Origin of the sequence: Mesorhizobium sp. M0018 (assembly GCF_040323955.1) — a bacterium.
GTDB lineage: Bacteria > Pseudomonadota > Alphaproteobacteria > Rhizobiales > Rhizobiaceae > Mesorhizobium.
The window spans coordinates 224,722-280,747 of the sequence record NZ_JAMYVL010000002.1 but is presented as its reverse complement, the minus strand read 5'-3'; the positions used below and the strand labels follow the sequence as shown (position 1 = coordinate 280,747).

The window sequence follows — 56,026 nt, the reverse complement described above, 5'->3', positions numbered from 1 at the left end:
ACAACGACCCCGAACTGATGGCCCCGAAGCCGGAGACCATCAGCCAATATCTGCGCTATCTGTCAGGCGGCCCCTATTGGATCGCCATGGGCCGTGTGATCGCAACCAATGCGGCGGGCCGCAACCGCGACGGCTTTGTGCCGGAAAAGGGCCGCGGCAAGGTGGTTGCCGAAGCACGGCTGTTCCTGATCGGCTATGCGGCATTGCTGGCCGCATCGCTCGCCGCGCAGTCGGCGCTGCTGTTGTGGGTCTGGATCGTGCCGGTGCTGGTCGGACAGCCGTTTTTGCGTGCCTACCTGCTGGCCGAGCACGCGTTGTGCCCGCATGTCGCCAACATGCTCGAGAACACCCGCACCACCTTCACCACAAGGCTGGTGCGCTTCGTGGCTTGGAACATGCCGTACCATTCCGAGCACCATTCCTATCCGGCCGTTCCCTTCCACCGCCTGCCGCGCTTCCATGACATCGTCGCGGAGCATTTACGCACGACCGAACGAGGTTACGTGCGCTTCCACAGGAAGCTGGTCGGCAGCTACGATGGCCGCGCCGGCTGACCTGCGCTGGAACAGACATCGCTTTCGTCGGCGCTCGTCGATTGCGTCGCTTTTGAAGGCGCCCGCGTCGTCCCATAACAAGCAGCCCAACAGCGCTTCCGGCAATGCTCGAAACCACTGCATTGGCCAAAAGATCGGAATCGATCTTCGGAGAGCACGATGCAGCGGAGTTAAATGGTAGAGCATCGTTTGTGCGTCCGATTGGACGCACGGCGCTCTGCAGGAGCAGGAAATTATGGCCGATCTGATCGTTGTCTACTGGCGCGACATCCCCGCCCAGGTCATCGTCAAAAAGGGCCGGCAGAACGCCAAGCGCGAACTGCCGCTGCGCTTCACCGAGGCGATCGACATGTGCGCCATGCGCACCGGCGCCGGCGGTACCGACGACTATCTTGCCGAATGGCGCAAGGCAGAACCCATTCCGGTCAGTGACGATCTTGAAGCCGAGGCCGAGAAGGCTCTTCAGGAACTTGATGCGAAATACGACCGTGAGCGGCTGGTCGCTCTGGTCAAGGCGGGGGGCAAAGAGAATGTCTGATCCCCAATCAATGCCGGCGACGACGGCTCAAGCCGGCGTGACCCAGGCGACCATCGTCAAGAAGGCGGCGCCGAAATCCGACTACAAGCCGGCCGACGTGTCGCCGCAGCGGCGTGTGCAGCGCTCTTTCGCGGTGCGGCTTTGGTCTGTGCGGCATTCGCGGCTGCTCGAATGGTTCTACGGCAAATTCGCCGACATGTTCCTGCTCCTCCATCCGCTGTGGAAGGGCATCGGCTACAGCCGTGTCGAAGGGCCTGTGAAATTCGTCGAAAAGCGCGTCAAGGGATTCATGTTCGACTGCCGCATGTGCGGCCAGTGCATCCTTTCCTCGACCGGCATGTCGTGCCCAATGAACTGCCCCAAGCAATTGCGCAACGGCCCTTGCGGCGGTGTCCGCGCCAACGGCAATTGCGAGGTCGAGCCTGACATGCCTTGCGTCTGGGTCAAAGCCTGGGAAGGCTCGCGGAACATGGTGCATGGCGACAAGATTTTGGAAGTGCAGAAGCCGGTGGATCAGTCCTTGCGCGAAACTTCCGCCTGGCTGCGGGTCACCGCGCAGGCCGCGGCCGCCCGCAATGCGGCCCGGAATACTACGAAGACCGGAGCATCGGCATGATCGGCCGTCAGCCAGACGAGAATCCGGCCGGCATCCATTTGCCGCTCGATCCCCTGCCCGGCCACACCTCGCGTGGCCGGCTGGAACGCGTCCTCAGGCGCGGCGAGTTCGCAGTGACGACCGAGCTCAATCCGCCCGACAGCGCCGATCCGGAAGACGTCTACAACCGCGCCAGGATTTTCGACGGCTGGGTCGACGCCATCAATGCCGTCGACGCTTCCGGCGCCAACTGCCACATGTCGTCGGTCGGCATCTGCGCGCTGCTGACCCGCATGGGCTATGCCCCGATCATGCAGATCGCCTGCCGCGACCGGAACCGCATCGCCATCCAGGGCGACGTGCTTGGGGGTGCTGCGATGGGCGTCGCCAACATGCTGTGCCTGACCGGCGACGGCGTGCAAGCCGGCGACCAGCCCGGCGCCAAGCCGGTGTTCGATCTCGACTGCATGTCGCTGCTCGAAACCTGCCGCGTTATGCGCGATAACGGCAAATTCCTGTCCGGCCGCAAACTCACGACCCCGCCGCAGCTTTTCCTTGGCGCGGCGATCAACCCGTTTGCGCCGCCGATCGATTTCCGGCCCTATCGGCTGGGCAAGAAGATCGCCGCCGGGGCACAGTTCGTGCAGAGCCAGTACTGCTTCGACGTACCGATGTTCCGCACCTACATGCAGAAGGTCCGCGATCTCGGCTATACCGAGAAATGTTTCATCCTGTGCGGCGTCGGGCCGCTGGCCTCGGCCAAGACGGCCAAATGGATCCGCTCCAACGTACCTGGCATTCACATTCCCGATCAGATCGTCAAGCGCCTGGAAGGCGCTCAGGATCAGAAGAAGGAAGGCAAGCAGCTCTGCATCGACATCATCAATGAGGTGAAGGAAATTCCCGGTGTGTCCGGCGTCCATGTGATGGCCTATCGCCAGGAAGAATACGTCGCTGAGATCGTCGACGAATCTGGCGTGCTGAAGGGTCGCCGGCCGTGGAAACGCGAAATCCGCCGCGACGACCAGCTCGTTGCCGACCGGCTCGACCACATACTGCATGACGACCTCACCGAAACCCAGGTCGACATGGTCAAGACCGCGCATTGACAGCGCGAATCGTCAGCATTCGCTTGATCAGAAACAGATAACGATATAAAGAACTCTTTATATCACGATGGAGAGATTTCATGACCCGCACCATCGTCGCCTCGGCGACACGAGAAATCATCATCGGCTTCGATCAGCCCTTCTGCGTGATCGGCGAGCGCATCAATCCGACCGGCCGCAAAAAGCTGGCCGCCGAAATGATCGCCGGCAATTTTGAGACCGTCATCAAGGATGCGCTGGAACAGGCCGCCTGTGGGGCGACCATGCTCGACGTCAATGCCGGCGTCACTGCAGTCGATCCCAACGCCACCGAGCCGGCGCTGCTGGTGCAGACGCTGGAGATCGTGCAAGGCCTGGTCGACCTGCCGTTGTCGATCGACTCCTCCGTGACTGCGGCAATCGAAGCGGCGCTGAAGGTCGCCAAAGGCCGGCCGCTGGTCAATTCCGTCACCGGCGAGGAGGAAAAGCTCGAAGCCATCCTGCCGTTGATCAAGAAATACAACGTTCCTGTCGTCGCCATTTCCAACGACGAGACCGGTATTTCGATGGATCCCGATGTGCGCTTCGCCGTCGCCAAGAAGATCGTTCAGCGCTGTGCCGACTTCGGCATTCCGGCGCATGATGTGGTCGTCGACCCGCTGGTCATGCCGATCGGCGCGCTGGGCGATGCCGGCCGCCAGGTATTTGCCCTGCTACGCCGGCTGCGCGAGGAGCTCAAGGTCAACACCACCTGCGGCCTCTCCAACATCTCGTTCGGCCTGCCGCACCGTCATGGCATCAACGCCGCCTTCATCCCGATGGTGATCGGCGCCGGCATGACATCGGCGATCATGAACCCGGTGCGGCCGCAGGAAATGGAAGCGGTGCGTGGCGCCAACGTGCTGAACGGCACCGACGAGAACTGCACCAACTGGATCAGGACCTACAAGGACTACAAGCCTGCTGAAGGCGGCCAGGCCGTTGCCGCCCGGACGCAGGTCAACGCGCCGGGCGATGGCAATGGCAATGGCGGACGCAGGCGCGGCGGCCGCGAAGCGCGTATGGCCCGGGGTTGAGCCAGGTCTTGGCCGACACGATATGGGGCCCAGGACTGGGGAGGAACCGAGACATAGCGGCATCGCTGCCGTAGCCAAGACCCGAGCTGCGTAGAAAGTAAAGTCTGGAACGTATGAACTCTCCCGTCAACATCACCGATCCGCTCGTGCTGTTCATGCCGTCGGGCAAGCGCGGGCGGTTTCCCGTCGGCACGCCGGTTCTGGACGCCGCGCGCCAACTCGGTGTCTATGTCGAGAGCGTGTGCGGCGGGCGTGCCACTTGCGGGCGTTGCCAGATCGAGGTGCAGGAAGGCAATTTCGCCAAGCACAAGATCGTTTCCTCCAACGATCACCTCTCGCCCAAGGGCGCTAAGGAAGAGCGCTACGAGCGCGTACGCGGCCTGCCCGAGCGCCGCCGGCTGTCCTGCTCGGCGCAGATTCTCGGCGATCTCGTCGTCGACGTGCCGCAGGACACCGTCATCAACGCGCAGACCATTCGCAAGGACGCCGACACCAGGGTCATCGCCCGCGATGCGGCAATCCGCATGTGCTATGTCGAGATCGAAGAACCCGACATGCACAAGCCGCTCGGCGACCTCGACCGTCTGAAGATCGCGCTGATGAAGGACTGGGGCCTCAAGAGCCTCGATTTCGATTTCCATCTGTTGCCGCAGGTGCAAGGCATTTTGCGCAAAGGCAACTGGACCGCGACCGCCGCCATCCACAAGGACACCGACAGCGAGACCGCACGGGTCATCGCTTTGTGGCCCGGCCTCAAGAACGAGGCGTACGGACTTGCCTGCGATATCGGCTCGACCACGATCGCCATGCATCTGGTGTCGTTGCTGTCGGGCCGCGTGGCCGCCTCGTCGGGCACATCCAATCCGCAGATCCGCTTCGGCGAGGATCTGATGAGCCGTGTCTCGTACGTGATGATGAACCCGGACGGCCGCGAAGGCATGACGGTCGCCGTGCGCGAGGCCATTTCGGGGCTTGTGGACAAGGTCTGCACCGAAGGCAACGTCCAACGCAACGACATCCTGGATTCCGTGTTCGTCGGCAATCCGATCATGCACCATCTGTTCCTCGGCATCGATCCGACCGAGCTCGGCGGCGCCCCCTTCGCGCTAGCCGTCTCCGGCGCCGTGCACATCAAGGCATCGGATATCGGTTTGAAGCTCAACCAGGGCGCCAGGCTCTATATGCTTCCTTGCATTGCCGGCCATGTCGGCGCGGACGCTGCCGCAGTGACGCTGTCGGAAGGGCCGCACCGCCAGGACGAGATGATGCTGATCGTCGATGTCGGCACCAATGCCGAGATCGTGCTCGGCAATCGCCAGCGGGTCGTGGCGGCCTCATCGCCAACTGGCCCGGCCTTCGAAGGTGCGGAAATCTCCGGTGGCCAGCGCGCCGCACCGGGTGCCATCGAGCGCGTCCGCATCGATCCTGAAACGCTGGAACCGAAATACCGCGTCATAGGCTCGGAACTCTGGTCCGACGAGCCGGGCTTCCTCGACAGTGTGCAGGCGACCGGCGTCACCGGTATTTGCGGCTCCGGCATCATCGAGGTGGTCGCCGAGATGTATCTCGCCGGCATCATCTCCGAGGACGGCGTCGTCGATGGATCGCTGAGCGGCCACTCGCCCCGCGTCGTCGCCAATGGCCGCACCTTCTCCTATGTGCTGAAGGAAGGCGAGCCCAAGATCACCATCACCCAGACTGATGTGCGCGCTATCCAGCTTGCCAAGGCCGCCCTTTATGCCGGCACCAAGCTTTTGATGGAAAAACAGCACACCGATCATGTCGACCGCATCCACTTCGCCGGCGCATTCGGCTCGTTCATCGACCCGAAATACGCAATGGTGCTGGGCCTGATTCCGGATTGCGACCTCGACAAGGTCTCGGCCGTTGGCAATGCGGCCGGCGCCGGCGCCCGCATGGCGCTGTTGAACCGTGGCTATCGCCGCGAGATCGAGGAAACCGTTAGCAAGATCGAGAAGATCGAGACGGCGCTGGAGCCGAAATTCCAGGAACATTTCGTTTATGCCATGGCGCTCCCGAACAAGATCGACCCGTTTCCCAAGCTGTCGGCGGCGGTGAAACTGCCGCCGCGCAAGACGGTGAGCGAAGACGGCATTGCCGGCGACGCTGCCCCGCGGCGGCGTTCGCGCGAAGGCCATGCCGCGCGGCGCGGGCGGGGATGACTCGCCTCCGCCAGGCTGTCAGACCTTCCATTTTCATTTGTATGCAAATGTTTCCAGATCGCGCCGATCTGGAAACGAAATCGCGTTTTCGTGAAATCCGCCAGATACATAGGCGGAGCATTAACCGGCATCGAACGGCAGGCGGAAACAGTTTTCGGCCACCGCAACGCTCCAAGGAGATCAAGATGTCGATGTTCGAAAGCTTCGGCCGCTATGGTGCGGCCTTCAAGAAAACACGCGAAGCGCGCAAGTCGCTGCGCATCCTCAACAGCTTGCCGCCTGAGATCCAAAAGGACATTGGCTGGCCGGTGTCGCCGCGTTCGAGCGAAAGGCAGCTTTCGGTCGGATGGGGCACGCAGCGCGGATGAAATTCATCGACAAATGCAAGCTGCTCGGTATTCGCCGGAGCCGCAATGCGGCTCCGGCTGCACCCAACAATTGGCTGCGCGCCGCGTTGCTGCCGCGGCGTTGAGCTGCACCGGTAGGCCAGAGACTTCATGGCCGGACGCTTTGTCGACAGCTGGGATCAAACGACCGTGTTGAGATTGCATCAATCTTGACTTTTTTGGTGGCGACACAATCTTCGAAATAGTCGGGGGTTCTCTTAGTCGGCTCAGCCGAAGTCCGTGTATCTGCATGCCCAGTCTCAAAAGCCACGTCGTGTCGTTCGTCCTCAGGTACAGCCGCAAGAAGGCGTTTTCCAGCCCCGAGAACCTGCAGCGCTGGATCGCCTATGCGCGCAGGACGGAAAACCATCAGCCGCCTGCGTCGCTGTGGTCACGCCTGGAGATCACAACCCGCACGATCAACGGCTTTCCCGTCTACGAGATCGCTCCCCAGGCTGGTGAGCGGAGGCGGATTCTCTACCTGCACGGCGGCGCTTACGTCTTTGAAATCACACCCTATCATTGGCGGCTGATCGCCGACATGGCCGACCGCCTCGGGTTCGGTATCACCGTGCCGATCTATCCCATTGCTCCCGAACACGATTTTCACGCCATGTTCGGCATGGTCGGCGCCGTCTACCGCCAGATGTTCGGCGAAACCAGGGCGAATGATATCATCTTCATGGGCGATTCCGCCGGCGGAAACATGGCCGTCGTGCTGACCATGATGGCTGCGCAAGACGGCCTGCCCTTGCCATCACGCCACGTGCTGATTTCGCCCGGTCTCGACGTGTCGCTCGCCAACCCAGAAATGTATGAGGCCGAACGCAACGATCCGTGGCTGGGCATTGCCGGCGGCCGCGAGGCGATCCGGCTTTACAGCGCCGGCATCGATCCCACCGACTGGCGCATCAGCCCGGTTTACGGCGACCTGTCGGTGCTGCCCAAAACGCTGCTGCTGACCGGTTCACGCGATCTGCTCACCCCCGACAATCTGATTTTCGCGGAAAAGGCACGCGCGGCCGGCGTCGAAATTGAGGTCGTCCACGAGCAAGGCATGTTCCATGTCTGGCCGTTGATCGACATGCCGGAGGCGCGTCGCGCGCGGGACAGCATAGTGGCCTTCTTGACCAACGAAACTGACAGTTATCATGCCAAGGCAGGAGAGTTGTCGCTGCAAAGGGCAGACCGCGACGGAACGCCTCGCGATCTGGTTGCGCCGCTCAGGTCGTAGTTGGCTCAGAACTTCCCAGTTTCCCTGAACATCTCAAACGTCGCGCGGATATGGTCGGCGACTGCCTTCACTGGAGCGCTGGCGTCCGGCGTCACCACCATGGCCAGATTGTAGGTGCCGATGTCAGGCATGCCGTCCTTCGGGCACAGCTCGACCATATCGCTGCCGAGGAACGATTTCGGCAGCGGCGCGACTGCAAGATCCGCCATGATCGCGGCGCGCTGGCCGGCCGTGTGTGCGCTCATATAGGCGATACGGTAGTTGCGGCCCTCGCGGCCAAGCGCCTCCAATGCCCCTGCCCGCCAGGCACAGCCCTCTTCCCACAATGAGACCGGCAGCGGCTCGCGCAGATGCGCGCAACCGCCCTTGGCACCGGCCCAGACGATCGGCTCGGTGAGCAGCACTTCGGCGCCGATCGCGCTGGTCTTGTAGGAGTTGGTGAGCAGCGTGATGTCGAGCGCCCGGTCGTCCATGCGCCGGCGCAGATTGACGCTCTGGTCGATGGTGACGTCGACCGCGATCGATGGATGCGATTGTGCGAACCGCTTCAGCACATGCGGCAGCACACGTTCGCCGTAATCGTCCGGCGAGCCGAGCCGCACCACGCCGACAATGTCTGGAATGATGAACTTCGACACCACCTCGCGATTGATCGACAGCAGCCGGCGCGCATAGCCAAGCAGCATCTCGCCATCGGTGGTCAGCGTCACCGAACGGGCGTCGCGCGCGAACACCGAGCGGCCGAGAATGTCCTCCAGCTTCTTGATCTGCATCGAGACGGCCGACGGCGTGCGGAAGACCGCATTGGCCGCAGTGGTGAAGCTGCCGGTCTCGGCGATTGCGACGAAAGTGCGCAGAACATCCAGATCGAGCAGCGGCAGCGGATGATTGAGTGGGGCGTTCATGGTAAGCGGCCTTCAATTTTTCTGATGCAAACCATCATTCCATTTCGTTTGATTGAACATCAGTTTGGGAGGATAGTCAACTCCATCGAAGGCAGGACGCATCGAAGTGGTCCCGAAACAACCATGACACGGACCTGCAATCGACACGAAATGAAGCTGAAACAAACCCGGTGTACCGCCTGACGCTGCAAGCGCCGGGACAACCTGGCCCAACGCGAAGGAGAATGAGATGTCTATCCTGTCATCCATCGGTCGGATCGCGACCGAGTTCAGCGAGGCCCGTGCCCGCTACCAGACGGAACGCGCCATCCGCGCGCTGCCGATTGAACTGCAGAAGGATATCGGCTGGCCCGAAGCTGCCGATGCCAAGGCCGGCACTCGCCATGGTGTGGGATCCTGGGCTGGAGCAAAGTAAACCGTGTGTATCAACAGCTGAAGGCCTGCCGCGCAGATCAGCCCGGCAGGCCTTTTTGTTTGTACTCCAATGATTTTCCCGAGCCATGTCGCCGTCGCATGCCGCATATGAGCAAGTCGCATAGCAGCCCGCACTGGCAATCAACACATTGTAAATAATCGAAAATCCTGGGCAGAATGCCCAAATTTGTCGCATTCCGTGTCGCTTTTCATATCAAGTGCTTCGCTTTTGCGATTTAGTTTCCCCTCACGTAAGCCTATATCATCATCAACAAACGAGCTGCCCCACTCCATCAAGCGAAGGCGACCCGTCTGAGCAACCGAATGGAGATGATCATGAAGCTTTTTGCCCGCCTCTTTGCCCGTCGCGAAATGAACCTGACGACCGCGCTCGAGCGCCAGCGCCTGGCCAACACCATGCCTGGCCAGACCGGTGCCATGGCTGCCGCGCGCCTCGGCTTCGTCGCCTGAGACGCGGCAATCCCGGCGGAAGCAGCCTTGCGCTGCTTCGAAGGCGATCCAGCGCCGCTTCGGTTTTGCCGAGGCGGCGTTTTCGTGTGCGCAGACTGCGTAGGCTCGTTTGGTCGATCGGGCGGCATGTCGCGTCCTTCGCCGCATAGCGATTGCCCATTTGCGACCCGTGTCGCAAATAAAGTTGCTCCGTTGCCATCTAGCCAATTGACAGGAAACGTCTTTCCTGATGTCGCTATGCTAATCGCGACATCCTGTTCGCGCCATTGCAGCGTGAGTATCTACCCGTGAACGTCGTAAAGCACCCGATCCGGCGATCGTTCGTATTCTTCCTGGTCCCCGATTTCACCATGATCGCCTTCGCGACGGCGCTCGATCCGTTGCGTTCGGCCAACCGCATGCTCGGCTATGAAGCCTATCGCTGGCGGCTCGCCAGCATCGACGGCAAGCCGGTGCGCGCCTCGAACGGCGTCGAATGCGCCGTCAACACCTCGCTGGAGGAAGAGCGCAAGAAAATGTCCGGACCGGACCGGCCGAACATGGCCATCGTCTGCAGCGGCATCAATGTCGAGCGCTACCAGAACAAATCGGCCTTTGCCTGGTTGCGCGAGGAGTACAATCGCGGCGTTGCCGTCGGCGGCCTGTGCACTGGCGCGCATATCCTGGCCGCCGCAGGCCTGCTGTCCAACAAGCGCTGCGCCATCCATTGGGAGAACCTGCCGGGCTTTTCCGAGGCGTTCCCCAAGGCCAATGTCTTCGCCGACCTCTTCGAGATCGACCAGAACATCTACACCTGCGCCGGCGGCACCGCCGCGCTCGATATGATGCTGAAGCTGATCGGCGACGATTTCGATGAAAGCCTCGTCAACCGCGTCTGCGAGCAGGTGCTGACTGATCGCGTGCGCAGCCCGACCGACCGCCAGCGCCTGCCGCTGCGCGCTCGCCTTGGCGTGCAGAATTCCAAGGTTCTGGCGATTATCGAGCTGATGGAAGCCAATCTCTCCGAGCCGCTCTCGCTGATCGAGGTCGCTGATCATGTCGACCTGTCGCGCCGGCAGATTGAGCGCCTGTTCCGCACCGAGATGGGGCGCTCCCCTGCCCGTTACTATCTGGAGATCCGCCTCGACCGCGCCCGGCACCTGCTGATCCAGTCGTCGTTGCCGGTGGTCGAAGTGGCGGTCGCCTGCGGCTTTGTTTCCGCCTCGCATTTCTCCAAATGCTATCGCGAGTTGTACGCCCGCTCGCCGCAACAGGAACGCGTCGACCGCAAGCAGCTTCTGGCGGCTTGATCTGGCAAATCAGCAGAGGACCGGCGAAGTGTGATATTCCGCATCGAGAGATGTCGCATGACCACGAGTTCGAGCCTATCCGAAAAACCGGCCGACCCGCACAGCTTCCGCCTCGATGCAGAAAAATGGGCCGCGTTCATGGCGGCAATGGACGCCCCTACGCGCGACCTTCCACGCCTAAAGCGCCTGTTGAGCGAACCGAGCATCTTTTCCGGTCGCGGTCGAGTGTAGGTTGCGGCGACTATACCTGCGCCGTGCGCATAGCCTCGACGCGGATGTCTTCCGTCAGCCGCGCTTTCAGCGCCGAAAATTCCGGGCTGGTCTTCAGCGTGTAGTGGCGCGGATGCGGCAGGTCGACGGCAACGTCCGATTTGATGCGGCCCGGCCGTGCCGTCATCACGACCACGCGCGACGCCATGAAGATCGCCTCCTCGATGTCGTGGGTGACGAACAGCACCGTTTTTTGCCGGCGCTCCCAGATGCCGAGAAGCAGTTCCTGCATCAGCCCGCGGGTCTGGTTGTCAAGCGCGCCGAACGGCTCGTCGAGCAGCAGGATCTCCGGATCGTTGGCCAGTGCCCGGGCAATCGCGGTGCGCTGCTGCATGCCGCCGGAAAGCTGCTTCGGCCAATGGTTTTCAAAACCTCTCAGCCCGACGAGATCGACGTAAGAAGCGACGATCTCGCTGCGCTCGTGCTCGGCCATTCCACGTTCGCGCAGGCCGAAGGCGATGTTCTCGGCGACCGTCAGCCACGGAAACAGCGTATAGGACTGGAAAACCATGCCGCGGTCTGGACCGGGCCGGTCCACCACCCTGCCGTCGAGCAGAACACGTCCCCCACTCGGCGCTTCGAGGCCGGCGACGATCCTGAGCAGTGTCGACTTTCCACAGCCGGATGGCCCCAGGATGGTGATGAAGTCGTTGGCGGCGACCGCCAGATCGATCGGCATCAGCGCCTTGACCGGCTGCCCACCGCCGACACCGGCGAAGGTGCGCGAGACGCCTTCGATGAGCAGCTTGCTCACGCCAGGCTCCATGGAAACAGCCAACGGTTGAGCGCCTTGAAGGCGAAATCGGACAACAGCCCGATCAGGCCGATGACGATGATGCCGAAGATGATCTGCCCTGTCGCCAGCCGCGACTGGCTGTTGATGATCATGTAGCCGATGCCCGACGACGAGCCGATCAGCTCGGCGACGATGACATAGGTCCAGGCCCAGCCGAGCACCAGCCGCAGGGTCTCGGCAATCTCCGGCGCATTGGCCGGCATGATCACGCGCCGCACGATGCCGTTGTCGGACGAGCCAAGCGTGTAGGCCGCCTCGACTAGGTCGCGCCGTGTGCCGCCGACCTTGACCGCGATGATCAGGATGATCTGGAACACCGAGCCGACGAAGATCACCAGCAGTTTTTCGAGCTCGCCAACGCCCGCCCACAGGATGAGCAGCGGGATGAAGGCCGATGCCGGCAGATAGCGGGCGAAGGAGACGAACGGCTCCAGGAACGCCTCCACGGGCTTCCAGGCACCCATCAAGATGCCGAGCGGCACGGCAACGATGGCCGCCATCAGGAACCCGCCGAAGACGCGCCAGATGGTGATAAGGATGTCGAGCCAGAAGCGGTCCTCGACCAGCAGCCGCCAGCCGTCTCTCACCATCGACAGCGGATCGGCAAGGAAAATGCGATTGACGTGGCCGCCAAGCGTGATCCACGCCCAGAACGCCACGAACAGCACGAAGAACGAAATGCCGAGCACGGTTCGAATGCCCGGCGAGACCGGATGCAAGGGGCGCGGCATCTTCGACCGTCCTCTGATCTGAATGAAAAAGCGGCGGCGCACGCGCCGCCGCCGGGCGACAATCCTGGCGGTTAGTCGGCGACGGCGCTGGTGTCGGCCAACGTCGAGACGTCAGGCGCTTCCTTGATCAAACCCATCTGCAGCAGAAGCTCGCCAGCGGTCTTGGAAAAGTCCTGGAATTCCTTGGTGAAGAACTGCTTGTTTTCAGCCTTGTCGGCCCATTTCAGGTATTTGGCCGACTCTTCGAATTCCTTGGCCGACTGCTTCACGTCGGCACCCATCGTCTCATAGGATTTCGCCGGATCGCTCTTGATCAGGTCGAGTGCCTCGAAATAGCTGTCGGCAAGCGCCTTGCCCGCATCCGGATTGGCCTTGAGGAACTCCGGCGTGCAGCCGACCGTATCGAGCACCATCGGATAGTCGAGAGTGGTGACAAGGATGTGGCCCTGGTCGGACTTTTCGCGCACCGCCGAGATGAACGGCTCATAGGTGACCGCCGCATCGTTCTGGCCGGCGAGAAACGCCTGCGCCGCCGCATCCGGCTCCAGGTTGACGACCGTCACGTCCTTGGTCGACATGCCGTTCTTGTTGAGCACCCAGGCCAGCATGAAATAGGGCGAGGTGCCCGGCGCCGAAGACGCGACCGACTTACCTTTGAGATCGGCGACGGTCTTGATGTCGTTGCGGGCGACGATGCCGTCGGCGCCGTAGGATTTGTCGAGCTGGAATATCTGCTTGGTCGTCACGCCATTGGCGTTCCAGACCAGCCAGGTCTCGACCGTGGTGGCGGCGCATTGCAGGTCGCCGCTGGCGATGGCGAGCGGCCGGCTGGCTTGCGGCACCTTCTTCAAGGTGACGTCGAGGCCGTGCTTTTCGAAGATGCCGGCCTGCTTGGCGAGCGTCAGCGGCGCAAAGCCGGTCCACCCACTGATGCCGATGCTGACCGATGTGGCGGCCATCGCCGGCGCGGACAATCCGACGGCAAGCGTCAAGCTTGCGGCAAGAATTCCGATCCTGTTCATGTCGGTTCCCCTTTAATGTGTTCGGATGCGGAATTGTGTCACAGACGCCCGCAGGCTTGTCAATGAAGCAGATGCTGCACTGCGGTATGTCACCATCGACAGCAAACTCCGCCATCAGCGGCTGTCGTACATCCAGCTGCGGTCGCGCCACATTTTTTCGCCGACCAGGCAGTCGGTGACGGGGATGTCCTGTGCCAGCACCAATGGCGGATGCGCCGCCTCTTCCGCCGCTCGCTGCGGCGAGGCCGGACCGGCAAGCTCCAGCACCAGCTTGCGGCGGATGGCCTCCGGAAACTGCGTCCAGTCATTGACCGGGATCATGAAGGAGCCCGGCCCGCCGATGACGCAGTCGCTGTAGTAGCGGTCGAGATTGTTGACATCGTAAGCGCTGCTGAACCCGCCGCTGGTCATCAGCGGCAGGCCGTTGACGGTGATGCCTTGCTTGATCACGGCGTCGCGGGTTATATCGACAGGTGCGCCCTGGTTGTTGGGGCCGTCACCCGAAATGTCGATCACCCGCTTGACGCCCTGGAAGCCGCTTTCAGCAAAGAGATCGCTGGCGAATTCCAGCGCGCCGGAGATCGAGGTGCGCCTGGCAGTGGCCGGCGGATGAGCGGAAAGCTGCGCTGCCAGCCGCTCGGCGTCGGCACGATTGGCGATCACCGTCCACGGCACCACGACCTGCTGCCAGGTCGCGCCAGCCCATTCGACATAGGTGACGGCAATCTTGCCATGAGCGCCTTCGCCGATTGCCTGCAGGACATCGTCATGCGTCAGCGCCGCCGCGTAGCCATGACGCTGGATTTCGAGCTCGTCCGGCGACATGGACAGCGAAACGTCGACTGCCAGCACCAGTTCGATGTCGACCGGCTCGGCGGCGCGGGAGTTTGCAGTCAGCCATAGCACCGACGCCAGCGCGGCGGCACCCGAGACGAGATGTCTTGCACGGGCAAAACCAGACATGCCGCACGGTAAGCGAAAATCGCCGATCGACAAAGAGAAAAGCCCGGTGGAGACCCGGGCTCATTCGGTCACATTTTTGCGAACCGCCGGAAAACGAATTTCATTGGTGGATGCGGTGCCCGCCCCGTCCCCGCCACTCCACGGCCTTCTCGACATCCGTCTCGGAGGATGGGTCCGGCTTCGGTTTTCTAGCACCGACCCCGCGCGCTGCCCTCCAGTTCGGCTTGAATGACGGCGGAAGCCACAACAGAATACCTGCAACCGCGGCAGGCAAGATGATCGCAAAACGCAGAATTGAAAGTACGATGCCGCAGATGCCGACGATCTGCGCGGCCCGGCGGGCGCCGAAGCGTCTCAGGAACAAATGTCTTGCAATCACGCCGCCATCCAGATCGTAGGCAGGCAGGATGTTGAGAATGATAAGTGACACGTTCAACAATGCGCCAATCCAAAGCGTCCATTCCAGAGGACCGGCCGATCTTGACGGCAGCCACCCGAATGGCCTTTCGGGCGCAACTGGGATGAGTTCTCCAAAAACCAGATAATAGGCCGCATCGAAAAACGCGGCGAGCGCGACGTTCGCCAGGGGACCCGCTATCGCAATCCGCGCCCAGGCAGGCGATGGCGCTGCGGCGCGTTTGAAACGCGTGAGCCCGCCGAAGAGATATAATTCTATCCTGTCGGTGGCGACGCCTTGTCGGCGTCCGATCCAGGCGTGTGCCAGTTCGTGCAGAAATATCGACGCAAACAGAAGCGCTGCAAAGATAGAGGTATGGATCAGTGCATCCTTGGGTCGGCTCGCCCACTCGTTCAGGAAAGGCAGCACAATGGGAATTGCGAAGGTCCAGCTGACGCGAACCGGGATATTCCGGTTCAGTTGAAACACAAGCGCATCGTTTTTTCTGTCCCAGCCGATCCGCCGCAAAGGCACCCCCCAATCGCAGCGCGACGGTAAGCGAGAATCATCGCTCCACAAAGCGAAAAGCCCGACGATGAATCGGGCTTCTGCATTCAGGTCCTGCTGGCACTGCTCGGCTTGCCTGTGTGGAGAATCGGCAGGCAAGCAACACTTAGCTGCGCGGATTGACGTTCTCCGGGTCGTAGAGCGGCCTGTAACCGACGGCGGCCACTTCGACCGGGTACTTCTCGCCGAAATATTCGACGCTCAGCTTGCAGCCCTCCTGGCAATACGCCCAGGGCAGGTAGGCGAGCGCGATGTTCTTGCCGAGGGTCGGACCATAGGCCACCGAGGTCGTGAAGGAGCGTCGGCCGAGCTCGTCGACGAGCGTCTCACCGGTTTGCGGGTCCATCACCGGCATCGTGCCGACCGGATAGCGGAGAACGCCATTGGAATCGGTATTGTCGGTCATGATAAGCGTGCAAAGCATGGCCGGCTGATGCGCCCGGGCGCGATATTCCAGATGCTTTGCCTTGCCGCAGAAATCGGCCTCCTTGACTTTCGGACGGGCAAGGTCGGCTTCCAGCAGATTGTATTCGGTCAAGAGGTCCGCATTCTGCAGGCGCAGGCTCTTCTCCATGCGGCGGCTGTTGGCATAGGTCTCGACGCCAAAGGCCATCACGCCGGTCGACCGCAGCGCGTCCCAGACAGCCAGGCCGTCGTCGTAGCGCATGTGCAGTTCCCAGCCTTGCTCGCCGACATAGGAGATGCGGAAGGCGGTCACGTCCTTGCCGGCGATCCTGACGGGCTTGATCGCGGCAAAGGGAAAATTCTCAGGCGTCAGCCCGTCGGGGTTTTCCACGCACTTGCTCAATGTCGCCCGCGCGTTCGGACCCCAGATGCCGACGGTCACATATCTCTCGGTCACATCGGTGACGCTAACGTCGAAGCCTTTGTCCTCTGCCGTCCGGCGCATGTACTGGAAGTCGCGCGGCCCGGCATCGGCGCCGTCGATGACGCGGCAGCGGCCGGCCATGCGGATGACGGTCAGGTCGGCGCGCACCATGCCTTCCTCGTCGAGGAAATGGGTATAGATGCCCTTGCCTATATTGCCGTCACCGCCGATTTTTGCCGCGCACAGCCATTCCATCAGCGCGACATGGTCCGGGCCTTCCACGTCGTACATGGCGAAATGCGACAGGTTGACGATGCCGCAATCCTCGCTCATCGCGAGATGCTCGGCGTTCGAGACGCGCCAGAAGTGGCGGTTATCCCATTCGTTTTGGCGCACCGGCACCCGGTTGCCGTATTTCTCGAGCAGATGCTCGTTGGCGGCGTAGCCATGGGCGCGCTCCCAGCCGCCGAGTTCCATGAAATAGCCGCCGAGTTCCTTCTCGCGCTCCCAGAAGGGCGAGCGGCGGACATTGCGAGCCTTGGAGAAGGGCTCGCGTGGATGGACCGCTGGGTTGTAGACCTTCATAGCGGTTTCGGTGCAGCGATCCCAGATGAACTGTTCTTTCGTCTGGTGCGGATAGAAACGCGAATAGTCGATGGCGTGGTGGTCGATCGCCGTGCGGCCGTCCGTCATCCAGTCGGCGATGAGCTTGCCCATGCCGGGGCCGTCCTTGACCCAAACCGCCACCGCATACCAGAGGCCCCTGACCTTCTGGCTTTCGCCCATCGAGGGGCCGCCGTCCGCCGTCACCTGCAATAGGCCGTTGAAGGAATGGCTCTCATTGTAGCCCAGCTCGCCCAGGATCGGCGTCAGTTCCATGGCGCGCTCGAGCGGCGCCAGGATCTGCTCCATGTCGAGATCGCGTTGCGACGGCGAAAGCCGCGCCTCGTTTTTCTCGAGAATATCGCGCGGATGGCAAAGGCGCGGATTGGTCTCTTCGTAATAACCCCATTCGATCTGCCCGCCTTCGGCGGTCTTGGGGTCGCCGGTATCGCGCATGTAAGCCGAGTTGCCCTGGTCGCGCAGCAGCGGCCAGCCGATCTCCTTGCCGGTGCCGGCGAACTCGGTGTACGGCCCGAAGAAGGTAAGCGGATGGTCGATCGGCATGACCGGCAGGTCCTCGCCCGCCATTTCCGCGATCAGCCGTCCCCAGATGCCGGTGCAGACCACGACATAGTCGGCCTCGATGGTGCCGCGGTCGGTCACCACGCCCTTGATGCGGCCGTTCTCGATGACGAGCGACCTGGCCGACGTATTGGCAAACGCCCTGAGTTTGCCGGAAGCTTCCGCCTGATCGACAAGCTTGCCGGCGACGGTCTGCGAGCGCGGGATGACGAGGCCGGCGTCGGGATCCCACAGGCCGCCCTGTACCATCTGTTCTTCGATCAGCGGGAATTTTTCCTTGATCTCGGCGGGATCGATCAGGCGGGCGCGTGTGCCGAAGGCCTTCGCCGAGGCGATCTTGCGCTTGATCTCCGCCATGCGGGCGTCGTCGCCGACGCGGGCGACCTCGAGGCCGCCGATCCGCGCGTAGTGACCCATCTTTTCGTAGAAATCGATGGAATAGAGCGTCGTCCAGCACGACAGGAAATCATGGCTGGTCGTGTAGCAGAAGTCGGAAGCGTGCGCCGTCGAGCCGATATCCGTCGGGATGCCCGATTTGTCGATGCCGACAATATCGTCCCATCCGCGCTCGATCAGGTGATGGGCGACCGATGCGCCGACGATGCCGCCCAGCCCGACGATGACGACCTTCGCCTTTTCCGGAAACCCTGCCATTGCCCGCGACTCCAAGATGCTATTGCGAGCAGACTATAGGGCGGCGCGGCGCCGCGCTTGCAGCCTGTTTGCGACATCGCCAAAAAAGCCCGCGCCACCAGCCCGTCGAATGCAGTTAGACCTACGCCTTCGCCCTGCTCGGTACGAAGACGCTGCTAGAGCCCGTCCTGCGCAGCTTCGAAGAAAAATGCATACCTTCATCGCCGATTACCGGAAGCAAATAAAAGGCCGGGTGTTTGCCCGGCCTTCAAAAATCATGGCGTCGACTTTACTTGATGCGCGCGACGCCGCCCGAGATCTCGATCGTCTCCGAACCGGTCAGCGCCTCGAGGTCGCCATTCGGCAAGGTAACAAAACAGCCGCTCGGGCAAAATTCCACGGTTTCGCCAGCGGCCAGCGCCAGCTCGGTCTTGCCGCCGCCTTCCGTCACGATCAGCGTGCGGGTCTCGGCGTCCTTGTTAACCGCGCTGGCGGCATGGGCCGAGCCGCCCACGGCCAGAAAAGCGACGGCGGCGACGAGGGACTTCCACATTTTGCAGTATCGGTGTTGCCACCGCCTCTGTTGCATTTCGCAAGGCATTCTCGCCGTTTGCAGGTGAGCTTATATGCAATGCAAGCTGAACGGCAACTGAATGCCGCATTCATGCCGCAATTGGTTTCCGAAGGCTTGAAGGCAAGCTCCAATCAGCTAGTCAGGATCGGGCTTCCGTACCTTGCGTCCCGACTTGGCGAGACGTTTCGCCTCGACCGCCGCTAGGGCTTTTGCTTGTTCCCGCTCGGCGAATTCGACTTCGATCTTGTCGTCGTCGATCGGCCACGCCTCGTGCTTTTTGATCTCGACGACGGCGCGCGGTGTCGACGGAATTTCGATATGCTGGTCGGCGAACACATCGAAGATGGAAAAGCGGATGTCGTTCTGGACGATATTGCCACTAAGAACGTCTGCCAGGAATACGCGGATCTCGAATTCGAGCGCGGCCGGGCCGAAATTGGAAAACAGCACAAAGGGTTCCGGGTTCTTCAGCACCAGCGGATGGCTGCGTGCGATCTCCAACAGAACGCCATGCACGTGCTTGACGTCGCTGCCATAGGCGACGCCGACCTTGATGTCGACGCGGCCGAGCTTGTTGCGGTGCGTCCAGTTGCCGACCGCATTGTTGATCAGGTTTGAATTGGGCAGGATCACCGATTGCCGTTGGAACGTCTCGATCTCGGTGGCGCGCACGCTGATCTTCTTGACCGTGCCGCTGATGTCGCCGGCGACGATCCAGTCGCCGACCTTGAACGGCCGCTCGGCCAACAGGATCAGGCCCGACACGAAATTCGAGACGACATTCTGCAAGCCGAAACCGATGCCGAGGGACAGGGCGCCGGCGACCAGCGCGAGATTGGAGAGGTCGATACCGGCCGCCGAGATGCCGACCAGTGCCGCGACCGCGACACCGGCATAACCGACCGCCAGCCTGATCGAATTGCGCACGCCGGTGTCGACCCGGCCGCGCGCCATCACCGAGCCGTCGAGCCACCCCTGGAACCAGCGCGTCAGGAAATAGCCAATGATGAAGACGACGACGCCGGTGAGAATGCCGGTGACCGAGATCGTCACCGAGCCGATGGTGAGGCCGGTCGCCAGCTTGTAGGCCCAGGCCTGGATGTCGCCGGGCTGGAAGCCCCACATCAACAGGATCAGCGGCAGGAACACCAGCACAATCATGATGTTGATGGCGGCGCTGACGACAAGCCCGAGCTGGTCGAGGGCGGTCTCTTCGTAGCTTGAATTGGCCGCTAGCCAGCGCCCGATCGAAGTTTTGGCGAAACCACCTTCCTCGCCGATCGCTCGCGCCGACAGGAAGCCGATATAGGCGGTGACCAGGATGGTGCCGGTGACCACGACCTGCAGCGAGACGAAAATTGCAAGGCCGATATAGCCAAGCAGTGCCGATGCGATTGTGAATAGGCCTAGCGCGACGGCGGTGTAGCGCAGCCACGCCGGCCACGGGCGCCAGCTTCCGTCGGGGGCCTTGAACGGCTTCAGAAGGCCCATAAGGATCAGGATGATGCCGACGATGATGGTGGCGATGAAGCTTCTGGCGATGGTCAGCGACAGTGGCGAGCCCATCTTGTCGTTGACGACAGACAGGAAGTTGTTGCTGCCGATGACGACAGCCATGGCGGTCGTCAGCCGCACCAGCCAGCGCGCCGGGCCGGTTTCGACCGGGATCAAACGCCAGTTCGGCAGTCGGGGCTCGAGCGCTGCGTTGGTCAGGCGGTTGACGCAGAACACCACCGCGATAACGGCAACCAGCGAATTCAGGAAGATGCCGATATCACCGCGTAAAACGTTGTAATAATCGAAGAAGAAGATCGTCGAGACAAGGAAGGCGCCGACCGCCAGCGTCGGCAGCAACGTCGACCAGAACGCCACCGACAGGCGGCTGAGATAAGAGGGGTCCTCGACGGAGGGATCCGCTTCGAAGACGCGGCCGAACAGGCGTCGGCCGCCGATAAAAAGCACTGCAGCGAATGCGAGCGCCATCAAAGTCGCGGCAAGAATGGCCTGGAACTTGAACTTGAAGGCGAAACTCAGCCAGGACGAGACCGCCTTATAGAAGCCGGAAAACTCAGCGTTGGCGTCGGAAAAGACTTCGGGGCTAAGCGCATCGGACAGCACGTAGCGTTTGGTAAGCACATTGCGGAACAGCTCGCTGCGCATGTTGCCGATCTTCTCGATCAGCCCACTGATGCGGATCGACAGGTTCTGCGCGCTGGCAATAACGGCGTTGATCTCGGCTTTTTCGGAAGCCAAGGCCTGGCGTTCACCGGTTACGATGTCTGGCTCGGCCGGCTGGCCCGCGGCCGGCGGAGGTCCCAGCATCTCAATCCGATCGTTGATATCGCCGAGACGCGATCGGAACGCCAGCGCGCTGGTGAGCGCCGCCCGCGACAGATCCTCCAATTGCAGACGGATTTCCACGAGGGTGGCATCGTCTTGGCCGTCCTGCTGTATCTTCTTCTCGAGACCGTCGGTTTTGGCCGTCAGACTCTGGATGACCTTCTGCTGGTCTGCGATCAACCCGGCGGCGCCCTGCCCGAGTGCCTGCGCCATAGCAACGAGCGACGGCGGCGCCGAGACAACAAGCGCAAGAATCAAGACCAGGCGGAATAAACGAAAGAACATGATTTTTCTGGCGACTCGCGGGCGGCATCGGCAGTTTTGAAGCACGTCCTTGATAAAGAGGCTCATATCACGGGGCAAGTCATCCCAGGCGTCTCGTTTTTCGAAGTCCCGCCAATCGAAGTCGGCCAATCCAATCGAAGTCGGCCAAATCCAATCGAAGTCGGCCAAATCCAATCGAAGTCGGGGAGTCGAAAAGCGATGGCGCAATCTTGGCTTTGCGTTTGCAGCCTGCTCTATACTCTGCCGTAAAGCCTGAAATGGATGACAATAAGAATGGCGGAATATTCGGCCTTTTCGCTTCTCAAGAACGCGCTGACCGGAAACAAGGACTGGAGGCCGGCCTGGCGCAAGCCCGACCCGAAAGCGTCCTACGACGTGATCGTGATCGGCGGCGGCGGCCATGGCCTGTCGACCGCCTACTATCTCGCCAAGGAGCACGGCATCACAAATGTCGCGGTGCTGGAGAAGGGCTGGCTCGGCTCCGGCAATGTCGGCCGCAACACCACGGCGGTCCGTTCCAACTATCTCCTGCCGGCCAACACGCGTTTCTACGAACATTCGATGAAGCTGTGGGAGAACCTGGCCCATGACCTCAACTACAACGTCATGTTCTCGCAGCGCGGCTGCCTGAACCTCGCCCACACACCTGCCCAGCTCGACGACTATGCCCGGCGCGGAAACGCCATGCGCCATCTCGGCGTTGACGCCGAACTGATGACCACGGCCGAAATCGCGCGCCTGGTGCCGGCGCTCGACGTCTCGGCCACCGCGCGTTTCCCGATCGTCGGTGGCCTGATGCAGCGGCGCGCCGGCACCGCCCGCCACGACGCCGTCGCCTGGGGCTATGCGCGCGGCGCAGATCGCCGCGGCGTCGACATCATCGAAAATTGCGAGGTCACCGGCTTCCTGCGCGACGGCGACCGCATCATCGGCGTCACGACAACGCGCGGCGAAATCCGCGCAAAAAAGGTAGCGGTCGCGGTTGCCGGCAGCACCGGGCGGGTCATGCGGCTTGCCGGCATCGAGACGATGCCGATCGAGAGCCATGTGCTGCAGGCCTTCGTCACGGAATCGCTAAAACCGTTCATCGATACGGTCCTGACCTTCGGCATGGGCCATTTTTATATGTCGCAATCTGACAAGGGCGGGCTTGTCTATGGCGGCGATCTCGACGGCTACAACAGCTACGCCCAACGCGGCAGCCTGCCTATCGTCGATGAGGTGATGAGCGAGATGCTGGCGCTGTTCCCTGGGCTGGCCCGTGTCCGCATGCTGCGCTCATGGGGCGGCGTCTGCGACATGTCGATGGACGGCTCGCCAATCATCACCACCGGTCCGCTGCCGGGCATGTATCTCAACTGCGGCTGGTGCTATGGCGGCTTCAAGGCGACGCCGGCTTCCGGCTGGTGCTTTGCCTGGACCATTGCCAAGGACGAGCCGCACGGTCTCAACGCGGCCTTCACGCTCGACCGCTTCTACCGTGGCCTGGTGATCGACGACAAGGGCCAGGGCGCCACGCCCCGGCTGCATTAGGCCATGATCCCGAAAAGTGGAAACCGGTTTTCGGACAAGATCATGGTCAAACGAGAAGTTTAAGAGATCCATGCTCATCACCTGCCCCTATTGCGGCCCGCGCGACGTGATCGAATTCACCTATCAGGGCGACGGCAATCGCCAGCGCCCACAGCCCGCCTCGCAGAACCTCGACGCCTGGAACGCCTATGTCTACGACCGGCTTAACCCGGCCGGCGACCACAATGAGATCTGGCAGCATTCCGGCGGCTGCCGCGCCCATCTCAGGGTCGTGCGCAATACGCTGACGCACGAGATCTCCAGCACCGCGTTCGCGCGCGGCGACCACAACTCGGTTGCGCGGCACCGGGCCGAGGACAAGCCATGAGCCCGCGCCGTACAGAGGCCGGGGGGCGCATCGACCGGCTGCGGACCATCCGTTTCACCTTCGACGGCGCGCCTTATACCGGCCATGCCGGCGACACGCTGGCTTCGGCGCTGCTGGCCAACGGCGTCACCCTGTTTGGGCGTTCGTTCAAATATCACCGCCCGCGCGGCGTGCTGACCGCCGGCGTCGAGGAACCGAACGCGCTGGTCACAGTGTTGAGGGGCGAGGTTCGCGAGCCGAACATCCCCGCCACGATGGTCGAGATTTATGACGGGCTGGCCGCAATCAGCCAGAACCGCTTCCCTTCGCTTGCCTGGGACGTCAGTGCCGTGAACCAGCTCGGCGGCAAGCTTTTGTCGGCTGGCTTCTACTACAAGACCTTCATGGGACCGGTGATCGGTCCGCTGAAGGGCACTCGCTTCTGGATGTTCTGTGAGCATTTCATCCGCCGTGCCGCCGGCCTGGGCAAGGCAGGCACGGCTCCCGATACGGCGCGCTACGAACGCATGAACGCGTTTTGCGATGTGCTGGTAGTCGGCTCCGGCCCGGCGGGGCTGATGGCCGCCAGGGCGGCTGCCGATCAGGGTGCACGCGTCATCCTGGCCGAGCTCGAGCCGCATTTCGGCGGCTCGGCCAATTGGTCGCGCGAGACGATCGATGGCATGCCGGCCGCCGACTGGGCAGCGCGCGCCGCCGGTCAGCTTGAAGGCCGTGACAATATCCGCCTTTTGCCGCGCACTACTGTCTGGGGTTATTATGACGGCAACACGCTTGCCGCGCTCGAACGTGTCACCGACCACAAGGAAAAGGCCGGCAAGGGCGAGCCGCGCCATCGCTATTGGACGATCCGCGCCAAGTCGGTGGTGCTGGCCACCGGCTCCCTGGAGCGTCCGCTGGTCTTTCCGGGCAACGATCGGCCAGGCGTGATGCTGGCGCATGCTGCCGAGCGTTTTGCCAATGAATATGGCGTGCTGCCGGGCGACAGGGTCGCGCTGTTCACCAACAATGACAGCGCCTATCGCTCCGCGCTTGCGCTGAAGAAGGCCGGCGCCGTCGTCGTCGCCATCGTCGACGTGCGCCCAGAACTTTCGAGCGAAATGCGCAAGCTGGCCGGCGAAGCGGAGGCCGAGATCCTTTCTGGCCACGCGGTAATCGCCACCGAGGGCGGCAAGGCGCTTTCCGGCTTCAAGGTGCAGCGCTTCGACATGGTCAACGGCGCGCTTTCCGGCGAAGCGCGCAGCATCCACGCCGATTGCCTGCTGATGTCGGGCGGATGGTCGCCGACCATTCATCTGGCCAGCCAGGCCGGCGCGAGAGCGGAATGGAACGAAGCATTGCAAGCGTTCCTGCCGCCCAAGCCGACGACGCGGCAATGGATCGGCGCCGGCGCCTTCACCGGCAGTTTCTCCACCGCCGAGGCGATCGCCGAAGGCCGCGCCGCCGGCCTTTCCGCAGCGGGCGCAACCGCCACGCCGGCGGCCTTGCCTGCCGTCGAGGCAGCACCTGGCGATCCCGATCCGGCGCCGGTGCTCGAGATCAAGGCCAAGGGAAAGAGTTTCGTCGACTTCCAGCATGACGTGACGGCGGATGACGTGCGGCTGGCGCATCGCGAAGGCTTCGTCTCGGTCGAGCATCTGAAGCGCTACACCACGCTCGGCATGGCAACCGACCAGGGCAAGAGCTCCAACATACCCGGCCTCGCCATCATGGCCGAGGCGCTCGGCAAGCCGATCCCAGAGGTCGGCACGACGCGCTTTCGCCCGCCCTTTTCGGCGGTGTCGATCGGCTCGCTAGCCGCCGAACGCTTCGGCGATCTGAAGCCCGAGCGGCTGACGCCGATGCATGACTGGCACGTCGCCAACGGCGCCACCATGTATTCGGCCGGCCTGTGGTATCGGCCGATGATCTACGGCCATCCCGGCGAGACGATCGAGCAGGCCTATGTGCGCGAAGCGAGAGCCACGCGCGAGAGCGCCGGCATCGTCGATGTCTCGACACTGGGCAAGATCGCGGTGCAAGGCCCCGACGCGGCGGAATTCCTCGACCGCGTCTACACCAACGTGTTTTCGACGCTGGCCGTCGGCAAGGCGCGTTATGGGCTGATGCTGCGCGAGGACGGTCTCGCCTTTGACGACGGCACCACATGGCGGCTCGGCGAGCAGGATTTCCTGATGACCACCACCACCGCCAATGCCGGCAAGGTGATGCAGCATCTGGAATATTTCCTCGACGTGATCTGGCCGGAGCTGAAAGTCCACGTCGCCTCGGTCACCGACCAATGGGCCGGTGCCGCCATCGGTGGGCCGAAGGCAAGGCAGATACTGGCTGCTTGCGTCAGCGGCACCGCCGTCGACAATGCCGCCCTGCCCTTCATGGGCATCGTCCACGGCGAAATCGCCGGCGTGCCGGTGATGATCTGCCGGCTGTCCTTCTCCGGCGAAATGGCCTTCGAGGTCTATTCCGGCGCCGGCTACGGCACCCATGTTTGGGAGGCGCTGATCGAAGCCGGCAAGCCGTTCGGGCTGGTGACCTACGGGCTGGAGGCGCTGGGCACCATGCGCATCGAGAAAGGCCACGTCACCGGTGCCGAGATCGACGGCCGTACCACGGCACGCGACCTGCATCTCGACTGGATGCTGTCGAAGAAGAAGTCGTTCATCGGCTCGGCGATGATGGATCGCGAGGGGCTGATCGCACCCGACCGCCTGGAACTCGTCGGTATTGTTTCGCTCGACAACCAGCCGCTCAATGGCGGCGCACACATCGTCGAGGAGCTTGACGAAGCCAATCCACACGGCTCGCTTGGCCACATCACCGCCTGCTGCTATTCGCCGGCGCTCGGCAAATATATCGCGCTTGCCCTGGTCAAGGGCGGCAAGGCGCGGCGCGGCTCGCGTGCCTACGTTTCCGATCCGTTGCGCAACAGGTTCGGGCCGGTCGAGATCGTCTCCAACCATTTCTTCGATCCGGACGGGAGCCGCATGCATGGTTGAACGCCAATCACCGCTTGAGCCGGTGCTGCATCCGGGCTCGCATGGCAATTTCGAGCACGGTGTCGAAATCATCCTCTCCGAAACCAGGCCGGGGTCGATCCTGCAGCTCGCCGCCTGGCCCGGCGAGGAGAAGACGTTGATGGCCGGCATCCATGCGGTCACCGGCCTGGCTTTGCCCGACGGCGCCGGTGGCGGTGTGACGAACGGCGCCAGGTCGGTGTTCGGCTTTGCGCCGGGAAAATTTACGGTTGTCGATGAAGCCGAGGGATTGGCGCCGGCGTTTGCCGATGTCGTTAGTTCGGCCATCGGTACGGTGACCGACCTTTCGCACGGCCGCACCGCGATCCGTATCGCCGGGCCGAAGGCCGAGTGGGTGCTGGCGAAATTCTTCGCCATCGACTTCGCGCTGCCGGCCTTCCCGATCGGCGCCGGCCGCTCGACCATGCATCACGACATCTTCGCGCAGATCCAGCGCACCGGCGCCGATCAGTTCGACATCTATGTGTTCCGCTCGTTTGCCCGCTCGTTCTGGCAAGCGCTCTGCCATGCGAGCGAGGAAGTCGGCTACGAAGTGCAGTAGAGCCGGACGGCGCTTCACGTCACTCCGCGAACGTCACCCACTCTTCCAGCGGCGCGCGGTCGGTGCGGAAGGCATTTTCGGGCTTGGACGTATCCTCATGGCCGAGCGCCATGCCGCAGACGACGATCTCCTCGTCGGGAATGTTGAGCACCGGCCTGATCTGCCGGTGATAGGGCGCGAAGGCGGCTTGCGGACAAGTGTGCAGGCCCCTGCCCCGCGCGGCGACCATGATGTTTTGCAGGAACATGCCGTAGTCGATCCACGACCCCTTGTTCAGCCGCCGGTCGACGGTGAAGATCATGCCGACCGGGGCGTCGAAGAAGACGAAGTTGCGGTCGTGCTGCGCACGCATCCTGTCGACCTCGCGCCGGCCGATGCCGAGCACGCCGTAGAGGCCGAAGCCGTTGGCCCGCCGTCGCGTCAGATAGGGTTCGAAGAACTGGTCGGGATAGTAGCGGTACTCGTCCCACTCGGCCTTTTCGGCGCGGATGCCCGAGCTGAGGATGGCGTCGGTGATGCGCTGCTTGACCTCGCCCTTGGTCACATAGACCTTCCAGGGTTGCATATTGGTGCCTGAGGGCGCGCGCGCGGAAACGGCGAGAATATCGCGGATGGTCTCGTCGTCGACCATATCGGGCAAGAAGGCGCGTACCGACCGCCGCGAGGTGATCGCGTCATCGACGATCGCCGCCGCAATCCGGGAGTTGTTTTCCAGCATGGGCCGTCCTTTTGCGTATGATCCCGAACCCGATTTTCCGGAAGGATCATGCGCCGACTAGAAGTGATGGAGCATCCTTGCGCGTCTTTTTGAACGTCCGATAGCCTACCCGCCTCGACCGGACGCCCCACTTGCCGCTCGTGCGCCGAGCCTTTGCCCGAACCGTCAAAATGGCGCAAGTAAATCTTGTGATTTCGTGAAAATCCTCTTGATTTTTTCATGAACCCGCCATCAAATGAAATTTGCTGGGAATTTTTCACCAAGACAGGGATGGCTTTGCCCTCAACCGCCGCCAGATCGGAACAGGACAGCGGCGAACGGCTGCTGGCCGGCGACATTCGCGCGTTGCGCAAGGCGCGCGGCCTGACGCTTGCCGAAATCGCACTGAAGCTCGGCCGTTCCGTCGGCTGGGTCAGCCAGGTCGAGCGCGGTCTGTCGGTCCCGTCGCTCGGCGATCTCAGGGCCTTCGCCGAATTGTTCGGCGTGCCGGTCAGCCTGTTCTTCAGCCATGACGTACCTGTCGAGACCGAGCGCGGCGTGGTCGTGCGCGCCGGCAGCCGGCGCACGCTTGGCACAAGCGATTCCGGCCTGGTGGAGGAGCTTCTGTCGCCCGATCTCGGCGGTAGCTTCGAGATGCTGCGTTCGGTCTTCGCCCCGGGTGCCGAGCTGCAGACCGAGTCGCGCCGGCCGACCGAGGAAGCCGGCTACGTCGCTTCCGGCAGTTTCGACATCGAAATTGCCGGCGTCTGGCACCGGCTTGGCGAAGGCGATTCCTTCCGCTTCGACGGCAAGCCGTTCCGCTGGCGCAATCCTGGAGCGGAACCGGCTGTGGTGATCTGGGTGGTTTCGCCGCCCGTCTATTGAACGAATGCATGTCGCCCAAAAGTGCGTGGCCGTTTTGGGACAACGACATGCATCAAAACAAATAGTCGGAGAAGAACATGGCCGGTTTGCCGACCACGGCACACGTGGTGATCATCGGAGGCGGTGCCGTCGGCGCCTCCTCGCTCTATCATCTCGCCAACGCGGGCTGGACCGACTGCGTGCTTCTGGAGAAGAACGAGCTGACCTCCGGCTCGACCTGGCATGCCGCCGGCAACGTGCCGACTTTCTCCTCGTCATGGTCGCTGATGAACATGCAGCGTTATTCGACCGAGCTCTATCGCCGGCTGGCCGACGAGGTCGGCTATCCCATGAACTACCACGTCACCGGCTCGCTCAGGCTAGCCCATAGCGCGGAGCGCATGCAGGAATTCCAGCGCGCCAAGGGCATGGGCCGTTACCAGGGCATGGATATCGACGTGGTCGGGCTCGACGAGATCAAGCGCCGTTACCCCTTCATCGAGACGCATGAGCTGAAAGGCGCGCTCTACGATCCGAATGATGGCGATATCGATCCAGCGCAATTGACCCAGGCACTGGCCAAGGGCGCGCGTGACATGGGCGCGAAGATCATCCGCTTCTGTCCGGTCACCGGCGTGCGCCGCGACAACGACGAGTGGGTGGTCGAGACAACGCAAGGCGAGATCCGCTGCGAGATCGTCGTCAACGCCGCCGGCTACCGCGCCGCCGAGGTCGGCAGGATGTTCGGCCGCGAGGTGCCGATGATGGTGATGAGCCATCAATACATCCTGTTTGAGGAAATCCCCGAACTGGCCGCATGGTCGAAGGAGCAGGGCAAGAAGCTGCCGCTGCTGCGCGACGTCGATACGTCCTATTATCTGCGCCAGGAAAAGAACGGCATGAATCTCGGCCCCTATGAGCGCAATTGCCGCGCCCACTGGGTCGGCCACAACGACCCAATGCCCGACGACTTTTCGTTCCAGCTGTTTCCCGACGATCTCGACCGGCTGGAACATTACCTGGCCGATGCTGTCGCCCGCGTGCCGATCCTCGGCACCGCCGGCCTGTCCAAGGTCATCAACGGGCCGATCCCCTATGCGCCGGACGGCAACCCGCTGATCGGCCCGATGCCCGGCGTGCCCAACGCCTTCGAGGCCTGCGTCTTCACCTTCGGCATCGCCCAGGGCGGCGGCGCCGGCAAGGTGCTGGCCGAATGGGTGACCGAGGGCCAGACCGAATGGGACATGTGGTCGTGCGATCCGCGCCGTTTCACCGCCTTTGCCTCGGCCCCGGATTATTGCGTCGCCAAGGGCATGGAGATCTATGGCAACGAATATGCCATCCAGTTCCCGCGCCATGCCTGGCCGGCCGGGCGCGACCGCAAGCTGTCGCCGCTCCACGACCGCATCAAGGCACTCGGCGCCCGGTTCGACGCCTATAATGGCTGGGAACGCGCCACCTGGTATGCGAAGCCAGGCGACGACATCTCCGAACAATCCACGCTGACCTTCCGCCGCGACGGGCCGTGGCAGCATCGTGTGCGCGAGGAATGCCTCGCCGTGCGCGATGCCGCCGGCATTCTGGACCTGCCGGGGTTTTCCCGTTTCAATCTCGATGGTCCGGGTGCCGCCGAATGGCTGAGCCTCCAGGTGACAGGCCTGGTGCCGAAACCCGGCCGCATCGGCCTCGTCTATTTTGCCGACGACAAGGGCCGCATCGTCACCGAAATGTCGGTGGTCCGCCACGACGAGAACCTGATGACGCTGATCACCGCCGCGGTGGCTCAGTGGCATGATTTCGAATGGCTGAAATCGCGCATCCCGAAGGACGCCACTTTCAAGCTGGTCGACCGGACGGAGGAATACTCCACCCAGATCCTCGCCGGCCCCAACTCGCGAAAAATCCTCGCCGAACTCTGCGCGGCCGACCTCACCCTGCCCTGGCTGACGCATCAGGAAACCAGTATCGCCGGACGTTGGGCAAAGCTGGTGCGCGTGTCCTTCGCGGGCGAGCTCGGCTGGGAAATCCACAGCAAGGTCGACGATACCGCAGCCATCTTCGACGCCGTCTGGGAGGCCGGGAAGAGGCATAGACTAAAACCGTTCGGCATGTACGCACTGGATTCGCTGCGGCTCGAAAAAGGTTACCGCACCTGGAAGGGCGACCTGTCGACCGACTATTCGATCCTGCAGGGCGGGCTGGACCGCTTCGTCAGATGGGATAAGCCCGACTTCCGCGGCAAGGCGGCGCTGCAGAACGAGAAGCAGCAGGGCGTAAAGAAACGCTTCGTCACGCTGGTCGTCGAAAACCCCGGCGACTGCGATGCGCCCACCATGTCGACGCTGTGGCATGACGGCCGGATCGTCGGCGAGACGACATCCGGCGGCTGGGGTCATCGCATCGACAGGTCGATCGCGCTCGGCATGCTGCGCGCCGACCTCACCGAGCCGGGAACCGCTGTCGAGGTCGAGATCTTCGGCGAACGTTTTCGGGCGGTCGTGCAGAGGGATGAGCCGTTATGGGATCCAAAGAACGAGAGGCTCAGAGCATGAAGACTGTTATCCTCACCGATGGCGGCATGGGCCAGGAGCTGGTCCGCCGTAGCAGTTCCGAGCCGACGCCGCTGTGGTCGGCCAGGGTGCTGATCGACGAACCGGATCTGGTGCGCGACCTGCATGCGGAATTCATCCGCGCCGGCGCCCGCGTCATCACCATCAACACCTATTCAGCCACGCCGGAACGGCTGGCACGCGAAGGCGCGCAAGAGCTGTTCAAGCCCCTGCAGAAGCGCGGCATCGAACTGGCAAGGCAAGCCCGCGACCAGGCTGGCGACGCGGCGATCGCCGGCTGCCTGTCGCCGCTGTTCGGCAGCTATGCGCCGGCGCTGACGATATCCTTCCAGGATACGCTCGACATCTATCGCCGTATCGTTGCCGAGCAGGCGGGCGGCGTCGATCTGTTTCTGTGCGAAACCATGGCGTCGGCCGAAGAGGCGCGCGCCGCCGTCACCGCGGCGTCGGAAAGCGGCAAGCCCGTATGGGTGTCGTGGACGCTTGCCGACCACGGCACGCCGCGCCTGCGCAGCGGCGAAGCCATTGCGGCGGCGGCGGGCGCTCTTGCCGGCCTGCCCGTCGCGGCCCGGCTGATCAATTGCTGCCGGCCCGAAGCGATCGCTGCAGCGCTGCCCGAACTGATCGCTCTCGGCGGTCCGGTCGGCGCTTATGCCAACGGCTTCACCTCGATTGAGGCGCTCAAGCATGGCGGTACGGTGGAAGTGCTGCACGCCCGCCACGACCTCGATCCGGATGCCTATGCCGGCCAGGCGGTCGATTGGGTCGAGGCCGGCGCCGGCATTGTCGGCGGCTGCTGCGAAGTCGGACCGGCCCACATCGCCGCGCTGCGCGACCGGCTCGAACAGGCCGGTTATGAAATTTCGGGAGCAGCATAATGCCCAGGCCATCATCGCGCATTTCCGGCATCGTGCCTTCGGGCAAGGATGGCTGGGAGGTTCATTCCGCTGCCTGGGCGCGCAAGCAGGCCGGCGAGGACATCATCATGCTGTCGGTCGGCGACCATGATTTCGACACGCCGAGCGAGACGATCGAAGCCTGCGTGACGGCGGTTCGCGCCAGCAATCACCACTACACCCCGCTTGCCGGCGTTCCGCGCCTGCGCAAGGCGATGGCGGCGGCCTCGACGCGTTGCACCGGGGTTGCGACAAATCCCGACCAGGTCATCGCCACGCCGGGCGGGCAGGCCGCGCTTTACGCGGCCATTCAAGCGGTTCTCGACCAAGGCGACCATGCCATCGTCGTCGCGCCCTATTACGCCACCTATCCCAACACCTTCAGTGCGGCGGGCGCCGAGTTCAGCGTCGTCGAGACCCCCGCCGAGGATGGCTTTCAGCCGCGCGCCGCCGACATCCGCGCCGCCCTCCGGCCGAACACCCGCGCCATCCTGATCAACACGCCGAACAATCCCACGGGCGCCGTCTATTCGCGCGAGCGCCTGGAAGAGCTGGCGCAGATCTGCCGCGAACATGACCTCTGGCTGCTGTCGGACGAGGTCTACTGGACGCTGGGCGGCGGCGAGCACGTCTCACCACGCTCGCTGCCCGGCATGGCCGAACGCACGCTGGTCATCAATTCGATGTCCAAGAGCCACGGCATGACCGGCTGGCGCATGGGCTGGCTGACCGGGCCGGAACCGATGGTCTCGCTGCTGACCGACCTCAATCTGGTGATGACCTACGGCCTGCCGGCCTTCATCAGCCTCGCCTGCGCCGAGGCGCTCGAAAATGGCTACGGCGTCAAGGAGATCGCCGAGCGCTACGCCGCGAGGCGCACCGTCGTCCTCGATGCCATGCGCGGTATGAACAACATCACCGTGCGCGGCTCCGAAGGCGGCATGTACGTCATGCTCGACATATCGGCGATCGAGCCGGACGACGAAAAATTCGCCTGGGCCTTCCTCGACCAGGAAAAGGTCGGCGTCATGCCCGGCTCGAGCTTCGGCGAGGCTGCAGCCGGCCACATCCGCTTCAGCCTCTGCCAGCCTGAGCCGGTGCTGATGGAGGCTGCCACGCGCCTGCGCCGCTTCGCCTCCAGCTATGGTCGCGAGGCCGCATGAACTCCCCGCCCACCAAAACCATTCCGACCAAGGCCATTCCTCCCAAAGCGCGGGCGGTCATCATCGGCGGCGGCGTCTCCGGCTGCTCGGTCGCCTATCATCTGGCCAAGCTCGGCTGGACCGATATCGTGCTGCTCGAGCGCAAGCAGCTGACGTCGGGCACGACATGGCACGCCGCCGGCCTGATCGGCCAGCTGCGCGGCTCGCAGAACATGACGCGGCTGGCGAAATACTCGGCCGACCTCTACGTCAAGCTGGAGGCCGAGACCGATGTCGGCACCGGCATGCGCCAGGTCGGCTCGATCACGGTGGCGCTTACCGAGGAGCGCAAGCACGAGATCTATCGGCAGGCGTCTCTCGCCCGCGCCTTCGATGTCGATGTGCGCGAGATTTCGCCTAGTGAAGTCAAGCAGATGTACCCGCATCTCAATGTGTCAGATGTGGTCGGCGCCGTGCACCTGCCGCTCGACGGCCAGTGCGATCCGGCCAATATCGCCATGGCGTTGGCCAAGGGCGCGCGCCAGCGCGGTGCGACGATCGTCGAGAACGTCAAGGTGACCAAGGTGCATACCAGGGCCGGCCGCGTCACCGGCGTTTCCTGGGCGCAGGGCGACGAACAAGGCCTGATCGAGGCCGATATCGTCGTCAACTGCGCCGGCATGTGGGCACGCGAGCTTGGCGCCCAGAACGGCGTCACCATCCCGTTGCACGCCTGCGAACATTTCTATCTCGTCACGGAACCGATCCCCGGGCTTTCCCGCTTGCCGGTGCTGCGCGTGCCGGACGAGTGCGCCTACTACAAGGAAGATGCCGGCAAAATGATGCTCGGCGCGTTCGAGCTGGTGGCCAAGCCCTGGGGCATGAACGGCATAAGCGAGGATTTCTGCTTCGACCAGTTGCCGCAGGACATGGACCATTTCGAGCCGATCCTGGAAATGGGCGTCAACCGCATGCCGATGCTGGCCACCGCCGGCATCCACACCTTCTTCAACGGCCCCGAGAGTTTTACCCCCGACGACCGCTATTATCTCGGCGAGGCGCCGGAGCTTTCCGGCTACTGGATGGCGACCGGCTACAATTCGATCGGCATCGTCTCCTCCGGCGGCGCCGGCATGGCGCTGGCGCAATGGATCAATGACGGCGAGGCGCCCTTCGACCTCTGGGAGGTCGACATCCGCCGCGCCCAGCCGTTCCAGAAGAACCGCCGCTATCTCAAGGAGCGCGTCTCCGAAACGCTCGGCCTGCTCTATGCCGATCATTTTCCGTACCGGCAGATGGCAACCTCGCGAAACGTCCGCCGCTCGCCGCTGCACGAACATCTGAAGGCGCGCGGCGCGGTGTTCGGCGAGGTCGCCGGCTGGGAGCGCGCCAACTGGTTTGCGCGGGAGGGCCAGGAGCGCGAATACCGCTATTCCTGGAAACGGCAGAACTGGTTCGACAACCAGCGCGAGGAGCATCTGGCGGTCCGAAACGGCGTCGGCCTGTTCGACATGACCTCGTTCGGCAAGATCCGCGTCGAGGGCCGCGACGCCTGCGCTTTCCTGCAAAGGCTCTGCGCCAACGACATCGACGTGGCGCCGGGCAAGATCGTCTACACCCAGATGCTCAACCAGCGCGGCGGCATAGAGAGCGACCTCACCGTCTCGCGGCTGTCCGAAACAGCCTTCTTGCTCGTCGTGCCCGGCGCCACGCTGCAGCGCGACCTGGCCTGGCTGCGAAAACACCTTGCCGACGAGTTCGTCGTCATCACCGATGTGACCGCTGCCGAAGCCGTGCTTTGCCTGATGGGCCCGGATTCGAGGAAGCTGATCCAAAAGGTCAGCCCCAACGATTTCTCAAACGGGAACAATCCGTTCGGCACCTTTCAGGAGATCGAGATCGGCATGGGCCTGGCCCGCGCCCACCGCGTCACCTATGTCGGCGAGCTCGGCTGGGAGCTTTATGTCTCGACCGACCAGGCCGCCCACGTCTTCGAGGCGATAGAAGAAGCCGGCGCCGACGTCGGCCTGAAGCTATGCGGCCTGCACACGCTGGATTCCTGCCGCATCGAAAAGGCTTTCAGGCATTTCGGCCACGACATCACCGACGAGGACAATGTGCTGGAGGCCGGGCTGGGTTTCGCGGTGAAGACCGCCAAAGGCAACTTCATCGGCCGCGATGCGGTGCTGAAGAAGAAAGAAACCGGCCTGTCACGCCGGCTGGTGCAGTTCCGCCTGAACGACACCGAGCCGCTGCTCTTCCACAATGAGGCGATCCTGCGCGACGGCAAGATCGTGGGTCCGATCACCTCGGGCAATTACGGTCATCATCTCGGCGGCGCAATCGGGCTTGGCTACGTGCCTTGCAAGGGCGAGAGCGAGGCGGATGTCCTGTCGTCGTCCTACGAGATCGAGATCGCCGGCGAGCGCTTTGCCGCCGAGGCCTCGCTCAAGCCGATGTACGATCCGAAGGCGGAACGGGTGCGGATGTAGCGCACCTCAGAACGCGTCGATCCTGGCCGCGACTTTCGCCACGAACCTCGTCCGACTGCCCTCGGTCGACAGGTTCATCGAGTAATGCGCAAGGTAGGAAACCGACCCGCCGGGCTTGATCGTCGCACGCAGCACCCGCTTGACCAGCTTGCGCGGCGGGTCACCCATCAGCATGGCTCGGAACCGGCTGCCGCCATAGGTCGTGACCGCGGCCACCTTGCGGATGTTGTGCAGTGACGGCTGCACCTTGCCGTCGACCAGCTTGAACGACACGCCGGGCAGGAAGACGCGATCGAAAAAGCCTTTCAGAATGGCCGGATAGCCGAAGTTCCACACCGGAAACGACAGCACCAGCGCCTCGGCCCGCAACAGGCGCTCGACATAAGGCGCCGCCGGATCGCCGGCACTGCGCGCGTCGTGATAGGACAGCCGCTCGGCGTGCGTCAGCCTGGGATCGAAACCCTCGGCATAGAGATCGCAATCGTCGACCACATGGCCGGCCGCTTTCAGCCGCTCGACGATGGTCCGGTGCAGGCCGGCATTGAAGCTGGTCTCCACAGGATGAGCATAGAGGACGAGAATGTTCACAGGAGAACATCTCGCAAGTCGGCACCAAGCACCCCCCTCTGCCCTGCCGGGCATCTCCCCCTCAAGTGGGGAGATCGGCTGTCAGTATCGCGTTCGCCACTCGACGACGTTGGAAGATGGTCGAGACGATGGAACTGCCAATCTCCCCCCTTGCGGGGGAGATGCCAAGTGGTGGCAAAGAGGGCAGGCCAGAGGGGGGTACAGCGCCACACGCCCGTCATCGTCTCAACCCGCCTTCTCCAGCCCCTTGAACAGGAACGACTTGCCCGAGCGATAATCATAGTCCGGGTTTTCCCAGGCGATCATCTTGCCCGGATTGAGCAGCCCTTGCGGGTCGGTTTCGCGCTTGAAGGCGAGCTGCACCTCGTCGGTGCGCTTCATGCCGCCTTCTTCCAGCGTGTAGCGGTGCGGGTTGAAGATCCAGCAGCCATTGTCCTCGTGGATGCGGATGATCTCGTCGAGCCGCTCCGCCGTGGTGAAGCGCACCAGCGGCAGCCCTGCAATGCCGATTGCGCCGTCGAAGCGGATGAATTCGAGATGCGCCGGCACCTCGTCGCCGAAGCGGTCGACCATCGCCTTGACGTGGCCGAGGTGGTCCGGCGACGGGTAGCGGGTCTGCAGGTAGGTGATCGTCGGATCGACCCGGATGGCACGCAGCGTCGTGTGGTTCCAGGTCAGCTCATAGGCCGGCGGCAATCCCTTGAGATCGGCCTCCTTGTCGGCGCGGAAGACGATCTCGCCCTTGCTGCGCGCCGTGAAGGCGAGGAAGGCATCCATCGCATGCGGTGCGATCATCAGGACGACGATGCTTTGGCCGCGCCGGAAAAACCGCTGGTGGCGCTTGAAGTAATCGTAGGGGATGGGTGCTGCGATCGGCGTGACCAGTTTTGCCAGTATGCCGTCCTGGATGGCGAGGTCGTTGCCGAAGCCGGCCGCATCCATGAAATCGTCGAAGCCGACGATGACGTCGATCCAGTCATAGCTGGCGGTCAGCGGCATCTCGACTTCGGTGATGATGCCGTTGGTGCCGTAGGCGTGCATGACCTTCAGCACGTCCTCGCCGGTGAGCTCCATGACCCGCGGCCGTGCCTCCATCGTCACGGTCCTCAGCCGGATGACGTTGCCGAGGTCGCGCAGTCCGCCCCAGCGGATCGAGCCGATACCGCCGGAGCCGCCGGCGACGAAGCCGCCGATCGATGCCGTGTTGTAGGTCGACGGCGACATGCGGAGCTCCTGGCCGGAATGCGCCCGCGTCGCTCTGTCGATGTCGGCGAGCACGGCGCCGGGGCCGGTGACGACACGGCCGGGGGCAATCGTCTTGACCGCGTTCATCTCGGCGAGATTGAGCACGACGCCGCCGGACAAGGGCATCGCTTGGCCGTAGTTCCCGGTGCCGCTGCCGCGCGGCGTCACCGGGACGCCATGCCGGTGGCAGGCGGCGAGAATGCGGACGACCTCGTCTTCGGTTTTCGGCGTCACGATCAGGTCACCGGTGACGTGTTCGAGCTGCTGCTTCAGCACCGGGCTGTACCAGTAGAAGTCGCGGCTCTTCTGCTGGACGATCGCCGGATGGTCGTCGATCTTCAAACCGTCCAGGTCGCGCTTGAGCGCCGCAATATCCATCATTCCACCATCAGATCATCGAGTTCGGCATAATCGGGCAGCTGGCGCTCGATCGCATGCCCGTCGCGCACGACGATGCGATCCGATTCGGGCCGTGACAGCAATTCCGTCCAGCTCCGCCCCTTGAAGACGACGAAATCGGCCGGCGCTCCGGCGGCAAGCGTGCCGAAACCATCGAGCCGCATTACCTTGGCCGGCGTCGCGGTCACCGCCTGCGGCCAGTCGGCGACGGGATGGTCGAGATGCAGGATGCGCGTCGCCATGCGGTAGACCTCCAGCATGTCGAGATCGCCATAGGCGTAGAACGGGTCGCGCGTATTGTCGGAGGCGACGGCGACGGCAATGCCGCGCGCCTTCATCTCGTGCAGCAGCGTCACCCCGCGCCAGCGCGGCGTTGTCCTGTCGCCTCGCCGGTCCTGCAGATAGAGATTGCACATCGGCAGCGACACCACCGCCAGGCCCGCCTTGGCGACCTTGTCCAGGGTGTCGAGCACGTCGAGATCGGGCTGGCGCGCCAGCGAGCAGCAATGGCCGACCAGGATGTTCCCGTCAAAACCGTTCCAAAGGGCGGCTTCGGCGATTTTCTTCAGCGAGATCGCCGAGACATCGTCGGTCTCGTCGGCATGGAAATCGAGGTCGAGGCCATGCTTGATCGCCTGCGCAAACACCTGGTCGAGCAATTCTTCGAGATCCGGCACCATGTAGGTGACGACGCCGAGGACACCCTTGGCGGCAGCCACCCGTTTGGCCAGCCTCTCGAACCATTTCCTGTCGCGCACGCCCTCGATGCCGAGCAGGCAGGCTGCCTGCAGCTCGATGCGGCCGCGCCATTTCTCCCGCATCGTCTCGAACACCGGCCAGGAGATCTCTTCCTGCGGCGCGACGCTGTCGAGATGCGTGCGCAGCGCCCTGGTGCCGTGCGCGTAGGCGCAGCGCAGCGAAAAATCCATGCGGCGGGCAACGTCGTCGGCGCTCCAGCGCGCCGCGCGGTCGGCGCCGGTGGCGTTCAAAGCGCCCATGAAGGTGCCGTCCGGGTTGGGCTTTCGGGGCCAGATATGGCCCTTGTCGATATGGGTGTGGCAGTCGACAAAGCACGGCAGCACGATGCGGCCGCCGAGGTCGGTGGCGTCCGCCGGTGCGTTGGATCGATGCGCCGTAATCCCGGAGATCTTGCCATCGGCGACGGCAATGTCCGCGAGCGCAAATCCGTCGGCGTCAAAGGCAGCCGCAAGCCCCGGCGTCAGCGACGCGTGAAGCCGGACGTTGGAAAGATGGTAGGAACCAGAAGCCGGTATCAAGGCGGCGCTGCTCACCATCACCGCTCCTGCCTCAGCGCGCTCTCGTGCCAGCGCCGCAAAATGAGATGCGAAATCAGCGACAGCACCAGGAAGATCAGGATGCCGGTGAGCGAGATCAGGATCAGCGCCGCGAACAGCCTTGGCGCGTTGAGCCGGTAGCCGGCCTCGATGATGCGCGAGGCGAGGCCGGACGACTGGCCGGTGGCGCCGGCGACGAACTCTGCCACCACCGCGCCGATCAGCGACAGGCCGCCGGCGATCTTCAGCCCGCCGAGGAAATAAGGCATCGCCGCCGGCAGCCGCAGATAGCGCAATTGCTGCCAGCGGGTCGCACCGTTGAGCTTGAACATGTCGCGCAGATTGCGGTCGACGGAATTGAGGCCGAGCGTGGTGTTGGAGAGGATCGGGAAGAAGGCGACGATCCAGGCGCAAAGCAAAAGCTTCGTCGTCTGGTTGTCGACATAGATATTGATCAGCGGAAAGATCGCGACGATCGGCGTCACCTGCAGCACGATGGCGAACGGAAAGAACGACATCTCCACCCATTTCGACTGAGCGAACAGCACTGCCAGCCCGACACCGCCGACCACGGCGAGGAGCAGGCTCAAGAAGGTGATCCTGAGTGTCACCAGCAGCGAGGAGAACAGCAGCCCGGCATCGTCGTGCAGCGTTTGCAGCACCACGCCGGGGCGCGGCAGTATGTATTTCGGGATGTCGTTCCAGACACAGATGCGGTCCCACAGCCAGATGGCCAGGATCATGATCACCAGCGGCAGCAGCCATCTGCCGATGCGCTCGAAGCGCTCCTGGCGGACGCGGCGCGCCTCCTCCGGGTCGAGCGCCAGGACTGGTTCTTCAATGGCCGTCATGATGCGGTCCGGCAGTTGAGTTGATGGAGCCGATCAGCACGTCGGATGCCTGGCGGCAGAGCGCGGCATAGTCGGGCGAGGTGCGAAACGCCTCGTCGCGCGGATAGGATGCATCGACGGCAAGCTCGGCAAACACCCGGCCCGGCCGCGCCGCCATGACGACGATGCGGTTGGAGAGGAATACGCTTTCGAAGACGCTGTGGGTGACGAAAACGACGGTAAAACGCTCATCCTGCCATAGCTCGAGAAGGTCGTTGTTGAGCTTGAAGCGGGTGATCTCGTCGAGTGCGGCGAACGGCTCGTCCATCAACAGAATGCGCGGCTTGGTCACCATGGCGCGGGCGATCGAGACGCGCATCTTCATGCCGCCCGACAGTTCGCGCGGCACGGCATTCTCGAAGCCGGTCAGGTGAACCCGCGCCAGCATCTCCATCACCGCCGGCGCCGCCTTGGCCCGCGACACGCCCTTCAGCCGCAACGGCAGCCAGACATTGTCGAAGACGTCGGCCCAGGGCAGCAGCGTCGGCTCCTGGAAGACGAAGCCGATATTTGAACGGCCGCCGATATTCGAACGCTCGAGGGCGCCGCTGCCGCGCCAGTCGAGCACGCCCGAGGTCGGCGTCGACAGGCCGGCAATCAGCCGCAGCGCCGTCGACTTGCCGCAGCCCGACGGCCCGAGCAGGCTGAGGAAATCGCCTTCCCGGATCGTCAGCTCGACATTGCTGAGCGCGGTGACGCCGTTGGAAAACACCTTGCCGACACCGCGCAGCGCCAACAGCGTCGGCCCTGGTATACTTCCTGGCTGTTGCGCCACTTTCTCCAGCTTCACGGCCTACTTCTTCAGGTCGAGCCCGACGCTCTTGTTGACGAAGGCCAGCGTGTAGGCCTTCTTGATGTCGATGCCCGCCGGCGTGACCTTGGCCTTGATCATCTTGTCGTAGAAACTCTGGATGCGCGCATCGGTCATGGCGCCGATGCCGAGCTTTTCGCTGTCGCCGGAATCGACCACGCCGAACTTCTTCAGCTGCTCGATCGAGAAGGCGATCTGCTCATCCGTCATGTCCGGATTTTCCTTTTTGATCATCTCGTTGGCGGCCTTGTTGTCACCGTAGAGATAATTGTACCAGCCTTTGGCCGAGCCATCGACGAAGCACTGGACCACCTCGGGACGCTTGTCGATCGTCTCCTGCATGGTCTCGACCGTCGTTGCATATGTGTCCCAGCCATAGTCGGCCAGCAGAAACTGGTTCGGCGTGAAACCGCCCTGCTTCTGGACGGCGAATGGCTCCGAGGTGACGTAACCCTGCTGGATCGACTTCTTGTTGGCGATGAACGGCGCCGGGTTGAAGGTGTAGGGCACGCGCTTGGCGGCATCGAAGCCGAGGTCGGTGACCATCCACTGGAAGAAGGTCTGCGCACCTTCGTCGCCGAGGATGTACTGGTCGGCGTTCTTCAGGTCTTCCCATTTATCCAGCCCCTGCCCGGGATGGGACATGATGACCTGCGGGTCCTTCTGGAAGTCGGCCGCCACGACGCGCATCGGTATGCCTTGCTGCACGGCATCGAAGGCCGACAGCAGGTTGCCGCCCATGTAAAAATCGATCTTGCCGGCCAGCAGCAGCGGCCGGCCGCTGACCTGTGGGCCGCCCTGCATGATCGTCACGTCGATGCCGCAGGCGGCATAGGTGCCGTCCACCACGGCCTGGTAGTAACCGCCATGCTCCGGCTCGGCCAGCCAGTTGGTGCCGAAGGTGACTTTTTCGTTCGCTGCCGCGGCAAGCGTGCCTGCGCCAAGCAGCACGATCACGCCCGCCGAAATCTTGAGTTTTCCGTACATCCACACCACCCTTTGTTCGCTCCGGCGCGTCACGCGTCGGGCTCGACACCATTGTTTCAAGAAGCAAGACACATGCCACCGGCGCGTTGCGCCGGGACCGCCCGCTTGTGCAATGCCCGCCTGAGCAATGGCGGCGCGAAGGCCGGACGGGTCATGCTGTACGAAAGGCATCGTGCCTATTTTTTGATCGCCTGTCCACAATCGCCCTCGTGACATGCACCGCCATCTTGATGCCCGCATCGATCCCGCTTTAGGCTGCCGTGAACGGAGATTGCCATGTTCAAATTTCTCACGCCGAAGTCGATCAAGCCGCCCTTCGCCCGCTACAGCCATGGTGTCGAACTGCCGCCCGGCAAGCGGCTGGTGCTGTGTTCGGGCCAAGTCGCAATCACCCCGGACGACCAGATCCCCGAGGAGGCCGGCGCACAGGCCGAGCTTTGTTTCCAGAACATAGCGGCGATTCTCGGCGAGGCCGGGCTCGGCCTGTCCGACATCGTCCGCATCAACACCTACGTCACCGACCGCGCCTTCCTGCGGCCCTATATGGAGGTTCGCGACCGGCTGTTTGCCAGCCCGGCGCCGGCCTCGACGCTGATGATCGTGTCCGGTTTTGCCCGGCCGGAATTCAAGGTCGAGATCGAGGTCATTGCGGCGGGATGATCGACAGCCGATCGTTCCCGCGTTAGGTCTGGGCTTGTCGGTTCAAGAGGGCATGACATGACCGCTGCAAAAAAACGCGTATGGTGGGGTGACTACCGGACCACCGAATACGCGACCGTCGATCCTGAGGCGACCATTGCCGTTCTGCCGCTGGCGGCGATTGAGCAGCACGGCCCGCATCTGCCGGTCTCGACCGACACCTCGATCATGAACGGCATGCTGGAAACGGTGATCGCGCGCCTGCCCGGCGATCTCGACATCCGCATCCTGCCGGTCCAGGCGGTAGGCAAGTCGAACGAGCATTTGCATGCGCCGGGCACCCTCACCCTGCCGGCGACGACCTTGGTCGAGGCGTGGACCGAACTTGGCCTGTCGGTCGCGCGCGCCGGCGTCCGAAAACTGATTGTCGTGAACTCGCATGGCGGCAATGAGGAGATCATGGGCATCATCACCCGCGAATTGCGCGTGCGGGCAAAGATGCTGGCGGTAAAGACCAGCTGGCAGCGTTTTGGCCGGCCGGCCGGCATGTACACCGAGCTCGAGGACCGCCACGGCATTCATGGCGGCGACGTCGAGACCTCGCTGATGCTGCATTTCCGGCCCGACCTCGTCGACATGGCCAAGGCCGACAATTTCGTGTCCAAGGTCGCCCGCGCCGAAAAGGAATTTTCGCTGCTGCGCCACACCGGAACGCACGCCTTCGCCTGGATCGCCAGCGACCTCAACCCGAATGGCGTGGTCGGCGACGCCAGCATTGCTACCGCCGAAAAAGGCCGGCTGACCGCCGAACATCAGGCCGACGGCTTCATCGGCCTGCTGAGGGACGTGGGCAAGGCAAAGCTGGCGGATTGGTTGGCGTAGGTGTTTGATCCCACCACCTCAGGCCTCGCTCACGAGGGGCGATTCCATTCGGGCGCGAGGATCCTCACTTCACGTCTTGAAGCGGCGACACCGTGTAGATTTCGTCGAGTATCTTCACCATCAAGGTGTTGGCGGTCGCCTGGCCGTCGAGCGCGAGAGTCAGGTTGGTCCATATGACCAGGGTGACATCATTGGCCGGATCGTAGCCCATGAAGGACTGGTAACCGGGCATCTCGCCTTCGTGATAGTAGATTTCGTTAGGCCCGAAAGTCAGCGTTAGGATGCCATAGCCATATTTTTGCATGGCGGGTTCGCCCGGCTCCGGCGCCTCAGGGCTTGCAAGCCACTGCCGCTGGAAGTCGGCATTGAAGAGCTTGCCCCCGACCAGCGCGCGCATCCAGGTCGCGAGGTCATCCGCGGTGGAGATGACTCCGCCAGCCGCAAAGTAGGCGGACGGGTTCTGCCATGTGTCGTCGTTGGGCTTGAGCGTTCCCGCCCTGGCCGCAGCCTGGAGGTCGTCCGGATAGGGCGCATCAGCCAGGGCGTACGAAGTACTGCCGTAGAGATAGCCGCTTGAGTATGGCTCGGGGATGGCGTTCGACGTGCTCGGCGGCAACGCGGTGTTCTTCATGCCGAGCGGCCCGAACAGGCGGTCCCGGAAGATGGTCGAGAGCGGCTTGCCGTCGATCTTCTCGGCAACAAGGCCGAGCAGATAGTAGTTGGTGTTGTTGTACTCGAATCCGGCACCCGGCGCGAAGTCCGGCGGCCGTTTGAACGCCATGCCGAGTACTTCATCGGCGGTCCATACCCTGTAAGGATACTTGTCCAGGCTTTCGGCAAGTTCCGGCGCATTGGTGAAGTTAGGGAGGCCGCTCCGCATTGTTATGAGCTGCCGAATGGTTATCTCGTCGCCGTTGGGAACGCGCTGGACGTATTTCGAGATCAGATCGGCGAAGCTCAGTTTCCCTTCCTGCACCAGTTGCACGATGACAGCGGCGGTCATCGTCTTGGTGTTCGAGGCCGCACGGAAGTGGGTATCGGCGCGCGGCGGGTTCGTGGCACCCAGTTCAGTCGTACCGTAGCCGAAGATGAGGTTGCCCCGCGGAGTCTTGAGCAAAACCATGGCACCGGGCAGCATAAGTTCCTTGGCCAAACCCTCGACAGTGGCTTGGAGCGCTGCCAGGTCGATCGACTTGAGAGCCGGCATGGACGCGGCCATGGCGCTGCCTGTCGCGCAGACCACGCCAACAACGATGGCCAAAATTCTCCCGATCATCATTCGCCCCTTGGCCGTGTGTTAGAACTCCTGCGCATTTTCCTGGATTTTTAGGCTCAGATTTTCAATTCGAACGGCGTGCCTTCGAAAGCATCCGCGCCGCGCCCGATCGCCTGGATCGCTTCGATCATCCGGCCCCTGCGATCGAGCAGTGTGTCGGCGATCGCGATCAGCCGCGGATTGGGCGTCGCCGTGGGCGACAGCCTGCGCAGAGTCTCGGCCAACTCGACCTCGTCGCGCTTCGGCGCCAAGGCTGCCGCGATGATATAGGCCGAGGCGGTCGAGCGGCTGATGCCGGCATAGCAATGCACCACCAGCGGCCGCGAGCGATCCCATTGGCGTGCGAAATCGAGCAGGTTCAAGACATGCTCCTCGCCCGGCATGGTCATGCCCTCCTGCGCCACCGCAATGTCATGCATGACCAGATGCAGATGGTTTTCCCTGGTGATCGAGGCCGGTCGCATCACCTCCGTTCCGGCAGCGAGCAGCGAAAGAAGCCGCCCGGCCCCGGTCTTCGTTACCGTTTCCTCGACTTTGGACAGCGAGCAGACGTGGATCATTGGGTAGTTTCTCCCTTGGCATCATCGTCGCGCCGCGAGGCCCAGCCGGCAAGTGCGGATTCGAGCCGCCGCCATTCTTCATCGGCTCCCGGCAGGCCGGCGCGCAGCACATCCGGACGATCGGCGAAATGCCGAAGCAGGATGCCGCGCTGGCCGAGCACCGAAAACAGGCCGGCGGCGCCCGCCAGCCTGATATAGCGGAACAACGCGGTGCCACCGGCGACAGGCACGCCGAAGCGGCCGAACAGCGTATCGAGCCGCGCGGCATCCTCGGCCAGACGGCGCCGCATCCCGGCCTGCCAGCCGGTATCGGCAAGCGCCCTTATGCCATATTCGAGCGCCGGCCCGGCAACCGCCCATGGCCCGAATTGCGCCTCCAGCCGCTCGACCGTCAGCGCATCGGCCAGTGCAAAGCCAAGCCGCAGGCCGGCCAGGCCGAAGAACTTGCCGAACGAACGCAGCACGACGATGCCGCCCTGGTCGACGTCGCCGGCCAGGCTTTCGCTGCGCGGGCCGACATCCATGAAGGCCTCGTCGACCACCAGCAGCCCACCTCTGGCGCGCAATATCCCGGCAAGTCGAAGCAATCTTTCGCGCTCGACGACGCGCCCGTCCGGGTTGTTGGGATTGACGACGACGGCAAGGTCGGCCGCCGCCAGGGCTTCGAAATCATGGACTTCAGCCGCCGCATGGCCGGCGATCGCCGCTGCCCGCCGATGCTCGGCATAAGTCGGCCCGAGCACCAGCGCCGTGCCCGGGCTGACCAGGGAAGCGACGCGCGGCAACAGGATCTGCGTGCCGGGCGCCGCTGCGACATTCGTCGCCGACGGGGCGCCATAGGCGCTTGCCGCGCGTTCAGCCAAGTCGCGGCTGCGCGCTGTTTCCGGCAATCGCGACAGGGCGGTGGCGGGCAAATCGAAAAGCGGGTAGGAGTGCGGATTGATCCCGGTCGAGAGGTCGACGAAAGGCAGCGGCGCGTGAGGGAAAAGCGCCCTCGCCCGGCCAAGGCTTCCGCCGTGGTCAACTGCCGCCGTCACTCCATCAAGAGACTTCATGCCGATCCTGATCACTTTCCTGTCGCTGGCCATCGAACTTGTACTCGGCTACCCGGCCCGGCTCTTCGATGCCATTGGCCATCCCGTCACCTGGTTCGGCAGGCTGATATCCTTTCTCGACCGCAGGCTCAACCGCGCCACTGATTCCGACGCCGACCGTCGCCGCTGGGGCGTCGTCGCGCTGCTGGTGATCGTGCTGGTGCCGGCCGCCCTCGCCCTCTGGCTCGAAACCTTGCTTTGGAGCATTCCCCTCGGCTGGTTGGTCACCGCAATCCTGGCGACGTCGCTGCTGTCGCAGAAGAGCCTGGCCGAGCATGTCGAAGCGGTCGCCGACGCACTCGACAGCGGCGGACTGGATATAGGCCGCATTGCCGTCTCGCGGATCGTCGGTCGCGACCCGGAAAAGCTCGACAGGGCCGCTGTCTGCCGCGCCGCGATCGAAAGCCTGGCCGAGAATTTCTCCGACGGTGTCGTCGCTCCGGCCTTCTGGCTCGGTATCGGCGGGCTCGCCGGCGGCGTCGCCTACAAGGCCGCCAACACCGCCGATTCGATGATCGGCCATCGCACCCCGCGCCACGAAGCCTTCGGCTGGGCGGCGGCGCGCTTCGACGATTGGATCAATCTGCCGGCGTCGCGGCTGACGGCGCTGCTGATCGTACTCGCCGCTTTTCTGGTCAAGGGCGCCAACGCCAAGGGCGCCTGGCACGCCGTGCGGCGCGATGCGAAAAAACACCGCTCGCCCAACGCCGGCTGGCCGGAAGCAGCGATGGCCGGCGCGCTCGGCCTGGCGCTCGCCGGCCGCCGTTCCTATGACGGCGTCATGGTCGAAGACGCATTGATGGGCGAAGGCGGCCGGCGCGATGATGTCGAGAGCACCGACATCCGACGGGCGCTGAAACTCTACCGCGTCGCCGACTTACTGCTGATCGCGCTGTTCGGCGTGGTCGCGGTGATCGTCATCGCCGCGTGAACGTCCGAATGGGTCGGCAAACCCGACCTACCAGGTAACACGGACTTCCTTTGCGCTCGGATCGGCTTCCACGCCAAACCTTTTGATCGCGTACCCACCGGCAGCTACGGGAGAAGATTTCAATAAGGGTTCGACTACGACAAAAAGTCGTTCAGCGTTTGGCCCATACATGTAAAGGATGCATTCGCCTTCACCAAACAAGTCACCGTCAAACTCGCCGACCGATGCATCCTCGATAGCTTTCTCTAGCCGATCCTCGAGCGCATAAATGGATTCGCGTTCGTCAGCGGCACCAAACTGACCATCATTGAGAATAAGATAGACGATTACCGCCTGGTCCACGAACAATCTCCAGCTTCGCAAGCGACCAGAACTCTATCCCTGAGATCCGGCGGCACTGAAACTCTACCGGATCGCCGATTTTCTGCTGATCGCACTGTTTGGGGTAATCTCGACGGTCGTAATTCTGTTGTGATCTTCGCCCGATCTCAGGCGAAACAAAAACCGCCAAGCGACGGGTCGTTGGAGCCCAATTAGCACCATAGCCAAATTAGTAGCATAGCTGCCGGCACAAAGCAAGAACAAAATAAGGCTACGCCTCAAATAATCGCGTCAGGTCGGCGCCGCCCCTCACCCTTACCATTCCAGGGGCGAGCCGCTTCGTGCGGCTTTCCCTTCTCCCCTTGTGGGAGAAGGTGGCCGCGAAGCGGCCGGATGAGGGGTGTTCCAGCTTGGCACCAACAGCGCCCCGGCCAGCACCTCTCAACCGTCTTTGCGCTGCGCGCCAATCCACCTTCTCCCACAAGGGGAGAAGGAAGAAGAGGCGCCAGCAACACCCCTCAGAACTCGATCCCCTGCTGCGCCTTCACGCCGGCGGAGAAGTGGTGCTTGGTCACGCCCATCTCGGTGACCAGATCGGCCGCCTCGACCAATACCGGTTTGGCGTTGCGGCCGGTGACGACGACATGCAGGCCTTCGCGACGCGCCTTCAGCGCCGCGACCACCTTTTCGAGATCGAGGTAGTCGTAGCGCAGCGCGATGTTCAGCTCGTCGAGCACCACGAGGCTGATCGACGGCTCGGCCATCAGCTCCAGCGCTTTCGCCCAGGCAGCCTCGGCCGCCGCGATGTCGCGCTTCAGGTCCTGTGTCTCCCAGGTAAAGCCTTCGCCCATGGCGTGCCAGACGACACGGTCGCCGAAGGCGGCAAAGGCGTCTTTCTCGCCGGTGTGCCATTTGCCCTTGATGAACTGAACGACGCCGACGCGCTTGCCATAGCCGAGCATCCTGAGCGCCAGCCCAAAGGCGGCCGTGGTCTTGCCCTTGCCCGGTCCGGTGTTGACGATCAGCAGCCCCTTCTTGACCGTCTTGGCCGCGACCTCGGCGTCCTGCACCGCCTTGCGCTTGGCCATCTTGGCGCGGTGGCGTTCCTCGTCCTTGGGATCGATAGTATCAGCCATGTCATTTCACCTTGAGCGGCAGCCCCGCCACCATCAAAAGCACGGTGCCGGCAACAGCCGCGACGTCCTGGTTCAGCCGGCCGGCGGCGTCGCGAAACCGTCTTGCCAGCGCATTGTCCGGCACGATGCCCTGGCCGACCTCGTTGGACACCACGAACCACGGCCCACGCGGCCGCGACAGCACATCGGCCAGCCTCCGGCATTCGGCCTCGACATCATGGTCGGCCAGCATATGGTTGGTCAGCCACAGCGTCAGGCAATCGATCAGCACCGGCTGGCCGTCAGGCAGCGCTCCGATCGCGCCGGCAAGGTCGAGCGGCGCATCGATGGTCGTCCAGCCGGCGCCGCGGCGCGAGCGGTGCAGCGCGATGCGCTGGCGCATCTCGTCGTCATAGGCTTGCGCCGTGGCGATATAGCTCCAAGGCGGCGGGCCGACCGTCACCAGGCTCTCGGCATGCGCGCTCTTGCCGGAGCGCGCACCGCCGATGACCAGGGTCAGTGCCCCGGCAGCGCGGTCAGGCAAAGCTGTCGCGCAGGCTGGTCGCCGTGCCCGTGAAGCGTCCGCGCACCACGCCGACGACCGCGCCGAGCACCAGCCAGAACACCAGGTTGGTCAGCGTCACCGCCACCACGAACTGGTGGTGCAGGCCTTCCGGGATCGCCGTCTCGAAGCTATCGGGCTGCGGCGCGCCGACAATATGCGGCGCCACGATCAACGCTACGGCAAGGATCGCCAGCGGCAACGATCTGCGGAAGGCGATAAGGCCGAGCCCGGCGGCGGTCGCCACCACTGTTGCCCACCACCAGATCTGGCGTTGGACAAGGTCGGCCGCCGGCATCGCCGGCAGTTCCGGCGGCAGGCCGAGGCCCGGCGCCAGCGTGAACACGGCAAAGCCGGCAAGCCCCCAGAACAGGCCCTGGCGCCAGTTGCCGATGCCGCCGGCGAATTCCGAAACCGCGATCAGGACCAGCGCAAAGCCGATGCCGGTGACGATATTGGCAACGACGCTGAAGCCGAAGCGCTCGAAACCGTCGGCCGGCGCCCAGCCTTCGTCTTCCGCCGGAGCCATTGCTTCAGCCGGTGCCGGCGCGGCGCTGCTCATAGCCGTCGTGCCCGCGGCGTTTTCGGCCGGTGCCGCAGGTGCCGCGGCATGGTCATGGCCGCCGCCGGCCTGTTCGTAGACTTCCGCCTTCAGGATGAGCGGCACCGTGGCATAGGCTTGCATGCAGGCGAGAGCCACGCCGGCCACAAGCCCTGCGATCGCCGCGATGAACACGACGTTGCGAAACAGTGTCATGATGTCAGCCCCTTGTCAGTGGCAGGGAAAGCCCATCGAATGGCGATAGTCGTGCGCGGCATTGTGGACCGCATCGATATGCGAGAAGCCGACAAAGCCCATGACGAAAATGCCGAGGAATGCAGCAAGCGCCAGCTGCATGAGACGCGACTGCGAGGAGGCGGAAGCGCCGAGCGAAACGGAAGCGGTATTCATGTCTTGTCCTTTCGCCCTCCACCCGAGGGCATAGAAGTCAGTTTCCTGTCGCCGGCAGGTCTCCTGGCTCGCGGATCAGCGCCCTTCCCCACCTTCCCGAAGGCGAACCTTCAGTGGCATATGGAGAGGACTACCGCACACAGTTGCGGGGGCAGCCACGGCATTGGGCAAACAATTTCGCCCGCACCGCATTCCCTCTTGGTTCCAAACGGAACCGACGACATCAGCGACTATAGGCAGAATCGCCGCGCCCGGCAAACCAAATTCCGCCGGATCGTGTGGCGAATGCGCCGCCTCGCCAAGTTCGCAGACCGGCGCCGCGATTGACAATTTTCGCAGCCGGGTGTCGGCTGGCGGATGGGGAGGAAGCCGGCATGCAACCCAGCCCGAACAAGCGATTCCCTACAACGGCCTGACGCGGCCCGAGCCGACGCTGCCGTCAAACAGCCTATTGGGACATCGCAGCCTATCAGCGCGATCTCGAGGCCATCTGGTATCGCAACTGGCTGCTCGTCTGCCGCGACGCGAAGCGCTCGCCGATCCGGCCGCCGATATCGACAACATCGTCGCGTTCGGTACCCAGGTGCTGGAGGAGGATGCTGATATCTGCGAGGTCAACCAGATGGGCCTGCGCTCGATGCGCCACAAGGCCGGCGTGCTGATGCCCGAGGAATACGACTTGCACCGCTTCCACAACTGGGTGCGCGAGCGCCATGCGGCGCTCGCACATCAAAGCGATTTGGGCAGATAACGCCAGGTGACGAAGCCGCAGGCCACCGCCAGCAGCCCGAGCGTCGCGAAAACCGCGCCCAGGCCGAAGAACGCCAGCACGCCGGCCAAAGGCTTTCCGGCTGTGGCCTAAAGCAGCCCTGATGCCGACCGGCGCCAACACGACGCAAGGTCCTGCTTCTTTTGACGGTGGCAACCGTGATAGTCGTCTTGCCGGGGCTGAATCAAGACAGCGAGACCATGAGCATCGACACGCCGACCGCAGCCGTTCAGGATCAACCGAAGTCGAAGCGCATCGCCGTTATCGACATTGCACGCGGCATCGCTTTGCTTGCCATGGCGAGCTATCATTTCACCTGGGACGTCGAATTCTTCGGCTACACCGATCCCGGCCTCACCGCCTTCGGCTGGTGGAAAATCTACGCGCGCTGCATCGCCTCGAGCTTCCTGTTCCTGGTCGGCATCAGCCTCTATCTCGCCCATGGCAAAAAAATCCGCTGGACCGGCTTCTGGAAGCGCTTCGCCATGGTTGCCGGGGCAGCGCTCGCAATATCGCTGGTCACCCGCATCGCCACGCCCGACGGCTTCATCTTCTTCGGCATATTGCATGAGATCGCGCTCGCCAGCCTGCTCGGCCTGGCGTTCCTGCGCCTGCCGGCGCTGCTGACGCTGCTTGTCGCCGTATTCGTCGTCGCTGCGCCTTTCTACCTGCGATCCGAAACGTTCGATCATCCGGCTTTGTGGTGGGTCGGCCTGTCGGCGACCAACCCGCGCTCCAACGACTACGTGCCGCTGCTGCCCTGGTTCGGCGCCGTACTTGCCGGCATCGCGGTTACCAAGCTCGCCGCCACCTCCGGCGCGCTGACGCGGCTGTCGGCATTGGCGCCCGGCCGCTGGGCAAATCCGCTGGTCTTCATCGGCCGGCACAGCCTTGCTTTCTATCTGATCCATCAGCCGGTGCTGATCGGCTCGGTCTGGCTGTTTTCGCAATTCATGCCGGCGCAGGCCGAAACCAGGGAGGTGCGTTTTCTGAAATCCTGCCAGATATCCTGCGAGCAGGCACGCGACACCGAGTTCTGCTCCAGCTATTGTGCCTGCATGCTGGACACTCTCCAGGGCGAAGCCTCGCTTGACCGGCTCTACAGCGACGACCAGTCCCCAGAGTGGAAGGCGCATATTGGCGAGCTCGCCGGCACCTGCACCGCCCAAACCGAGGCGGCGGAACCGGGAACGCGCTAATCGAGGGAGGACAATAATGAGCGACAGTCACCCGAAACCCATGCAGCAAAATCCTGGGCAGCCGAAGCTGGGGCACATCCCATGGCCGCCGCTGATCTATATCGCTGCCATCATCGTCAGCGTCGCGCTAGGGCTGTTCTATCCGCTGCCGTGGATCGGCGATCTTCTCGGCGACATCCTGTTCGCCGCCGGCCTTGTGGGGTTGGTGGCGGTTGCCGCGCTCTGGTTCACGGCAATCCGCACCATGATCCGCGCCAAGACGACGCTCAACCCGAACGGCGTGCCTGACCATCTGGTGACCACCGGACCCTTCGCCGTCAGCCGCAACCCGATCTACCTCGCCAACACGCTGCTGCTGGTCAGCCTCGCCTTTGTCACTGGGATCGCCTGGTTCCTGCCGCTGGCAGTCATCGCGGCGTTCCTGACGCAGAAGCTGACGATCGAGAGCGAGGAGAAGGTGCTGACGGCCAAATTCGGCAAGAAATACCGGGACTACGCCAAAAGGGTGCGGCGCTGGATTTGAGCCGAGGCTGACACCGGCTTAGGTGGTGACGCCGAGCTCCACCAGCCGCTCGACGCAGGATTCCTCGGCCTGGTCGAGCTCTGCCAGGGTCTCTTCGAGGTCGCGGCGTTTCTGGCGGAGATCCTCGCGCTTTTCCTCGATGCGCTTGATCATCAGTTTGAGCTGGCCTACCTCGCCGGGCGGCTCCCTGTACATCTGGATGATCTCGCGGATCTCGTTGATCGAGAAGCCGAGTCTTTTTCCCCGCATGATCTGGCGGATGAGATGCCGGTCCGACGGACGGAACAGCCGCGTGCGGCCGCGTCTTACCGGCTGCACCAGCCCTTCGTCCTCATAGAAGCGCAACGTCCGCGTCGACACGTCGAATTCGCGGGTCAGCTCCGTGATCGAATAATATTCCCGCATCGTCACTCCAATGCCCCGGCCACGCCGCGAGTTCCAACTGGCCGGCGCCGCCAGCGCCCAGGCGCGTACCAGAATCGGCGGACAAGGCACCTTTCAAAGCCTCGCATGGCATTTACGTAAAAGTCAATTGAGGTGACGTTCAGCGCACGCCGAACCACCATGTGGCGAGCCCGAGAAAGGCAAAGAAACCGACGACATCGGTGACTGTGGTGACGAAAACCGCCGAAGCCACAGCCGGATCGATCTTGAAGCGGTCGAGCAGCAGCGGGATAAGGATGCCCGCCAGAGCCGCCACGAACATATTGATGATCATCGCAGCCGCAATGATGCCGCCGAGATTGCGATCGTGGAACCAGGCAGCAGCCACGAGGCCGATCAGGATGGCAAAGATGATGCCGTTGATGAAGCCCACCCCGATTTCGCGGCGGATGATGCGGCCGGCATTGTAGATGTCGAGGTCCCTGGTCGCCAGCGCCCGCACCGTGACAGTCATGGTCTGCGAGCCGGCATTGCCGCCCATGCCGGCGACGATCGGCATCAGCACCGCCAGCGCCACGATATGCTCGATGGTGCGGTCGAACAGGCCGATCACCGAGGCCGCCAGGAAAGCCGTCAAAAGATTGACCAGCAGCCACGGCACGCGCGAGCGCGAGGTCGAAAAGATGCTGTCCGAGAGTTCTTCGTCGCCGACGCCGCCCATGCGCAGCAGATCTTCCTCGGCCTCCTGCTGGATGACGTCGACGACGTCGTCGATGGTCAGCACGCCGACCAGCCGCTCGTTCTCGTCGACGACGGCGGCGGACAGAAGATCGTATTGTTCGAATTCGCGTGCCGCCTCCTCCTGGTCCATGGTGGCCGGGATGGCATGCCTAGTCTCATGCATGACCTCTTCGACCTTGACCGAGCGCTTGGTACGCAGGATCTGGTCGAGGTCGATGGCGCCGAGCAGCTTGAAGCTCGGATCGATGACGAAGATCTGGCTGAAACGGTCGGGAAGATTGTTGTCCTCGCGCATGTAGTCGATGGTCTGGCCGATCGTCCAGAACGGCGGCACCGCGACGAACTCGGTCTGCATGCGGCGGCCGGCGGTCTCTTCGGGATAGTCAAGCGAACGCCGCAGCCTGATCCTCTCGGTGAACGGCAGCTGCGACAGGATCTCGTCCTGGTCCTCCTGGTCGAGGTCTTCGAGAATGTAGACCGCGTCATCGGAATCGAGATCCTGCACCGCCTGGGCGATCTGCGCATTGGGCAGACTGTCGACGATGTCGCGGCGGATCGCCTCGTCAACCTCGGTCAGCGCGGAAAAATCGAAATCCTTGCCCAGCAATTCGACCAGCGCGCGTCGCTGTTCCGGGTGCAGGGCCTCGAGCAGGTGGCCGAGTTCCGACTGGTGCAGATCGTCGACTTCGCGCTTCAGCGTCAGCGTATCGCGATCGGCGATCGCGGCACCGATCTGGGCGAGGAACGACGACAGGATGACGCCGTCCTCGTCATAGATGTCGGCGCGGCGCTCCTCGGCCGCCCGGGCGCCGGTCATCTGTTCGTCCTGGCCTTCCACCAGCGCCTCCCGCCATCGGATTTCCGGATAAGGTGCCTGTCAGGTCTAGACCATGATCCTGACAATCGGAATCGATTTTGCGAAAGGACCATGCACAACGACAAATTGCTACAGCGCCGTTCGCGCGTCCAAACGGTGCGGCGCATACCGGATGGTAGGAGGAGAGGACGTTCTACAAACCTGCGGCGCTGCAAACCTTCGCGGCGGCAGGTAAAGGGCAGCGTATCTCCCCGCCCCGGTCAACCAGATGGGCAGATCGACACTGATTCAAAAACGGCGAGGCCGAGGGTGCGACGGCCTCGCTGGATATTGGACTTAACGGCTTCCCGATCAGGCGGCGTGGCGCTTGGCCTCAGCCGCATAGCGGTCCAGGAGACCGCTCCAGCCACCCTCCGATTCGAAGGCCTCGCGCATCGCCTCTGCGGTTTCGCCCATGTTCTCCAGAAGCCTGTGCTCGAGTTCCACGCGCGTCGCGTTCTCGCCGAGCGCGACAAAGCGGATCTCGACTTCGGTCAGCAATGCCGGATCGTAGCGCCAGCCGGCTCCAATGCGCCAGGCGAGCGTCAGCCTCGACGGCGGATCCCAGGCGAGAACCTCGCCCCAATCGCATTGTGACCCATCCTCGCCGATCTCGTACCAGCGGCCGCCGGCTTTCGGTTCGATCACCGCGGTCGTCAGGGCGGATTTGCCGATCGAATGCGAAGCCGGCCACCAGCGCCCGAATCCTGTGGTGAACACATCGAACGCCTTGTCGAGCGGCACCTCCACGGTCACCGACTTCCTGACCGGCGCGGGCTTGATCATGGTCGTCATTTCCTCTTCTCCTTGCTGTTGTCGACTTCCCATTTGAAGGCGTCGAGCGCATCGCCCCACATGCGGTCAAGCCAGGCGCGCATCTCGCCGAGCCCATGCGGGTCGAGATGATAGATGTTGCTGGCACCTTTCGGCTCTGCGCGGACCAGCCGGGCTTCCTTCAAGACCTTGAGGTGCTGCGATACCGCCGGCTGCGAGACCGGAAGCACTCGCGTCAGATCGATGACCGAGCGTGGCCGATCGGCGATGAGCTCGAACACCTTTCGGCGCGTCGGATCGGCCAAGGCCACCATTCCTGCATAATCATAAATCATGACTTATGATAAGCTAAAACTTATGATATGTCAACTGAGGGCGTGGCGGGCCCGTGTTCAAGCAACCGGCCGGCTCGGCCCCGAGGCTCCGGGGCAATTCCTTCACGCGGGGGCATGGACAGCGATGCGGATGCAAGACTGCTCAGGGAATCGATCCACCGCATGCGGGCCGGCCGGCAAATGTCGACCACCGGCGAAAAGTAAACCTGGCGGCAAGGTTTTTACCTTACCGGTGTATGTGTCTCTCCGGCGAAACGTTAAGAACAGGTAAATTGGTTTGGCCCTAACCACGGAAGCCTCTCGCTACAGGCCCTCCGCCATATGGCAATTGCGCCTCTCCTTGTTCATGGCGACATACGTTTTAGGCGCATCTGCACTATATCCAGAAATATTCTATACGTCCGCCTTAATCTATTCTCACAAGTTTCTTGTTGGCATT

General features: G+C 63.2%; 56 protein-coding genes and 1 riboswitch (2 of these 57 running past the window's edge). Of the genes, 28 read left to right on the top strand and 28 right to left on the bottom strand.

Annotation, left to right across the window (positions count from 1 at the left end):
- From NKJ81_RS03625 to NKJ81_RS03590, 8 genes are all read left to right on the top strand, one after another.
- A protein-coding gene (locus tag NKJ81_RS03625) for a fatty acid desaturase (protein WP_352539656.1) crosses the window boundary here: on the top strand, positions 1–554 show its 3' portion. The gene continues 358 nt to the left of window position 1, outside the view; the window shows 554 of its 912 coding nt (coding positions 359–912); the start codon falls outside the window, past its left edge; it ends in the stop codon at positions 552–554.
- A 235-nt stretch (positions 555–789) separates the two neighbouring features.
- On the top strand, positions 790–1,092 hold the full coding sequence (locus tag NKJ81_RS03620) for a virulence factor (RefSeq protein WP_352539655.1): 303 nt from the start codon (positions 790–792) through the stop codon (positions 1,090–1,092).
- Positions 1,085–1,708: a methylenetetrahydrofolate reductase C-terminal domain-containing protein gene (locus tag NKJ81_RS03615; protein ID WP_352454616.1), complete on the top strand. Its 624-nt coding sequence runs from the start codon at positions 1,085–1,087 to the stop codon at positions 1,706–1,708. The genes NKJ81_RS03620 and NKJ81_RS03615 overlap by 8 nt, the downstream gene beginning before the upstream one ends.
- The gene (locus tag NKJ81_RS03610) at positions 1,705–2,796 is read left to right on the top strand and encodes a methylenetetrahydrofolate reductase (protein WP_023676515.1); all 1,092 of its coding nucleotides are present in this window, start codon (positions 1,705–1,707) and stop codon (positions 2,794–2,796) included. The genes NKJ81_RS03615 and NKJ81_RS03610 overlap by 4 nt, the downstream gene beginning before the upstream one ends.
- An 80-nt stretch (positions 2,797–2,876) precedes the next feature.
- Positions 2,877–3,851, top strand: a complete 975-nt coding sequence (locus tag NKJ81_RS03605) for a methyltetrahydrofolate cobalamin methyltransferase (protein WP_023676516.1) — start codon at positions 2,877–2,879, stop codon at positions 3,849–3,851.
- Positions 3,852–3,964: 113 nt separating this feature from the next.
- Positions 3,965–6,034 (top strand): ASKHA domain-containing protein, encoded by a 2,070-nt coding sequence (locus tag NKJ81_RS03600; RefSeq protein WP_023676517.1) that lies wholly within the window; start codon positions 3,965–3,967, stop codon positions 6,032–6,034.
- Between the two features lie 185 nt (positions 6,035–6,219).
- Complete coding sequence (locus NKJ81_RS03595; RefSeq protein ID WP_352470285.1) at positions 6,220–6,402, top strand: hypothetical protein; 183 nt, start codon at positions 6,220–6,222, stop codon at positions 6,400–6,402.
- Between the two features lie 268 nt (positions 6,403–6,670).
- Positions 6,671–7,654 (top strand): alpha/beta hydrolase, encoded by a 984-nt coding sequence (locus NKJ81_RS03590; protein WP_352539654.1) that lies wholly within the window; start codon positions 6,671–6,673, stop codon positions 7,652–7,654.
- Between the two features lie 5 nt (positions 7,655–7,659).
- Here NKJ81_RS03590 and NKJ81_RS03585 read toward each other — a convergent pair whose 3' ends face one another.
- On the bottom strand, positions 7,660–8,559 hold the full coding sequence (locus NKJ81_RS03585; protein ID WP_023676521.1) for a LysR substrate-binding domain-containing protein: 900 nt from the start codon (positions 8,557–8,559) through the stop codon (positions 7,660–7,662).
- Positions 8,560–8,788: 229 nt separating this feature from the next.
- Between NKJ81_RS03585 and NKJ81_RS03580 the strand changes: the two genes are divergently transcribed.
- From NKJ81_RS03580 to NKJ81_RS03565, 4 genes are all read left to right on the top strand, one after another.
- Complete coding sequence (locus tag NKJ81_RS03580; RefSeq protein ID WP_352452109.1) at positions 8,789–8,974, top strand: hypothetical protein; 186 nt, start codon at positions 8,789–8,791, stop codon at positions 8,972–8,974.
- Between the two features lie 335 nt (positions 8,975–9,309).
- Complete coding sequence (locus NKJ81_RS03575) at positions 9,310–9,444, top strand: hypothetical protein (protein WP_013894968.1); 135 nt, start codon at positions 9,310–9,312, stop codon at positions 9,442–9,444.
- A gap of 350 nt (positions 9,445–9,794) precedes the next feature.
- Positions 9,795–10,733, top strand: a complete 939-nt coding sequence (locus tag NKJ81_RS03570; protein ID WP_352501106.1) for a GlxA family transcriptional regulator — start codon at positions 9,795–9,797, stop codon at positions 10,731–10,733.
- A gap of 57 nt (positions 10,734–10,790) precedes the next feature.
- Positions 10,791–10,964 (top strand): type II toxin -antitoxin system TacA 1-like antitoxin, encoded by a 174-nt coding sequence (locus tag NKJ81_RS03565; RefSeq protein ID WP_352470283.1) that lies wholly within the window; start codon positions 10,791–10,793, stop codon positions 10,962–10,964.
- A gap of 10 nt (positions 10,965–10,974) precedes the next feature.
- On the opposite strand, the gene NKJ81_RS03560 is transcribed toward NKJ81_RS03565, so the two are convergent.
- From NKJ81_RS03560 to NKJ81_RS03525, 8 genes are all read right to left on the bottom strand, one after another.
- Complete coding sequence (locus NKJ81_RS03560) at positions 10,975–11,757, bottom strand: ABC transporter ATP-binding protein (protein ID WP_352500960.1); 783 nt, start codon at positions 11,755–11,757, stop codon at positions 10,975–10,977.
- Positions 11,754–12,530: an ABC transporter permease gene (locus tag NKJ81_RS03555; RefSeq protein WP_352539653.1), complete on the bottom strand. Its 777-nt coding sequence runs from the start codon at positions 12,528–12,530 to the stop codon at positions 11,754–11,756. The genes NKJ81_RS03560 and NKJ81_RS03555 overlap by 4 nt, the downstream gene beginning before the upstream one ends.
- A 71-nt stretch (positions 12,531–12,601) precedes the next feature.
- The gene (locus NKJ81_RS03550) at positions 12,602–13,552 is read right to left on the bottom strand and encodes an ABC transporter substrate-binding protein (protein ID WP_352452114.1); all 951 of its coding nucleotides are present in this window, start codon (positions 13,550–13,552) and stop codon (positions 12,602–12,604) included.
- Positions 13,553–13,666: 114 nt separating this feature from the next.
- A complete protein-coding gene (locus tag NKJ81_RS03545; RefSeq protein ID WP_352539652.1) occupies positions 13,667–14,515 on the bottom strand; it encodes a DUF1194 domain-containing protein in 849 nt (282 codons plus the stop codon).
- Between the two features lie 100 nt (positions 14,516–14,615).
- On the bottom strand, positions 14,616–15,578 hold the full coding sequence (locus NKJ81_RS03540) for a site-2 protease family protein (protein ID WP_352539651.1): 963 nt from the start codon (positions 15,576–15,578) through the stop codon (positions 14,616–14,618).
- A 7-nt stretch (positions 15,579–15,585) separates the two neighbouring features.
- Positions 15,586–18,147: a GcvT family protein gene (locus NKJ81_RS03535; protein WP_352539650.1), complete on the bottom strand. Its 2,562-nt coding sequence runs from the start codon at positions 18,145–18,147 to the stop codon at positions 15,586–15,588.
- Positions 18,148–18,415: 268 nt separating this feature from the next.
- Positions 18,416–18,679 (bottom strand): hypothetical protein, encoded by a 264-nt coding sequence (locus NKJ81_RS03530; RefSeq protein WP_352452117.1) that lies wholly within the window; start codon positions 18,677–18,679, stop codon positions 18,416–18,418.
- Between the two features lie 156 nt (positions 18,680–18,835).
- Entirely contained in the window at positions 18,836–21,325 is a 2,490-nt protein-coding gene (locus NKJ81_RS03525) for a mechanosensitive ion channel family protein (RefSeq protein WP_352539649.1), read from the bottom strand.
- A 273-nt stretch (positions 21,326–21,598) separates the two neighbouring features.
- Here NKJ81_RS03525 and NKJ81_RS03520 point away from each other — a divergent pair, with 273 nt between their 5' ends.
- From NKJ81_RS03520 to NKJ81_RS03505, 4 genes are all read left to right on the top strand, one after another.
- Positions 21,599–22,858, top strand: coding sequence for a sarcosine oxidase subunit beta (locus tag NKJ81_RS03520; protein WP_352500964.1), 1,260 nt, complete (start codon positions 21,599–21,601; stop codon positions 22,856–22,858).
- Between the two features lie 70 nt (positions 22,859–22,928).
- Positions 22,929–23,225, top strand: coding sequence for a sarcosine oxidase subunit delta (locus NKJ81_RS03515; protein WP_023676536.1), 297 nt, complete (start codon positions 22,929–22,931; stop codon positions 23,223–23,225).
- Complete coding sequence (locus tag NKJ81_RS03510; protein ID WP_352539648.1) at positions 23,222–26,218, top strand: sarcosine oxidase subunit alpha; 2,997 nt, start codon at positions 23,222–23,224, stop codon at positions 26,216–26,218. The genes NKJ81_RS03515 and NKJ81_RS03510 overlap by 4 nt, the downstream gene beginning before the upstream one ends.
- Positions 26,211–26,798 (top strand): sarcosine oxidase subunit gamma, encoded by a 588-nt coding sequence (locus NKJ81_RS03505; protein ID WP_352539647.1) that lies wholly within the window; start codon positions 26,211–26,213, stop codon positions 26,796–26,798. Before NKJ81_RS03510 ends, NKJ81_RS03505 begins: the two co-directional genes overlap by 8 nt.
- A 19-nt stretch (positions 26,799–26,817) precedes the next feature.
- On the opposite strand, the gene NKJ81_RS03500 is transcribed toward NKJ81_RS03505, so the two are convergent.
- Entirely contained in the window at positions 26,818–27,516 is a 699-nt protein-coding gene (locus tag NKJ81_RS03500; protein WP_352500967.1) for a nitroreductase, read from the bottom strand.
- A gap of 270 nt (positions 27,517–27,786) precedes the next feature.
- On the opposite strand from NKJ81_RS03500, the gene NKJ81_RS03495 reads away from it, so the two are divergent.
- The 5 genes from NKJ81_RS03495 to NKJ81_RS03475 all read left to right on the top strand — a co-directional run bounded on the left by NKJ81_RS03495 (position 27,787) and on the right by NKJ81_RS03475 (position 35,459).
- Entirely contained in the window at positions 27,787–28,380 is a 594-nt protein-coding gene (locus NKJ81_RS03495) for a helix-turn-helix domain-containing protein (RefSeq protein WP_352539646.1), read from the top strand.
- A gap of 77 nt (positions 28,381–28,457) precedes the next feature.
- On the top strand, positions 28,458–30,911 hold the full coding sequence (locus tag NKJ81_RS03490) for a GcvT family protein (protein ID WP_352539645.1): 2,454 nt from the start codon (positions 28,458–28,460) through the stop codon (positions 30,909–30,911).
- Positions 30,908–31,807 carry a homocysteine S-methyltransferase family protein gene (locus NKJ81_RS03485; RefSeq protein ID WP_352470270.1) on the top strand — a complete coding sequence of 300 codons (900 nt, stop codon included), beginning with the start codon at positions 30,908–30,910 and terminating at the stop codon, positions 31,805–31,807. The genes NKJ81_RS03490 and NKJ81_RS03485 overlap by 4 nt, the downstream gene beginning before the upstream one ends.
- Positions 31,807–32,988 carry a pyridoxal phosphate-dependent aminotransferase gene (locus tag NKJ81_RS03480; protein ID WP_352539644.1) on the top strand — a complete coding sequence of 394 codons (1,182 nt, stop codon included), beginning with the start codon at positions 31,807–31,809 and terminating at the stop codon, positions 32,986–32,988. The genes NKJ81_RS03485 and NKJ81_RS03480 overlap by 1 nt, the downstream gene beginning before the upstream one ends.
- Complete coding sequence (locus tag NKJ81_RS03475; RefSeq protein ID WP_352539643.1) at positions 32,985–35,459, top strand: GcvT family protein; 2,475 nt, start codon at positions 32,985–32,987, stop codon at positions 35,457–35,459. Before NKJ81_RS03480 ends, NKJ81_RS03475 begins: the two co-directional genes overlap by 4 nt.
- A gap of 6 nt (positions 35,460–35,465) precedes the next feature.
- Here the strand turns inward: NKJ81_RS03475 and NKJ81_RS03470 are convergent, their stop codons facing one another.
- The 6 genes from NKJ81_RS03470 to NKJ81_RS03445 form a co-directional block, all read right to left on the bottom strand.
- Positions 35,466–36,047 carry an NAD(P)H-dependent oxidoreductase gene (locus NKJ81_RS03470; protein ID WP_352539642.1) on the bottom strand — a complete coding sequence of 194 codons (582 nt, stop codon included), beginning with the start codon at positions 36,045–36,047 and terminating at the stop codon, positions 35,466–35,468.
- Between the two features lie 225 nt (positions 36,048–36,272).
- The gene (locus tag NKJ81_RS03465; RefSeq protein WP_502904268.1) at positions 36,273–37,673 is read right to left on the bottom strand and encodes an FAD-binding oxidoreductase; all 1,401 of its coding nucleotides are present in this window, start codon (positions 37,671–37,673) and stop codon (positions 36,273–36,275) included.
- Positions 37,670–38,968, bottom strand: a complete 1,299-nt coding sequence (locus NKJ81_RS03460) for a cytosine deaminase (protein ID WP_352539761.1) — start codon at positions 38,966–38,968, stop codon at positions 37,670–37,672. The genes NKJ81_RS03465 and NKJ81_RS03460 overlap by 4 nt, the downstream gene beginning before the upstream one ends.
- A 17-nt stretch (positions 38,969–38,985) precedes the next feature.
- Complete coding sequence (locus tag NKJ81_RS03455) at positions 38,986–39,837, bottom strand: ABC transporter permease (RefSeq protein WP_352539641.1); 852 nt, start codon at positions 39,835–39,837, stop codon at positions 38,986–38,988.
- Positions 39,824–40,666 carry an ABC transporter ATP-binding protein gene (locus tag NKJ81_RS03450; RefSeq protein WP_352539640.1) on the bottom strand — a complete coding sequence of 281 codons (843 nt, stop codon included), beginning with the start codon at positions 40,664–40,666 and terminating at the stop codon, positions 39,824–39,826. The genes NKJ81_RS03455 and NKJ81_RS03450 overlap by 14 nt, the downstream gene beginning before the upstream one ends.
- A 3-nt stretch (positions 40,667–40,669) precedes the next feature.
- On the bottom strand, positions 40,670–41,674 hold the full coding sequence (locus NKJ81_RS03445; RefSeq protein WP_352470264.1) for an ABC transporter substrate-binding protein: 1,005 nt from the start codon (positions 41,672–41,674) through the stop codon (positions 40,670–40,672).
- 276 nt (positions 41,675–41,950) lie between these two features.
- On the opposite strand from NKJ81_RS03445, the gene NKJ81_RS03440 reads away from it, so the two are divergent.
- Together NKJ81_RS03440 and NKJ81_RS03435 are read left to right on the top strand one after the other, a co-directional pair.
- Positions 41,951–42,334: a RidA family protein gene (locus tag NKJ81_RS03440; protein ID WP_352470263.1), complete on the top strand. Its 384-nt coding sequence runs from the start codon at positions 41,951–41,953 to the stop codon at positions 42,332–42,334.
- Positions 42,335–42,391: 57 nt separating this feature from the next.
- Positions 42,392–43,195, top strand: a complete 804-nt coding sequence (locus NKJ81_RS03435) for a creatininase family protein (RefSeq protein ID WP_352539639.1) — start codon at positions 42,392–42,394, stop codon at positions 43,193–43,195.
- Positions 43,196–43,259: 64 nt separating this feature from the next.
- Here NKJ81_RS03435 and NKJ81_RS03430 read toward each other — a convergent pair whose 3' ends face one another.
- The 3 genes from NKJ81_RS03430 to cobD all read right to left on the bottom strand — a co-directional run bounded on the left by NKJ81_RS03430 (position 43,260) and on the right by cobD (position 46,086).
- The gene (locus NKJ81_RS03430) at positions 43,260–44,402 is read right to left on the bottom strand and encodes a serine hydrolase domain-containing protein (protein WP_352539760.1); all 1,143 of its coding nucleotides are present in this window, start codon (positions 44,400–44,402) and stop codon (positions 43,260–43,262) included.
- A 125-nt stretch (positions 44,403–44,527) separates the two neighbouring features.
- The gene (locus NKJ81_RS03425) at positions 44,528–45,031 is read right to left on the bottom strand and encodes a tyrosine phosphatase family protein (RefSeq protein ID WP_352539638.1); all 504 of its coding nucleotides are present in this window, start codon (positions 45,029–45,031) and stop codon (positions 44,528–44,530) included.
- A complete protein-coding gene (cobD, locus tag NKJ81_RS03420) occupies positions 45,028–46,086 on the bottom strand; it encodes a threonine-phosphate decarboxylase CobD (protein ID WP_352539637.1) in 1,059 nt (352 codons plus the stop codon). The genes NKJ81_RS03425 and cobD overlap by 4 nt, the downstream gene beginning before the upstream one ends.
- On the opposite strand from cobD, the gene cbiB reads away from it, so the two are divergent.
- Positions 46,085–47,056, top strand: a complete 972-nt coding sequence (cbiB, locus tag NKJ81_RS03415) for an adenosylcobinamide-phosphate synthase CbiB (protein WP_352539636.1) — start codon at positions 46,085–46,087, stop codon at positions 47,054–47,056. The genes cobD and cbiB overlap by 2 nt on opposite strands.
- A 27-nt stretch (positions 47,057–47,083) precedes the next feature.
- On the opposite strand, the gene NKJ81_RS03410 is transcribed toward cbiB, so the two are convergent.
- From NKJ81_RS03410 to NKJ81_RS03390, 5 genes are all read right to left on the bottom strand, one after another.
- Positions 47,084–47,398 (bottom strand): hypothetical protein, encoded by a 315-nt coding sequence (locus NKJ81_RS03410; RefSeq protein WP_352470255.1) that lies wholly within the window; start codon positions 47,396–47,398, stop codon positions 47,084–47,086.
- Positions 47,399–47,895: 497 nt separating this feature from the next.
- Positions 47,896–48,513, bottom strand: coding sequence for a cob(I)yrinic acid a,c-diamide adenosyltransferase (gene cobO, locus NKJ81_RS03405; RefSeq protein WP_352539635.1), 618 nt, complete (start codon positions 48,511–48,513; stop codon positions 47,896–47,898).
- 1 nt (position 48,514) lies between these two features.
- Entirely contained in the window at positions 48,515–49,036 is a 522-nt protein-coding gene (cobU, locus tag NKJ81_RS03400; protein WP_352539634.1) for a bifunctional adenosylcobinamide kinase/adenosylcobinamide-phosphate guanylyltransferase, read from the bottom strand.
- Entirely contained in the window at positions 49,029–49,811 is a 783-nt protein-coding gene (locus NKJ81_RS03395; protein ID WP_352539633.1) for a CbtA family protein, read from the bottom strand. The genes cobU and NKJ81_RS03395 overlap by 8 nt, the downstream gene beginning before the upstream one ends.
- 15 nt (positions 49,812–49,826) lie before the next feature.
- Positions 49,827–50,006 carry a CbtB domain-containing protein gene (locus NKJ81_RS03390; RefSeq protein WP_023676561.1) on the bottom strand — a complete coding sequence of 60 codons (180 nt, stop codon included), beginning with the start codon at positions 50,004–50,006 and terminating at the stop codon, positions 49,827–49,829.
- Between the two features lie 36 nt (positions 50,007–50,042).
- A riboswitch (cobalamin riboswitch) is annotated at positions 50,043–50,240 on the bottom strand.
- A 109-nt stretch (positions 50,241–50,349) separates the two neighbouring features.
- Between NKJ81_RS03390 and NKJ81_RS03385 the strand changes: the two genes are divergently transcribed.
- The 3 genes from NKJ81_RS03385 (at position 50,350) to NKJ81_RS03375 (ending at position 52,497) form a co-directional block, all read left to right on the top strand.
- Positions 50,350–50,757: an SRPBCC family protein gene (locus tag NKJ81_RS03385; protein ID WP_352539632.1), complete on the top strand. Its 408-nt coding sequence runs from the start codon at positions 50,350–50,352 to the stop codon at positions 50,755–50,757.
- 218 nt (positions 50,758–50,975) lie between these two features.
- Positions 50,976–51,974 (top strand): heparan-alpha-glucosaminide N-acetyltransferase, encoded by a 999-nt coding sequence (locus tag NKJ81_RS03380; RefSeq protein ID WP_352539631.1) that lies wholly within the window; start codon positions 50,976–50,978, stop codon positions 51,972–51,974.
- Positions 51,975–51,990: 16 nt separating this feature from the next.
- A complete protein-coding gene (locus NKJ81_RS03375; protein WP_352470249.1) occupies positions 51,991–52,497 on the top strand; it encodes a methyltransferase family protein in 507 nt (168 codons plus the stop codon).
- 18 nt (positions 52,498–52,515) lie between these two features.
- Here the strand turns inward: NKJ81_RS03375 and NKJ81_RS03370 are convergent, their stop codons facing one another.
- The 4 genes from NKJ81_RS03370 to NKJ81_RS03355 all read right to left on the bottom strand — a co-directional run bounded on the left by NKJ81_RS03370 (position 52,516) and on the right by NKJ81_RS03355 (position 55,587).
- Complete coding sequence (locus tag NKJ81_RS03370; protein ID WP_023676566.1) at positions 52,516–52,902, bottom strand: MerR family transcriptional regulator; 387 nt, start codon at positions 52,900–52,902, stop codon at positions 52,516–52,518.
- Positions 52,903–53,041: 139 nt separating this feature from the next.
- Entirely contained in the window at positions 53,042–54,439 is a 1,398-nt protein-coding gene (gene mgtE / locus NKJ81_RS03365; protein ID WP_502894205.1) for a magnesium transporter, read from the bottom strand.
- 351 nt (positions 54,440–54,790) lie between these two features.
- Positions 54,791–55,273: an SRPBCC family protein gene (locus tag NKJ81_RS03360; protein ID WP_254818127.1), complete on the bottom strand. Its 483-nt coding sequence runs from the start codon at positions 55,271–55,273 to the stop codon at positions 54,791–54,793.
- Positions 55,270–55,587, bottom strand: a complete 318-nt coding sequence (locus tag NKJ81_RS03355) for an ArsR/SmtB family transcription factor (RefSeq protein WP_352539630.1) — start codon at positions 55,585–55,587, stop codon at positions 55,270–55,272. The genes NKJ81_RS03360 and NKJ81_RS03355 overlap by 4 nt, the downstream gene beginning before the upstream one ends.
- A gap of 346 nt (positions 55,588–55,933) precedes the next feature.
- Here NKJ81_RS03355 and NKJ81_RS03350 point away from each other — a divergent pair, with 346 nt between their 5' ends.
- A protein-coding gene (locus NKJ81_RS03350; protein ID WP_352539759.1) for a phosphatase PAP2 family protein crosses the window boundary here: on the top strand, positions 55,934–56,026 show its beginning. 819 nt of this gene lie beyond the right edge of the window; 93 of the gene's 912 nt are visible here — the first part of the coding sequence; its start codon is at positions 55,934–55,936; its stop codon lies off the right edge, out of view.

Coding starts and splice junctions, on each gene's coding strand:
- NKJ81_RS03620 (WP_352539655.1), top strand. CDS start 790: ATGGCCGATCTGATCGTTGTCTACTGGCGCGACATCCCCGCCCAGGTC.
- NKJ81_RS03615 (WP_352454616.1), top strand. CDS start 1,085: ATGTCTGATCCCCAATCAATGCCGGCGACGACGGCTCAAGCCGGCGTG.
- NKJ81_RS03610 (WP_023676515.1), top strand. CDS start 1,705: ATGATCGGCCGTCAGCCAGACGAGAATCCGGCCGGCATCCATTTGCCG.
- NKJ81_RS03605 (WP_023676516.1), top strand. CDS start 2,877: ATGACCCGCACCATCGTCGCCTCGGCGACACGAGAAATCATCATCGGC.
- NKJ81_RS03600 (WP_023676517.1), top strand. CDS start 3,965: ATGAACTCTCCCGTCAACATCACCGATCCGCTCGTGCTGTTCATGCCG.
- NKJ81_RS03595 (WP_352470285.1), top strand. CDS start 6,220: ATGTCGATGTTCGAAAGCTTCGGCCGCTATGGTGCGGCCTTCAAGAAA.
- NKJ81_RS03590 (WP_352539654.1), top strand. CDS start 6,671: ATGCCCAGTCTCAAAAGCCACGTCGTGTCGTTCGTCCTCAGGTACAGC.
- NKJ81_RS03585 (WP_023676521.1), bottom strand. CDS start 8,559: ATGAACGCCCCACTCAATCATCCGCTGCCGCTGCTCGATCTGGATGTT.
- NKJ81_RS03580 (WP_352452109.1), top strand. CDS start 8,789: ATGTCTATCCTGTCATCCATCGGTCGGATCGCGACCGAGTTCAGCGAG.
- NKJ81_RS03575 (WP_013894968.1), top strand. CDS start 9,310: ATGAAGCTTTTTGCCCGCCTCTTTGCCCGTCGCGAAATGAACCTGACG.
- NKJ81_RS03570 (WP_352501106.1), top strand. CDS start 9,795: ATGATCGCCTTCGCGACGGCGCTCGATCCGTTGCGTTCGGCCAACCGC.
- NKJ81_RS03565 (WP_352470283.1), top strand. CDS start 10,791: ATGACCACGAGTTCGAGCCTATCCGAAAAACCGGCCGACCCGCACAGC.
- NKJ81_RS03555 (WP_352539653.1), bottom strand. CDS start 12,530: ATGCCGCGCCCCTTGCATCCGGTCTCGCCGGGCATTCGAACCGTGCTC.
- NKJ81_RS03550 (WP_352452114.1), bottom strand. CDS start 13,552: ATGAACAGGATCGGAATTCTTGCCGCAAGCTTGACGCTTGCCGTCGGA.
- NKJ81_RS03545 (WP_352539652.1), bottom strand. CDS start 14,515: ATGTCTGGTTTTGCCCGTGCAAGACATCTCGTCTCGGGTGCCGCCGCG.
- NKJ81_RS03535 (WP_352539650.1), bottom strand. CDS start 18,147: ATGGCAGGGTTTCCGGAAAAGGCGAAGGTCGTCATCGTCGGGCTGGGC.
- NKJ81_RS03530 (WP_352452117.1), bottom strand. CDS start 18,679: ATGTGGAAGTCCCTCGTCGCCGCCGTCGCTTTTCTGGCCGTGGGCGGC.
- NKJ81_RS03525 (WP_352539649.1), bottom strand. CDS start 21,325: ATGTTCTTTCGTTTATTCCGCCTGGTCTTGATTCTTGCGCTTGTTGTC.
- NKJ81_RS03520 (WP_352500964.1), top strand. CDS start 21,599: ATGGCGGAATATTCGGCCTTTTCGCTTCTCAAGAACGCGCTGACCGGA.
- NKJ81_RS03515 (WP_023676536.1), top strand. CDS start 22,929: ATGCTCATCACCTGCCCCTATTGCGGCCCGCGCGACGTGATCGAATTC.
- NKJ81_RS03510 (WP_352539648.1), top strand. CDS start 23,222: ATGAGCCCGCGCCGTACAGAGGCCGGGGGGCGCATCGACCGGCTGCGG.
- NKJ81_RS03505 (WP_352539647.1), top strand. CDS start 26,211: ATGGTTGAACGCCAATCACCGCTTGAGCCGGTGCTGCATCCGGGCTCG.
- NKJ81_RS03500 (WP_352500967.1), bottom strand. CDS start 27,516: ATGCTGGAAAACAACTCCCGGATTGCGGCGGCGATCGTCGATGACGCG.
- NKJ81_RS03495 (WP_352539646.1), top strand. CDS start 27,787: ATGGCTTTGCCCTCAACCGCCGCCAGATCGGAACAGGACAGCGGCGAA.
- NKJ81_RS03490 (WP_352539645.1), top strand. CDS start 28,458: ATGGCCGGTTTGCCGACCACGGCACACGTGGTGATCATCGGAGGCGGT.
- NKJ81_RS03485 (WP_352470270.1), top strand. CDS start 30,908: ATGAAGACTGTTATCCTCACCGATGGCGGCATGGGCCAGGAGCTGGTC.
- NKJ81_RS03480 (WP_352539644.1), top strand. CDS start 31,807: ATGCCCAGGCCATCATCGCGCATTTCCGGCATCGTGCCTTCGGGCAAG.
- NKJ81_RS03475 (WP_352539643.1), top strand. CDS start 32,985: ATGAACTCCCCGCCCACCAAAACCATTCCGACCAAGGCCATTCCTCCC.
- NKJ81_RS03465 (WP_502904268.1), bottom strand. CDS start 37,673: ATGATGGATATTGCGGCGCTCAAGCGCGACCTGGACGGTTTGAAGATC.
- NKJ81_RS03455 (WP_352539641.1), bottom strand. CDS start 39,837: ATGACGGCCATTGAAGAACCAGTCCTGGCGCTCGACCCGGAGGAGGCG.
- NKJ81_RS03445 (WP_352470264.1), bottom strand. CDS start 41,674: ATGTACGGAAAACTCAAGATTTCGGCGGGCGTGATCGTGCTGCTTGGC.
- NKJ81_RS03440 (WP_352470263.1), top strand. CDS start 41,951: ATGTTCAAATTTCTCACGCCGAAGTCGATCAAGCCGCCCTTCGCCCGC.
- NKJ81_RS03435 (WP_352539639.1), top strand. CDS start 42,392: ATGACCGCTGCAAAAAAACGCGTATGGTGGGGTGACTACCGGACCACC.
- NKJ81_RS03430 (WP_352539760.1), bottom strand. CDS start 44,402: ATGCCGGCTCTCAAGTCGATCGACCTGGCAGCGCTCCAAGCCACTGTC.
- NKJ81_RS03425 (WP_352539638.1), bottom strand. CDS start 45,031: ATGATCCACGTCTGCTCGCTGTCCAAAGTCGAGGAAACGGTAACGAAG.
- cbiB (WP_352539636.1), top strand. CDS start 46,085: ATGCCGATCCTGATCACTTTCCTGTCGCTGGCCATCGAACTTGTACTC.
- cobD (WP_352539637.1), bottom strand. CDS start 46,086: ATGAAGTCTCTTGATGGAGTGACGGCGGCAGTTGACCACGGCGGAAGC.
- cobO (WP_352539635.1), bottom strand. CDS start 48,513: ATGGCTGATACTATCGATCCCAAGGACGAGGAACGCCACCGCGCCAAG.
- NKJ81_RS03395 (WP_352539633.1), bottom strand. CDS start 49,811: ATGACACTGTTTCGCAACGTCGTGTTCATCGCGGCGATCGCAGGGCTT.
- NKJ81_RS03390 (WP_023676561.1), bottom strand. CDS start 50,006: ATGAATACCGCTTCCGTTTCGCTCGGCGCTTCCGCCTCCTCGCAGTCG.
- NKJ81_RS03380 (WP_352539631.1), top strand. CDS start 50,976: ATGAGCATCGACACGCCGACCGCAGCCGTTCAGGATCAACCGAAGTCG.
- NKJ81_RS03375 (WP_352470249.1), top strand. CDS start 51,991: ATGAGCGACAGTCACCCGAAACCCATGCAGCAAAATCCTGGGCAGCCG.
- NKJ81_RS03370 (WP_023676566.1), bottom strand. CDS start 52,902: ATGCGGGAATATTATTCGATCACGGAGCTGACCCGCGAATTCGACGTG.
- mgtE (WP_502894205.1), bottom strand. CDS start 54,439: ATGACCGGCGCCCGGGCGGCCGAGGAGCGCCGCGCCGACATCTATGAC.
- NKJ81_RS03360 (WP_254818127.1), bottom strand. CDS start 55,273: ATGACGACCATGATCAAGCCCGCGCCGGTCAGGAAGTCGGTGACCGTG.
- NKJ81_RS03355 (WP_352539630.1), bottom strand. CDS start 55,587: ATGATTTATGATTATGCAGGAATGGTGGCCTTGGCCGATCCGACGCGC.